Annotated in this window: 52 protein-coding genes and 3 rRNA genes (2 of these 55 running past the window's edge); 21 read left to right on the top strand and 34 right to left on the bottom strand. The window is 57.2% G+C overall.

The features are described 5' to 3' along the window. From putA to R5M92_RS03085, 3 genes are all read left to right on the top strand, one after another. On the top strand, positions 1-866 hold the end of the coding sequence (putA, locus tag R5M92_RS03095) for a bifunctional proline dehydrogenase/L-glutamate gamma-semialdehyde dehydrogenase PutA (RefSeq protein WP_346797766.1). 2,326 nt of this gene lie to the left of the window's left edge; only the last 866 of its 3,192 coding nucleotides appear in the window; its start codon lies beyond the left edge, outside the window; it ends in the stop codon at positions 864-866. 49 nt (positions 867-915) lie between these two features. Beyond that, a complete protein-coding gene (putP, locus tag R5M92_RS03090; protein WP_346797765.1) occupies positions 916-2,391 on the top strand; it encodes a sodium/proline symporter PutP in 1,476 nt (491 codons plus the stop codon). Between the two features lie 210 nt (positions 2,392-2,601). Continuing rightward, entirely contained in the window at positions 2,602-3,261 is a 660-nt protein-coding gene (locus tag R5M92_RS03085) for an OmpW/AlkL family protein (protein ID WP_346797764.1), read from the top strand. A 93-nt stretch (positions 3,262-3,354) separates the two neighbouring features. Here R5M92_RS03085 and R5M92_RS03080 read toward each other — a convergent pair whose 3' ends face one another. Next, on the bottom strand, positions 3,355-3,687 hold the full coding sequence (locus tag R5M92_RS03080; protein ID WP_346797763.1) for a YqcC family protein: 333 nt from the start codon (positions 3,685-3,687) through the stop codon (positions 3,355-3,357). 276 nt (positions 3,688-3,963) lie between these two features. On the opposite strand from R5M92_RS03080, the gene R5M92_RS03075 reads away from it, so the two are divergent. From R5M92_RS03075 to R5M92_RS03060, 4 genes are all read left to right on the top strand, one after another. Continuing rightward, positions 3,964-5,016 carry a DUF3549 family protein gene (locus R5M92_RS03075; protein WP_346797761.1) on the top strand — a complete coding sequence of 351 codons (1,053 nt, stop codon included), beginning with the start codon at positions 3,964-3,966 and terminating at the stop codon, positions 5,014-5,016. A 20-nt stretch (positions 5,017-5,036) separates the two neighbouring features. Then, positions 5,037-5,477, top strand: a complete 441-nt coding sequence (locus tag R5M92_RS03070; RefSeq protein ID WP_346797760.1) for an ATP-dependent zinc protease — start codon at positions 5,037-5,039, stop codon at positions 5,475-5,477. Positions 5,478-5,578: 101 nt separating this feature from the next. Continuing rightward, positions 5,579-6,487, top strand: coding sequence for a 30S ribosomal protein S6--L-glutamate ligase (gene rimK, locus R5M92_RS03065; RefSeq protein WP_346797758.1), 909 nt, complete (start codon positions 5,579-5,581; stop codon positions 6,485-6,487). An 88-nt stretch (positions 6,488-6,575) separates the two neighbouring features. Continuing rightward, entirely contained in the window at positions 6,576-7,022 is a 447-nt protein-coding gene (locus R5M92_RS03060) for a hypothetical protein (protein ID WP_346797756.1), read from the top strand. 6 nt (positions 7,023-7,028) lie between these two features. On the opposite strand, the gene R5M92_RS03055 is transcribed toward R5M92_RS03060, so the two are convergent. The 7 genes from R5M92_RS03055 to R5M92_RS03025 all read right to left on the bottom strand — a co-directional run bounded on the left by R5M92_RS03055 (position 7,029) and on the right by R5M92_RS03025 (position 14,113). Continuing rightward, the gene (locus R5M92_RS03055) at positions 7,029-7,925 is read right to left on the bottom strand and encodes a SanA/YdcF family protein (protein WP_417339053.1); all 897 of its coding nucleotides are present in this window, start codon (positions 7,923-7,925) and stop codon (positions 7,029-7,031) included. Between the two features lie 80 nt (positions 7,926-8,005). Further along, the gene (gene sufT / locus R5M92_RS03050; protein WP_346797755.1) at positions 8,006-8,575 is read right to left on the bottom strand and encodes a putative Fe-S cluster assembly protein SufT; all 570 of its coding nucleotides are present in this window, start codon (positions 8,573-8,575) and stop codon (positions 8,006-8,008) included. Between the two features lie 39 nt (positions 8,576-8,614). Further along, positions 8,615-9,886 (bottom strand): cysteine desulfurase, encoded by a 1,272-nt coding sequence (locus R5M92_RS03045; protein WP_346797754.1) that lies wholly within the window; start codon positions 9,884-9,886, stop codon positions 8,615-8,617. Between the two features lie 14 nt (positions 9,887-9,900). After that, positions 9,901-11,247 (bottom strand): Fe-S cluster assembly protein SufD, encoded by a 1,347-nt coding sequence (gene sufD / locus R5M92_RS03040; protein WP_346797752.1) that lies wholly within the window; start codon positions 11,245-11,247, stop codon positions 9,901-9,903. Then, entirely contained in the window at positions 11,244-11,993 is a 750-nt protein-coding gene (gene sufC, locus R5M92_RS03035; RefSeq protein ID WP_346797750.1) for a Fe-S cluster assembly ATPase SufC, read from the bottom strand. Before sufC ends, sufD begins: the two co-directional genes overlap by 4 nt. Before the next feature lie 113 nt (positions 11,994-12,106). Further along, positions 12,107-13,549 (bottom strand): Fe-S cluster assembly protein SufB, encoded by a 1,443-nt coding sequence (sufB, locus tag R5M92_RS03030; RefSeq protein WP_346797749.1) that lies wholly within the window; start codon positions 13,547-13,549, stop codon positions 12,107-12,109. Between the two features lie 99 nt (positions 13,550-13,648). Continuing rightward, the gene (locus R5M92_RS03025) at positions 13,649-14,113 is read right to left on the bottom strand and encodes an SUF system Fe-S cluster assembly regulator (protein WP_346797748.1); all 465 of its coding nucleotides are present in this window, start codon (positions 14,111-14,113) and stop codon (positions 13,649-13,651) included. Between the two features lie 291 nt (positions 14,114-14,404). On the opposite strand from R5M92_RS03025, the gene R5M92_RS03020 reads away from it, so the two are divergent. Next, the gene (locus R5M92_RS03020; protein WP_346797746.1) at positions 14,405-14,608 is read left to right on the top strand and encodes a putative motility protein; all 204 of its coding nucleotides are present in this window, start codon (positions 14,405-14,407) and stop codon (positions 14,606-14,608) included. Positions 14,609-14,752: 144 nt separating this feature from the next. Here R5M92_RS03020 and R5M92_RS03015 read toward each other — a convergent pair whose 3' ends face one another. Both R5M92_RS03015 and R5M92_RS03010 read right to left on the bottom strand, forming a co-directional pair. Continuing rightward, entirely contained in the window at positions 14,753-15,094 is a 342-nt protein-coding gene (locus tag R5M92_RS03015; RefSeq protein ID WP_346797744.1) for a zinc ribbon domain-containing protein YjdM, read from the bottom strand. A 100-nt stretch (positions 15,095-15,194) separates the two neighbouring features. Then, positions 15,195-15,671 (bottom strand): YbhB/YbcL family Raf kinase inhibitor-like protein, encoded by a 477-nt coding sequence (locus R5M92_RS03010; protein ID WP_346797742.1) that lies wholly within the window; start codon positions 15,669-15,671, stop codon positions 15,195-15,197. Positions 15,672-15,862: 191 nt separating this feature from the next. Here R5M92_RS03010 and dauA point away from each other — a divergent pair, with 191 nt between their 5' ends. Together dauA and R5M92_RS03000 are read left to right on the top strand one after the other, a co-directional pair. Then, positions 15,863-17,614: a C4-dicarboxylic acid transporter DauA gene (dauA, locus tag R5M92_RS03005; RefSeq protein ID WP_346797741.1), complete on the top strand. Its 1,752-nt coding sequence runs from the start codon at positions 15,863-15,865 to the stop codon at positions 17,612-17,614. Positions 17,615-17,682: 68 nt separating this feature from the next. Beyond that, positions 17,683-18,609 carry a complex I NDUFA9 subunit family protein gene (locus R5M92_RS03000; RefSeq protein ID WP_346797739.1) on the top strand — a complete coding sequence of 309 codons (927 nt, stop codon included), beginning with the start codon at positions 17,683-17,685 and terminating at the stop codon, positions 18,607-18,609. On the opposite strand, the gene R5M92_RS02995 is transcribed toward R5M92_RS03000, so the two are convergent. The 4 genes from R5M92_RS02995 to thpD all read right to left on the bottom strand — a co-directional run bounded on the left by R5M92_RS02995 (position 18,582) and on the right by thpD (position 21,814). After that, positions 18,582-19,307, bottom strand: coding sequence for a hypothetical protein (locus tag R5M92_RS02995; RefSeq protein WP_346797738.1), 726 nt, complete (start codon positions 19,305-19,307; stop codon positions 18,582-18,584). The genes R5M92_RS03000 and R5M92_RS02995 overlap by 28 nt on opposite strands. Continuing rightward, positions 19,249-19,506 carry a hypothetical protein gene (locus R5M92_RS02990; protein ID WP_346797736.1) on the bottom strand — a complete coding sequence of 86 codons (258 nt, stop codon included), beginning with the start codon at positions 19,504-19,506 and terminating at the stop codon, positions 19,249-19,251. The genes R5M92_RS02995 and R5M92_RS02990 overlap by 59 nt, the downstream gene beginning before the upstream one ends. Then, positions 19,503-20,750: a cation:proton antiporter gene (locus R5M92_RS02985; RefSeq protein WP_346797734.1), complete on the bottom strand. Its 1,248-nt coding sequence runs from the start codon at positions 20,748-20,750 to the stop codon at positions 19,503-19,505. Before R5M92_RS02985 ends, R5M92_RS02990 begins: the two co-directional genes overlap by 4 nt. 152 nt (positions 20,751-20,902) lie before the next feature. Further along, positions 20,903-21,814, bottom strand: a complete 912-nt coding sequence (thpD, locus tag R5M92_RS02980) for an ectoine hydroxylase (protein WP_346797732.1) — start codon at positions 21,812-21,814, stop codon at positions 20,903-20,905. Positions 21,815-21,955: 141 nt separating this feature from the next. Between thpD and R5M92_RS02975 the strand changes: the two genes are divergently transcribed. Then, on the top strand, positions 21,956-22,417 hold the full coding sequence (locus tag R5M92_RS02975; protein ID WP_346797729.1) for a flavodoxin family protein: 462 nt from the start codon (positions 21,956-21,958) through the stop codon (positions 22,415-22,417). Positions 22,418-22,488: 71 nt separating this feature from the next. Here R5M92_RS02975 and R5M92_RS16165 read toward each other — a convergent pair whose 3' ends face one another. The 3 genes from R5M92_RS16165 to fadB all read right to left on the bottom strand — a co-directional run bounded on the left by R5M92_RS16165 (position 22,489) and on the right by fadB (position 26,265). Further along, positions 22,489-22,659, bottom strand: a complete 171-nt coding sequence (locus tag R5M92_RS16165; RefSeq protein WP_417339052.1) for a CCGSCS motif protein — start codon at positions 22,657-22,659, stop codon at positions 22,489-22,491. Between the two features lie 195 nt (positions 22,660-22,854). After that, positions 22,855-24,033 (bottom strand): acetyl-CoA C-acyltransferase FadA, encoded by a 1,179-nt coding sequence (gene fadA, locus R5M92_RS02970; protein ID WP_346797728.1) that lies wholly within the window; start codon positions 24,031-24,033, stop codon positions 22,855-22,857. Positions 24,034-24,084: 51 nt separating this feature from the next. After that, positions 24,085-26,265, bottom strand: coding sequence for a fatty acid oxidation complex subunit alpha FadB (gene fadB, locus R5M92_RS02965; RefSeq protein WP_346797727.1), 2,181 nt, complete (start codon positions 26,263-26,265; stop codon positions 24,085-24,087). A gap of 188 nt (positions 26,266-26,453) precedes the next feature. Between fadB and R5M92_RS02960 the strand changes: the two genes are divergently transcribed. Next, a complete protein-coding gene (locus tag R5M92_RS02960) occupies positions 26,454-27,596 on the top strand; it encodes a DUF5924 family protein (RefSeq protein ID WP_346797725.1) in 1,143 nt (380 codons plus the stop codon). Positions 27,597-27,848: 252 nt separating this feature from the next. Further along, positions 27,849-28,292, top strand: a complete 444-nt coding sequence (gene slyA, locus R5M92_RS02955; RefSeq protein ID WP_346797724.1) for a transcriptional regulator SlyA — start codon at positions 27,849-27,851, stop codon at positions 28,290-28,292. Between the two features lie 53 nt (positions 28,293-28,345). On the opposite strand, the gene R5M92_RS02950 is transcribed toward slyA, so the two are convergent. Beyond that, on the bottom strand, positions 28,346-28,879 hold the full coding sequence (locus R5M92_RS02950; protein WP_346797722.1) for a preprotein translocase subunit YajC: 534 nt from the start codon (positions 28,877-28,879) through the stop codon (positions 28,346-28,348). Between the two features lie 147 nt (positions 28,880-29,026). On the opposite strand from R5M92_RS02950, the gene R5M92_RS02945 reads away from it, so the two are divergent. Then, complete coding sequence (locus R5M92_RS02945; RefSeq protein WP_346797720.1) at positions 29,027-29,479, top strand: universal stress protein; 453 nt, start codon at positions 29,027-29,029, stop codon at positions 29,477-29,479. A gap of 75 nt (positions 29,480-29,554) precedes the next feature. On the opposite strand, the gene R5M92_RS02940 is transcribed toward R5M92_RS02945, so the two are convergent. Further along, the gene (locus R5M92_RS02940; protein WP_346797719.1) at positions 29,555-31,477 is read right to left on the bottom strand and encodes an ATP-binding cassette domain-containing protein; all 1,923 of its coding nucleotides are present in this window, start codon (positions 31,475-31,477) and stop codon (positions 29,555-29,557) included. 171 nt (positions 31,478-31,648) lie between these two features. Between R5M92_RS02940 and R5M92_RS02935 the strand changes: the two genes are divergently transcribed. Then, complete coding sequence (locus tag R5M92_RS02935; protein WP_346797717.1) at positions 31,649-32,656, top strand: AraC family transcriptional regulator; 1,008 nt, start codon at positions 31,649-31,651, stop codon at positions 32,654-32,656. Here the strand turns inward: R5M92_RS02935 and R5M92_RS02930 are convergent. The 5 genes from R5M92_RS02930 to R5M92_RS02910 form a co-directional block, all read right to left on the bottom strand. After that, a complete protein-coding gene (locus R5M92_RS02930) occupies positions 32,653-34,320 on the bottom strand; it encodes a fatty acid--CoA ligase (RefSeq protein ID WP_346797715.1) in 1,668 nt (555 codons plus the stop codon). The genes R5M92_RS02935 and R5M92_RS02930 overlap by 4 nt on opposite strands. An 86-nt stretch (positions 34,321-34,406) precedes the next feature. Then, positions 34,407-35,594: a beta-ketothiolase BktB gene (gene bktB / locus R5M92_RS02925; protein ID WP_346797713.1), complete on the bottom strand. Its 1,188-nt coding sequence runs from the start codon at positions 35,592-35,594 to the stop codon at positions 34,407-34,409. 86 nt (positions 35,595-35,680) lie between these two features. Further along, a complete protein-coding gene (locus R5M92_RS02920; protein WP_346797712.1) occupies positions 35,681-36,835 on the bottom strand; it encodes an acyl-CoA dehydrogenase family protein in 1,155 nt (384 codons plus the stop codon). A gap of 3 nt (positions 36,836-36,838) precedes the next feature. Then, complete coding sequence (locus R5M92_RS02915) at positions 36,839-38,395, bottom strand: fatty acyl-CoA synthetase (protein WP_346797711.1); 1,557 nt, start codon at positions 38,393-38,395, stop codon at positions 36,839-36,841. Positions 38,396-38,511: 116 nt separating this feature from the next. After that, positions 38,512-39,744 (bottom strand): ABC transporter substrate-binding protein, encoded by a 1,233-nt coding sequence (locus R5M92_RS02910; RefSeq protein WP_346797709.1) that lies wholly within the window; start codon positions 39,742-39,744, stop codon positions 38,512-38,514. A gap of 422 nt (positions 39,745-40,166) precedes the next feature. On the opposite strand from R5M92_RS02910, the gene R5M92_RS02905 reads away from it, so the two are divergent. Together R5M92_RS02905 and R5M92_RS02900 are read left to right on the top strand one after the other, a co-directional pair. After that, a complete protein-coding gene (locus R5M92_RS02905; protein WP_417339051.1) occupies positions 40,167-41,045 on the top strand; it encodes a TatD family hydrolase in 879 nt (292 codons plus the stop codon). Then, the gene (locus R5M92_RS02900; RefSeq protein ID WP_346797708.1) at positions 41,038-41,526 is read left to right on the top strand and encodes a hypothetical protein; all 489 of its coding nucleotides are present in this window, start codon (positions 41,038-41,040) and stop codon (positions 41,524-41,526) included. The genes R5M92_RS02905 and R5M92_RS02900 overlap by 8 nt, the downstream gene beginning before the upstream one ends. Here the strand turns inward: R5M92_RS02900 and R5M92_RS02895 are convergent. Then, complete coding sequence (locus R5M92_RS02895) at positions 41,513-42,091, bottom strand: elongation factor P hydroxylase (protein WP_346797707.1); 579 nt, start codon at positions 42,089-42,091, stop codon at positions 41,513-41,515. The genes R5M92_RS02900 and R5M92_RS02895 overlap by 14 nt on opposite strands. 130 nt (positions 42,092-42,221) lie before the next feature. On the opposite strand from R5M92_RS02895, the gene R5M92_RS02890 reads away from it, so the two are divergent. Continuing rightward, the gene (locus R5M92_RS02890; protein ID WP_346797706.1) at positions 42,222-43,649 is read left to right on the top strand and encodes an MATE family efflux transporter; all 1,428 of its coding nucleotides are present in this window, start codon (positions 42,222-42,224) and stop codon (positions 43,647-43,649) included. A 298-nt stretch (positions 43,650-43,947) separates the two neighbouring features. Then, positions 43,948-44,649, top strand: a complete 702-nt coding sequence (locus R5M92_RS02885; RefSeq protein WP_346797705.1) for a hypothetical protein — start codon at positions 43,948-43,950, stop codon at positions 44,647-44,649. 50 nt (positions 44,650-44,699) lie between these two features. Here the strand turns inward: R5M92_RS02885 and tusA are convergent, their stop codons facing one another. Next, positions 44,700-44,951: a sulfurtransferase TusA gene (gene tusA, locus R5M92_RS02880; protein WP_346797704.1), complete on the bottom strand. Its 252-nt coding sequence runs from the start codon at positions 44,949-44,951 to the stop codon at positions 44,700-44,702. A 29-nt stretch (positions 44,952-44,980) separates the two neighbouring features. Between tusA and R5M92_RS02875 the strand changes: the two genes are divergently transcribed. Next, entirely contained in the window at positions 44,981-45,268 is a 288-nt protein-coding gene (locus R5M92_RS02875) for an antibiotic biosynthesis monooxygenase family protein (RefSeq protein WP_346797702.1), read from the top strand. A 26-nt stretch (positions 45,269-45,294) separates the two neighbouring features. On the opposite strand, the gene rlmM is transcribed toward R5M92_RS02875, so the two are convergent. From rlmM to R5M92_RS02835, 8 genes are all read right to left on the bottom strand, one after another. After that, positions 45,295-46,365 (bottom strand): 23S rRNA (cytidine(2498)-2'-O)-methyltransferase RlmM, encoded by a 1,071-nt coding sequence (rlmM, locus tag R5M92_RS02870; protein WP_346797701.1) that lies wholly within the window; start codon positions 46,363-46,365, stop codon positions 45,295-45,297. Positions 46,366-46,547: 182 nt separating this feature from the next. After that, a 5S ribosomal RNA gene (rrf, locus tag R5M92_RS02865) occupies positions 46,548-46,663 on the bottom strand. A 172-nt stretch (positions 46,664-46,835) separates the two neighbouring features. Next, positions 46,836-49,726: ribosomal RNA gene (locus R5M92_RS02860) — 23S ribosomal RNA — on the bottom strand. 309 nt (positions 49,727-50,035) lie between these two features. After that, positions 50,036-51,568, bottom strand: a 16S ribosomal RNA gene (locus R5M92_RS02855). The 16S, 23S and 5S rRNA genes sit together here, the layout of an rRNA operon. A gap of 582 nt (positions 51,569-52,150) precedes the next feature. Continuing rightward, entirely contained in the window at positions 52,151-53,962 is a 1,812-nt protein-coding gene (locus R5M92_RS02850; protein WP_346797700.1) for an acyl-CoA dehydrogenase C-terminal domain-containing protein, read from the bottom strand. A gap of 258 nt (positions 53,963-54,220) precedes the next feature. Then, positions 54,221-54,988 (bottom strand): SDR family NAD(P)-dependent oxidoreductase, encoded by a 768-nt coding sequence (locus R5M92_RS02845; RefSeq protein WP_346797699.1) that lies wholly within the window; start codon positions 54,986-54,988, stop codon positions 54,221-54,223. A 38-nt stretch (positions 54,989-55,026) separates the two neighbouring features. After that, positions 55,027-56,697, bottom strand: a complete 1,671-nt coding sequence (locus R5M92_RS02840; protein WP_346797697.1) for an AMP-binding protein — start codon at positions 56,695-56,697, stop codon at positions 55,027-55,029. 223 nt (positions 56,698-56,920) lie between these two features. Continuing rightward, on the bottom strand, positions 56,921-57,490 hold the full coding sequence (locus R5M92_RS02835; RefSeq protein WP_346797696.1) for a TetR/AcrR family transcriptional regulator: 570 nt from the start codon (positions 57,488-57,490) through the stop codon (positions 56,921-56,923). A 123-nt stretch (positions 57,491-57,613) separates the two neighbouring features. Here R5M92_RS02835 and R5M92_RS02830 point away from each other — a divergent pair, with 123 nt between their 5' ends. After that, positions 57,614-57,671 carry the 5' end (the start) of an acetyl-CoA C-acyltransferase gene (locus tag R5M92_RS02830; protein ID WP_346797695.1) on the top strand. 1,130 nt of this gene lie beyond the right edge of the window, so the window shows 58 of its 1,188 coding nt (coding positions 1-58); its start codon is at positions 57,614-57,616; the stop codon falls past the right edge of the window.

The following is a 57,671-nucleotide window of genomic DNA, read 5'->3' as shown; positions in this document are numbered from 1 at the left end:
TATTGACCTCCGACACGCGTATCACCGGCGTGGTATTCACCGGCGGCACCGATACCGCACAGATCATAAACCGGGCGCTAGCGGCGCGGGAAAGCGCTCCGTTACCCACGTTAGTGGCGGAAACCGGAGGCATGAATGCCATGATCGTCGACTCCACCGCCCTGCCCGAGCAGGTCGTAGTGGATGTCATCCAATCCGCCTTCCAGAGTGCCGGCCAACGCTGCAGTGCGTTGCGCGTGCTCTATCTGCAGGATGATGTCGCGGACCGGGTCATCGAGATACTCAAGGGCGCCATGGCCGAACTGCATATCGGCGACCCCCGCGACCTGGGCACCGATGTCGGTCCGGTAATCGACGAGGATGCGCGTCAAGGCTTGAAGGCCCATATCGACAAGCTCAAGAGTGAAAATCGCCTGGTGGCGGAAACTTCGCTCTCCGCCGAACATACCGAGCACGGCACCTTCATTGCCCCGGCGGCGTTCGTCATCGATAGTATCGATGCCCTGGAGCGCGAACAGTTCGGCCCGATACTGCATATCGTGCGCTACAAGTCCCACGAGCTTGAGAAAGTCATCAACGATATCAATGGCCGGGGTTACGGGCTCACCTTCGGTGTGCATAGCCGCAACGAATCCTTTGCCGCTGAAATAGCGCAGAAAATGCGGGCGGGAAACATCTACATCAACCGTAATATCATTGGCGCCGTGGTCGGTGTCCAGCCCTTCGGCGGGCTCGGGCTTTCCGGCACCGGCCCCAAAGCAGGCGGGCCGAATTATCTGCTGCGCTTTGCCACGGAAAAAACCATTACCAATAACACCGCTGCACTGGGTGGCAACGCGTCGCTACTGGCGCTAGGCGATGAGTAAACAAGCTCGTCCAACAACTAACCTGAACTCCTGAAAAGGGAAACGTCTCATGGTTCAAAACAATCTGGCCATTGCCTTTACCTTCGTGGCGTATCTGATACTGATGCTCGGCATCGGTATCGTCGCCTACAAACGCACCACCAACCTGTCTGACTACATCCTTGGCGGGCGTACCCTGGGTCCCTGGACTTCGGCGATTTCCGCCGGTGCCTCGGACATGTCCGGCTGGCTACTGCTGGGCCTACCCGGTGCCGCCTACATCAGCGGCATTTCGGCGAGCTGGATCGCCATCGGCCTGTTGATCGGTACCTGGCTCAACTGGCTGATCGTGGCGCGCCGCTTGCGCCTTTACAGTTTCAAGGCCAGCGACTCCTTGACCCTGCCGGATTTCTTCGCCAAGCGCTTTCGTGACAATACGCAACTGCTGCGGGTGATCTCGGCCATTTTCATCCTGCTGTTCTTCCTGTTCTATACCAGCTCCGGCCTGGTGGCGGGTGGCAAGCTGTTCGAAACCGTATTCGGCTACGATTATTCCATCGCCGTGACCATCGGCACCCTCGCCATCATCTCCTACACCTTCTTCGGGGGCTTTCTGGCGGTCTCCTGGACCGACTTGATCCAGGGGCTGATGATGGCCGTGGCGCTTCTGATCGTCCCGGTCGTCGCCTTCATGGATGTCGGCACGTCCGGCGCCGCCGAAGCGCTGGCCGGGCAAAGCGAGTACATGCTCAGCTGGTTCCGCGATGCCTCCACCGGTGAGGCCTTGAGCTTCATCGGTATCGTCAGCTCACTGGCCTGGGGGCTTGGCTACTTCGGTCAACCACATATCCTTGCACGCTTCGCCGCCATTCGCAGCGACGCCGATATCCCCACGGCGCGTCGCATCGCGGTAACCTGGTCGGCGCTGACTCTGGCCTGTGCCGTTGCGGTAGGCCTGCTGGGGGTAGGTTTCATCGAACGAGATCTGGCCGATGGTGAAACCATCTTCATGGTGATGGTCAATGCCATTTTCCATCCGGTCATCGCCGGCGTGCTGTTGGCGGCCATTCTGGCGGCGGTCATGTCGACGGCGGATTCCCAGCTGCTGGTCTCCTCTTCGGCCCTGACCGATGACTTCTATAAAGCGCTGTTCCGCAAGGATGCTTCACAGAGCGAACTGGTCTGGGTAGGTCGCTTTGCGGTAATCGGCATCGCCATCTTCGCCTACTTGCTGGCGCTCGATCCGGACTCCAACGTGCTGGGGCTGGTCTCCTACGCCTGGGCCGGTTTCGGTGCGGCTTTCGGCCCGGCATTGATCATGGCGCTGTTCTGGCGGCGAATGAACCAGTGGGGCGCACTGGCGGGCATTATCGTCGGTGGTGTCACGGTCGTCGTATGGGCCGAGCTTTCCGGGGGTATTTTCGATCTTTACGAAATCGTGCCCGGCGTAATTCTGGCCTACATCGCTATTGTCGTGGCAAGCCTGGTCACACCGGCGCCCAGCGCCGAAATCACTGCCGAGTTCGATACGTTCGATCAAGCTTGATTGATACAGGCTGCGCTAGAGAATAGCGCTTGACGATGTACCGAAAGGCTGCCTCCGGGCAGCCTTTTGCCGTATAAAGCACATGCTTCATTAGTCGATTAAAGAATTGCGCCAGGTCAATATCGCTTCTGAGGCGGGTGGTTAAAATCGCTTCCATCTTTTCAGCGGCTACTTCTACGTAGCCAGTCTGCTCAACCAGGAGTGACATCCATGCGCCAAATGACTTTGCCTACATTACTCGCTGCCGGCATTGCCGCCGCCGCCATCACTACCAGCTCACAGGCGCTTGCCTATGGCGAAGGTGACTTCTTTACCCGCGTGGGCGTGGCCAAGGTAGAGCCGAAAAGCGATAACGGAAGTCTCGATGCGCTAGGGTTGACTGGCTTAGATGTCGAAGTGGATTCCGATACCAATTTTGCCTTTACTCTCGGCTACCGCTTCCATGACAAATTCGGTGTAGAACTACTGGCGGCATTGCCATTCAAGCACGATATCTCCGTTGCTGAAGGTGCAGTCACTGGTGATACCAAGCATCTTCCCCCTACGTTGACTGCTCAATACTACCCATTGGGTGGTACTGAAGCCCGTGTCCAGCCTTATGTTGGTATCGGTGTCAATTACACTAATTTCTTTGAGGAAAAAGCCACTGTTCATCTTGCTGACATCGGTGACGTGGATTTGGAACTGGATGACTCCTGGGGCCTGGCCGGCCAGGTGGGTGTCGACCTGCTGATCGACGATAACTGGGCACTCAACGCCTCAGCCTGGTACATCGATATCGATACCGATGCCAAAGTCGCTGGTGAAGATGCCGGGACCGTCGATATCGACCCGCTGGTGGTCATGGCGGGTATCAGTTACCGTTTCTAAGTAGCATTGCTCGTATAAGTAATACGGTACGTCTCAGAGTCAGCCAATGCCCACCACCCGGTGGGCATTGGCTTTTTAACTCAAGCAGGCGAATCAGTTTTCCGTCACCAACCGATCCACCTCCTCCACCGCCTTAACCACCAGCAATCGATCACCAGCCCTGACCTTTGCCTGCTGACAATAGGCATCCACCGCGGGAGCCACGTCGCAGCGCGCCGGCATCGGCCCCTCGGCTTCCGCCAAGGCGCGCAAGCGTGCAATAAAGACGTAGCGCAACCATTGGGGCATGGCCATGGTATCAATGCAAAAGGGTTGAGCACTGGCAAAGTCGGCGGCATCGGGCTGGGGAACACGCCAGAGATCGGAAGCCTTCAATGCCGCTTCCAGACGTTCCAGCGCCGTATCGAGCTGTTGATATAGCGTCATTGCTCACCTGAATCTTGGTATTTGAAGCACCATTATCTCGTCTGGTGCCCCTGTTTTCCACAGCAATTCACCTAGGGTCTGGAATACACAGAAAACTTGCAAGAGCCTGTGGATAAACTATGGAAAGGTGTGATTTGGCGCCACCTCATGGGGCCTGGCGCGTGATGCTCAATTTTTGATCGCCCTGGCGATGGCTGGGGTAGAAATATTCCCGCCCGGCGGCTGACAGAGCCCCGATGGCAAGGTAGAGTGCAGGCTCGAAACGGGAAGGATCACATGCAACCGATTCACACTCTTGATGATTTTTTCAGCCGCAGCGGGGCCGAGGTACTCCTTTACCATATGGGAAGGCGTGTCACTCCGTGCGCCAGACGACACCTCACGGAACTGGAAAGCGGCCAGTCATCCTGGCCCGAGCCGTGGCAGGGAAAGGCGCAGCTGGCGATTGTCTTTCGCCTGGGTGACATGCCAGAGCCGGCGATCTGGTTTCTGGCACTGCCGCTGGATGAAACCGGGCTGCTCGACCCGGCACCTCGTGATGCCTTTCTCCAGCGTCTCCTGGAAACCCTGGGGCGCAATGCCACCGCCACTGACGGATTGTCTGATCAATGTGACACCGAAGCCGTCGATCATTTGATGAAAGACAATCCACTGGCATTCACTCCGAGCCTGCCTTTCCAGGCCATGCTACACGCCAGGGCCAGCCGAGACCTGGGCCAGGCCGCCAGCTCTCACCTGGAACCGGTCGAAGCCTACCTGAGCCGTCAGCAACAAGTGGACTGGCAGGGCCTGGGCCTGCAGGGGCTGGCGGATTTCGTCGTGCGCATGGATGACGAGGCGGCCCAGCAACTGGCCCAGACACTGGACACGCTCCCCGACCCGGTGCTGCATTCGACCTGTTATTGCCTGGAGCATGTCGTTGCGCCACTTTCGGTAGTCGCGGCACTTCAGCAGCGCGGTGACATAGCCCTTGCCCAGGACGATGTAGAAACCCTATGCGCCTGCGTACGCGCCAGCAGTGGCAGCGAAAGCGCCCACGTCGGATTGTGGCTGGATGCGCTACTGGCCGATACCCGAGCATGCGGGCCGGATCTTCTCGCCGCCATTGCCGCTCGCGGCTGGCACCATCTTGAGGACGCCCAGCGGCTACCGTCATTTCTCGAACGCCTGGCTCAGGAGCCACGCGCCAATTTCGCCACCATGATTCGCGACCTGGCCTTGATCCCCCGGCTGCGCCTGCCGCTGGTCATGCACTTGCGCGATGCGCCCGAGGGCTCCATCATCAAACAGCGGCTGGCAGCGCTATCGACGTCGGCCACACGCGATTGAAAAGCCGAGGAGTGTCGCAAGTGAAGGAACTTCCCTACCAGGCCAAGGCCGTTATCGGGCGCCGCGAGATGGTGACCTTGCCGGAGCTGGGGCTACATATCTGTTGCAAGGCCGATACCGGCGCCCGTACTTCCGCACTGCATGCCGAGGATATCGCCACGCATGAAGATGAGCATGGTCAGCTGTGGGTCAGCTTCATTACCCACGGCGGAGGACCGGAAACCCCTGCCCATCGCATCACCCTGCACCTGCATGACCGGCGCAAGGTGACCAGCTCGAACGGACATGCTCAGTGGCGCTACGTCATTCGTACCCCCATGCAGATGGGCGATCTTGATTTTCCGGTGGAACTGACCCTGACCGATCGCAGTAACATGCGTCATGCCATGCTGCTGGGGCGACGTGCCATGCGCCGCCTGCTGGTCGCGCCCGGTGCCGCTTTCCTGCACGGCGAGCCCTGATGCCCGGGTTCCTTGATATTCGAGTACCTTGGTAGTCCAAGCACTTATCGTATTCACTACGCTATTTCTCATTCTTTTTACGGCCATGTCCGGAGCCTGTCATGCATATTGCTCTGCTTTCTCGAAATCGCAACCTCTACTCGACCCGGCGCCTGGTGGAAGCCGCCGAAAGCCGTGGCCATTCGGCCCGTGTCGTCGATACATTACGTTGCTATATGAGCATTGCGTCCCATCACCCTTCCATTCACTACAAGGGTGCGGAAATCGAGCCATTCGATGCCGTGATACCGCGCATCGGCGCTTCGGTCACGTTCTACGGCTGCGCGGTGTTGCGTCAATTCGAGATGATGAGCACCTACGTGCTCAACGACTCCGTCTCCATCACGCGCTCAAGGGACAAGCTACGTTCCCTGCAGCTACTCTCGCGCAAGGGACTAGGCCTGCCGATTACCGGTTTCGCCCACTCACCGGATGACATTCCCGATTTGATCACCATGGTCAAGGGCGCTCCGCTGGTCATCAAGCTACTCGAAGGCACGCAGGGCATTGGCGTGGTATTGGCGGAAACCAACCAGGCCGCCGAGTCGGTCATCCAGGCCTTCATGGGAATGAAGACCAACATCATGGTCCAGGAGTACATCAAGGAAGCCAGAGGTGCCGATATTCGCTGCTTTGTGATTGGTGACAAGGTAGTGGCATCGATGAAGCGCCAGGCAGCGGAAGGAGAGTTTCGTTCCAACCTGCACCGGGGCGGAACCGCCAGCGTCATTCGCATCACCCCCGAAGAGCGCTCCACGGCGATTCGTGCCGCCAAGGCCATGGGATTGCGGGTGGCCGGGGTGGACCTGCTGCGCTCCAACCATGGACCGGTCATCATGGAGGTCAACTCCTCTCCGGGATTGCAGGGAATCGAGGCGGCCACGGGCAAGGACATCGCCGGCATGATTATCGAACATATCGAAAAGAATGCTGCGCTGCCGCGTAAAACGCCAACCAAGCCGAAAGGCTAAGCAAAAAGGCGCAAAATAATTACTGTCAGGGGTGGCAAAACGGCTCGGTCAACGCCACAATCTGCGTCACCGAAGGAGGTAGACGCTCATGTTTCTCGACAATCGCCAAGTGGCGATGGATAGCGCATTGGAAGCGCTGGCCGACAGCATTGATTATTTTCAGGATAATATCGAACGCCTGCGCCCCTCGCTGCGTGATGCATTGAAACCGCATTATGAAGCGAGAATGAAGCAGATGCGCGAGCTTCAGGAACTGGCGAGAACGCATCTCAAGATGCTTCCCCGTGACGCGGATGTCGAGCGTGATGACTTTCTCTGGTTATGGAGTCGCCTGAAGAGCTTCGTGGGCAACGATAGTCAGGTCTTGATCAATGAGCTGCTGGAGCAGGAACGGGTTCTCATGCAAGCGCTCTCCAACTTGTATACCCACCCCCTGCCCGATCCCATCGAACCGGTCGTCGAGGAGTGCTGGAAAGGTTGCAGAACGCTGATTCGGGAGCTTTACAGCCTGCAGAAACGCAAGGCCCGTCGTTGACGTCATCTATTCGTTGGTCATCCCGGAAAGCCCGGGGTCGGGCTCGACACCTTTTTCCTCGTCACTATCTTCTTCGCCACTATTTTCTTCGCCACCATTCTCGAAGAGCTCAAGTCTCCTGACAGGCTCAGGCTTCTGGAGGAGCTCCAATTGCTCGAAGGTGTCTGATTCCTCAAAAGCTTCTGATTTCTCAAAAGCTTCTGATGGCTCGAGAGGTTCAAGTGCCCTAGGACCTACCACCGGCAGGATCAGTGGTTCAACTGGCCCCAGGAAGTAGGGCTTGCGTCCCCACAAGTACAAATCGCCGAGAGTGGCCACACGTGCCACCCATTCCCGCATGCGTAGCTGCCAGACACTCGATACCGTTCGTTCATAGGCGGCACAGCCGTTGACCTCCATGCCCAGCACCCTGCCAATATAAACGGCACGCGGCAAATGCCAGTCTTGAGTAATCAACATGGCACTATCCACTTCGAACACGTCGCGTGCCCGAGCCAGGGTATCGAAAGTGCTGAACCCGGCGAAGTCCATGGTCATCTGTTCGGCTGCTACGCCCCGCCGAGAAAGCTCACGCCACATCGCCCGCGGCTCGTTGTAGGCTTGAGTGCGGTTATCGCCGGAAATCAGCAAATGTTCCAACTGATCGTCTTCAATCAATCTTGCTGCGGTGGCCATGCGGCCATGAAAATGCGGATTGCGAACACCGCTGCGGGTCCAATTCGAGGTGCCGAAGACAATCCCCACCTCCTGGGCGGCGCATTGCCCCATGTCACGCTCGATATAGGGCAGCGTTCTGCCCAGTATCCACAAGTTCGCACCTACCAATAATAAAGCCGCCAGAAGCAGAATGGCTCCCAGCGACCTGATGACCAGCGTTATCCCTCTACCAACCGGCGGTTGCATTACGTTTCTTCAGCCTGGGCATAGCGGCTCCTTTCACCAACCAGAGGGAGAAAGCAGGTCAAGATCGACCTTCGCCGCGATTAGAACATTCCCAATTCTAGCTTAGCTTCGTCGCTCATCATATCGCGGCTCCATGGCGGGCTAAAGACGATTTCCGTATGGACCTTGCTGATTTGAGGCGCCCCCAGGATCTTGTTGCGGGCATCAGCTGCTATTACGTCTCCCATACCACAGCCGGGAGCGGTCAGCGTCATGCGGATGGTCACGATGCGCCCACCGCTTATCAAGCGCTCGATACGGCAGCCGTAGACGAGGCCAAGATCGACGATGTTGACGGGAATCTCGGGATCGAAGCAGGTTCTGAGCTGGCCCCAGACAAATTGCTCGATCTCATCATCCGAGGCGTCTTCGGGCAGTGTCGGACGCGGTAGTGGCTCCAACCCCAGGGCATCCAGATTACTGCCTTCGATCAGATACAAGCGGCCTTCGTAACCCACGCTGACCGAACTACCCTTGGCTTGCATGATGCTCACTGAGCTGTCTTCGGGCAGGGTCTCGGTCTTGCCGAAGGGAATGGCAATGGCATCCACGTCGCGCTGCAGGGGGAGTATGCGGCCTTTTTCCAGGCCGCTGACTTGCTCGATGTCCATAAGCTTCTCTTAGCGCAGCAGTGATTAACTCAGCTTGGTTTAGCGCAGCATCGTAATGACCCGCTGCAAGGCAGCAACGAAAGTCTCGACTTCCTCGAGGGTATTGTAAGCGGCAAACGAGGCGCGACAGGTGGCATCGACGCCAAATTGCGCCAGCAAGGGCTGGGCACAATGGTGTCCCGTGCGAATGGCCACACCGAGCTGGTCGATCAACAAGCCGATATCCTGGGAGTGAGCGCCATCCACCACAAACGAGAGCACGGCGGCTTTCTCCGGCGAGGTTCCCAGAATGCGCAAGCCATCGATCGCCTGTACCTCTTGCGTGGCGTGCGCCAGCAACTCGCCCTCCCAGGCCCCGATCTTCTCGATACCGACCCCTTCTATCCATTCAATGGCCTTCCCCAGGGCAATCACCTCGGCAATCGCCGGGGTTCCGGCCTCGAACTTGTGGGGAATGGCGGCAAAGGTAGTGGGGCTATCGAAGGAGACCGTCTTGATCATCTCCCCGCCGCCTTGCCACGGGGGCATTGCCTCGAGCAGCTCGCGTCGACCATAGAGCACGCCGACACCGGTCGGCCCGTAGATCTTGTGTCCCGAAAAGGCGTAGAAATCCGCATCGATAGCGTCGACATTCACCCGCTGGTGGGGAGTGGCCTGGGCGCCATCGACAAGAATCAAAGCCCCCTGTTCATGAGCCAGACGAGCCATTTCCGCCACGGGATTCACGGTACCCAAGGCGTTGGATACATGATTGACCGCCACCAGGCGCGTGCGCTCACTCAACAGCGCCCGATAGGCCTGTTGATCCAGCGCGCCCCTTTCATCTACCGGGATTACCTTGAGGGTAAAGCCAATCTCTGCGGCCAGAAGCTGCCAGGGCACGATATTCGAGTGGTGCTCGAGCATCGAGATCAGAACTTCGTCGCCGGCCTTGAGGTTAGCCCGCCCCCAGCTGTTGGCTACCAGATTGATCGCTTCGGTAGTACCCCGTGTGAAAATGATCTGACGCGCGTCCGCTGCTCCCAGGAAAGCGCGAACCGTCTCCCGAGTGCCCTCGAAAGCCGCCGTCGCTTCGTCGGACAGGGTGTGCAGGCCACGGTGGATATTGGCGTTATAGCGGCTGTAGTAATCATCGAATGCATCGATGACTTGCCGCGGCGTCTGACTGGTCGCGGCATTGTCCAGGTAAACCAGCGGCTTGCCGTGTACCTGGCGACTCAATATCGGAAAGTCCTGGCGCACAGCGGCCACGTCCAGTGCCGGTTGGATGACACGCTGCTCCGATGCACGCTCGATGGCCGGATGTGACATGCAAGACTCCTCGCTTATGCGTCGTTGAGGGCGGCGGCGACTTCAACCAAGCCCGCCAGATTGAACCGCTCGGGCAGCTTGCCGGCTACCGCACGCTCGACACGCTCGGCGATGGCATCGATATCTACCTGCTCCATCACTTCTCCGGCGAATGCCAGCGTCAATAGCCCTCGGGCGGTTTGCTCGTCGATACCCCGAGTACGAAGGGCGTAGACCGCCTCTTCGTCCAACTGGCCCGTGGTGGAACCATGGGAGCACTTGACGTCGTCGGCATAGATTTCCAGTTCGGGCTTGGCATCGATCTCCGCGCGGTCCGACAGCAGCAGGTTGGCGTTGCTCTGGAAGCCTTCGATCTTCTGGCTATCGCGCTTCACCACAACCTTGCCGTTGAACACGCCATGAGCGCGATCATCCAGAATGCCCTTGTAATTCTCGTTGGAGAACGTGAGAGGAGCATTGTGGTTGGCCAGGGTATGGTTATCAACGTGCTGACGACCCTGGCCGTAGAAGAGCCCATAGAAATTGGCTTCGGCGCCCTGGCCGTTCAAGTCGGCAATCAGGTCGTTTCGCACCAGTGCGCCGCCCAGGTTGAGGCTATAGGAGGTGTAGCGCGTGTCGCGTCCCTGCTCGACATGAGTGCTGGAGACATGCAGGTCGCCCAGCGGTGCTTCCTGAAGCTTGTAGTGGGTGAATATGGCCCCACGATCCAGCATGATCTCGGCCACCAGATTGGTGAAGTTGGCGGCATCCGTTTCACCGATGTGGTGCTCGATCAGCGTGGCCTCGCTACGGGCACCGGCTTCTACCAGGATACGCGGGTGGCTCATCACCGGCTGCTCGCCTTGGGTGGAAAGGAACTGCACCAAAATGGGCTTGTCCACCACCGTACCGGGCGCCAGACGGATGACAACGCCCTCTTCGGTGAAAGCGGTATTGAGTGCGGAAAAAGGTGAAAATTCGACGCCCGTCAAGCGCCCCAGCGGGCCGCCCACCGCTTCGTGGTTATTCTCCAGTGCCTGGGAAAGCGGCATCAGATGAACGCTTTCGGGAAGACCATCGAGCTCCGATAATGCACTCGAGAAGATACCGTCAACCAACGTGAGGCGGTACGCGTCGACCGGCAAGGTCAGTGCCGCCGCCTTGGCTGGTGAAAAATCCGCACTCTCGGCGAACGCAAACCGGCCACGGGAAATGGGACGCACATCGGTATATTTCCACGCCTCATCGCGCCGTGTGGGAAAACCCATCGCCTCGAAACGAGCCGCGCCCGCCTGACGCCGCGCGGCGATCCAGGTAGGTTCCGGCCCGCGCTGCTCGGCGCGAGCGACAAACGCGTCCATGAAATGGGTTACATCGCTCATGCAGCGGTCTCCTCGATACCTTCATAGCCCTGGGCTTCAAGCTGCTTGGCCAGTTGCGCGTCTCCACTCTTGACGATGCGGCCATCGACCAGCACATGCACCTTGTCCGGCACCACGTAGTCCAGTAGCCGCTGGTAGTGAGTCACCATGAGGATGGCACGCTCGTTGGCACGCAGGCTGTTCACGCCATCGGCGACGACCCGCATGGCGTCGATATCCAGACCCGAGTCGATCTCGTCGAGCATCGCAAGCTTGGGCTGCAATACCAGCATCTGCAGGATCTCGTTGCGCTTTTTCTCTCCGCCGGAGAAGCCTTCGTTCACCGCGCGCTGGAGGAAGCTGGCATCCATCTTCATGAAGGCCAGCTTTTCCTTGATCAGTTTCATGAATTCGGGAGCGGGTATCTCGCTTTCACCCCGCGCTTCACGCTGTGCGTTCAAGGCTGCCTTGAGCAAATAGATGTTCTTGACCCCAGGGATCTCCACCGGGTATTGGAAGCCCAGCAACAGCCCGGCCTGGGCGCGCTCCTCGATTTCCATCTCCAGCACATCCTGGCCTTCGAAAGTGATGGTGCCGGAAGTCACCTCATAGCCATCCTTGCCGGCAATGACCGCCGACAGGGTGGACTTGCCCGCCCCGTTGGGACCCATGATGGCATGGACTTCCCCGGCCTGAATGGTCAGGTTCAGACCCTTGAGGATTTCCGTACCTTCCACCTTGACGTGCAGATCCTTGACTTCGAGCATCTTGAGTACCTTTCGATTCTGGCGAGCCGCCACTGCGACCCGAATTAAGTTAATTCCGCTTCACGCGAGGCGCGTCATGAGCGACATCGTGAGGCGTCGCTCAGTCGGTTCTATCAGCCTACGGCGCCTTCGAGCGTGACGTTGAGCAGGGCTTCCGCTTCGACGGCAAACTCCATCGGCAGCTCCTGGAAGACATCCTTGCAGAAACCATTGACGATCATGCTCACGGCATCTTCTTCACTGATACCGCGGCTTTGACAATAGAACAGCTGATCTTCGCCGATCTTCGATGTGGTTGCTTCGTGCTCCACCGTGGCGGTGCTGTTGCCAATTTCCTGATAGGGGAAGGTATGCGCGCCGCAGGTATCGCCGATCAGCAGCGAATCACACTGGGTGAAGTTGCGCGCGCCCTTGGCACGCGGGCCGATCTTGACCAGGCCACGGTAGGACTGGTCGCTGCGACCGGCAGCGATCCCCTTCGAGACGATATAGGAGCGCGTGCCTTCACCGATATGGATCATCTTGGTACCGGTATCCGCCTGCTGGCGTCCATTGGTCACCGCCACGGAGTAGAACTCGCCGACGCTGTCCTTGCCGCGCAACACGCACGAGGGGTATTTCCAGGTGATGGCGGAGCCGGTCTCGACCTGGGTCCAGCTGATCCGCGAACGGTCGCCACGGCAGTCGCCGCGCTTGGTGACGAAGTTGTAGATGCCGCCCTTGCCCTCTTCGTCGCCGGGATACCAGTTCTGCACCGTTGAGTACTTGATGTAGGCGTCATCGAGTGCCACCAGTTCGACCACCGCCGCGTGCAGCTGATTTTCATCGCGCATCGGTGCGGTACAGCCCTCAAGATACGAGACCTGAGCCCGACTTTCGCAGATGATCAGGGTGCGTTCGAACTGCCCGGTATTGGCGGCGTTGATGCGAAAATAAGTCGAAAGCTCCATCGGGCACGTCACGCCTTCGGGCACGAAGACGAAGGAGCCATCGGTGAAGACCGCCGAGTTGAGAGCAGCGAAGTAATTGTCGCTCACCGGCACCACGGTGCCCAGATACTGCTTGATCAGTTCTGGGTAGTCGCGGATGGCATCGGAAATGGAGCAGAAGATGACCCCGGCTTCCGCCAACTCCTTCTTGAAGGTGGTGGTGACGGATACGGAATCGAACACCGCATCCACCGCCACACCCGCCAGCGCTGCCCGTTCGTGCAGCGGAATGCCCAGCTTCTCGTAGGTTTCCAGCAGCTTGGGATCTACTTCATCCAGGCTCTGGGGCATGTCCTCGGGGCGCTTGGGTGCGCTGTAATAGGAGATGGCCTGATAATCGATGGGCGGATAATCTAGATGGGCCCAAGAGGGTGACTTCATCTTCAGCCACTGGTGATAGGCGTCCAGGCGCCACTGCAGCATCCAATCGGGTTCGCCCTTCTTCTTCGAAATGAAGGCGATGGTGTTCTCGTCGAGACCCGGTGGTACGGTCTCGCTTTCGATATCGGTTACGAAGCCTTCTTTATAATCGCGACGAACCAACTGTTCCATTTCTTCGCTTGCCATGGTCTTCCCCTCCGGGCAGTTGGGCGGGCGAGTTGTGTGCTCGCCTAGAGCAATAATTGCGTGCCTCCAATCAGGGCACGATATCGATTCGGATACGACTCAGGCCGACTCAGCCGCCAAGCTCACACTCTGGATAGGCAATTGAACCGGCAGCTTGATCGGCGACGTCGCCGCCAGGTGGGCCAGCGTGACGCTATCGAGCAAGCCACGAATCGCCAGCGAGACACGCTGCCAGTTATCCGCCACCCCACAGGTGGCCGCCAATTCACAGTCGCCTTCCGCCTGGCTGCATTCCGTCATTGCCACAGGGCCTTCGATGGCGGCAATGATATCGGCCGCCGTGATTCTCGAGGCGGCCCTTGCCAGCTGATAGCCACCTTGGGAGCCTCGCTGGGATTTCAACAGACCGGCGCGAACCAGCATCTTGAGTGTCTTGCTCACCGTCGGGTGCGGTAGTTGAACCGCCTGCGCCAGCTCGGCGGTGGTATGTGCCTGCTGCGGGTGGCGCGCTATCTGCGCCATGACCACAGCGGCATAATCGGTCAACCGTGAAAGCTTTAGCATGTGGTTACCCCGGTGCGTGATACCACTGAGTGTCGTTAATTGGGTACCATTTTAGTCCTGTATAAATATGATGTGAAGCCCTCTGACAAAATCCATCGCACTTGACCGACAATAACGGCACGTTCGATACCATTCACATCAAAAACAACAATCATTATCATTTATAGAAACTATCGTTTTTGTACTTACCATACGGGACTGGTAGATTCGTAGAAAAATGGTTCTAGACTGATCAGAGCAAACTGATTGGTTGGATTAATTACTACTTCTATTCAACCGAGGAGAAATATCATGGATTCCGCCGTAAACAACGCCGTCAGTGCTTCCATGGCGCTCCAGCAAGCACAAGCATCGCAACAGGCACAACTGAGCGTGTTCAAACAGGCGCTCGATGGACAAGAAGCGCATATCGCAGATTTGATGGAATCCGTGTCGCTTGAGCCTCAACTGGCCACCAGCGGCACCATCGGAACCCAGATTAATACGACGGCGTGAGATGAAACAAGGCGAGCGGCCTTGGCTTGTCACGACCGTAACTTGTCACGACCGTAAAAACAGAGCGCCCATCAGTTGACTGGCGGGCGCTCTGCTTTACGGTCGTGTGCTAATTCAGTTACAGGTATTTTGCGCCAGGCGCAATCAAGCCTTCTTGACGAACTCGGATTTCAACTTCATCGGCCCGATCCCTTCCACTTTACAATCGATATCGTGGTCCCCTTCAACTAGTCGGATACCTTTTACCTTGGTGCCCACTTTCACCACCGAGGAACTGCCCTTGACCTTGAGATCCTTGATTACCGTGACGTCATCGCCATCATTCAGGGCGTTGCCATTGGCATCACGCACCACAGGCGCCTCCTCTCCCCCATCAGCCTCCTGCTCCTTGGACCACTCATGACCACATTCGGGACAGACGAACTGCAAGCCATCGTCATAGGTAAATTCGGAAGCACATTCAGGACAGTTGGGCAGAGCGCTCATCAAGGTATTCCTCGGTCGACGGGTGAAGGCGACAGAGCCTACACCGCTTGACTCCTGGGCTCCACCCGTTCAATCGGCCCGAAGACAGAAAGAGCGCACATCAGTCGCGCCGATACGTTCCTATCAGCCGGTTCATTCCCAGCAGATGAGGTTCAACTTCCTGCAGTAACTGAGGCAGAGTCAATCCTGCCGGCAAGGTGGTGGGGCTGTCCAATGCCAGCACCCAGAAATAATAATGGTGTTGACCGTGCCCTTCCGGGGGCATCGGGCCGCCGTAACCGACATTGCCGAAGTCGTTGCTTCCCGCGGTCCCTACCGGCGTGTTCTCTTCAAGAGACAATGTGTCTGCCGGCAGGTTATAGAGTAGCCAGTGAACGAAACCGTAGCTGCCGTGCTGCACCAGCGGTGCATCGGGGTCGTGACAAATCACCGCGAATCCCTGAGTTCCTTCAGGCGCGTCTCGCCAGGCAAGCGCCGGCGAGACATCCTCTCCGTCTCCGGTAAACTTGGTGGGGATGGGTTGATGAGTGCCGAAGGCCGGGCTCTCCAGCGTCAGGTCCGATAGGGCGAAAGCCATCTCGATGCTCCTCCTTGCAAGAGTGGATTCAGACTCTTTCAGCCTCGACGAAGGGCGCTTTTCTGTCAATACGCTTCATGCAGGCCTGGGTCTGTATCGCCGAGCCAACCACAAGAAGCATCAGCCGGGATAAAAATTCCCGCCTTTGATGAGTTTATGCCATGCTGTTTCTCCCGTCAGAAGGAGACCCCATGGCCAAGTTCCCTCGTCCTTTGCCACGCATCGCCACCGGCCTCAGCGATAGCTGGCGTGCGGGTTACGGTTTGAGTGATCTACGACATGACCTCATGGCAGGGCTCACCATCGGCACCGTGGCGGTACCACTCTCCATGGCCTTGGCCATCGCCACGGGAGTCCCACCTCAGCATGGGCTCTATACCGCCATTGTAGCGGGCGCCATCATCGCGCTCACCGGCGGTTCCCGCTTCAATGTGTCCGGCCCTACCGCTGCCTTTGTTGCCATCCTCTTCCCCATTGTCCAGCAGTTCGGCCTGGGTGGATTGCTGGTAGCCACGTTGATGGCTGGAATCATTCTGGTAGCGATGGGTATTTCCGGTCTCGGGCGGCTGATTCAGTTCGTACCCTACCCGGTGGTACTCGGTTTCACCGCCGGTATCGCCGTGGTAATCGCTATGCTCCAGGTACCGGATTTTCTTGGCTTGAATCAGTTGGAAATGGGCGAGCATTTTTTCTCTAACCTGGCACGCCTGGCCACCGCGACGGTTCAATTCGACCCGACCGCCACCTTGATAGGCAGCTGGACCTTGGTGCTGCTGCTACTCTGGCCCCGCCTGGGATTGCCTATTCCCGCTCCCCTGGCGGGCCTGGTACTGGCTAGCCTGGCAGTCTTCGCTATCAATCGCTGGTCTGGAATTGAAGTCGAAACCATTGCCTCACGTTTTACCTGGGAAGCGCAGGGTGAGCATGGCAAGGGCATCCCACCCTTGGCTCCCTCCTTCATCCTTCCCTGGCAGTTGCCCGGACCGGATGGCAATCCACTGTTATTGAATTTCGCCTTGTTTCAAGCCTTGCTTGGCCCCGCTTTCGCCATCGCCATGCTGGCGGCAATTGAATCGCTGCTTTGCGCCGTAGTCGCCGATGGTCTGACACGTACTCGCCATGACCCCAACGCCGAATTGATCGGCCAGGGTCTAGGCAATATCGTCGCCCCCTTGTTCGGCGGCATTACCGCCACAGCCGCCATTGCTCGCACGGCTACCAACGTTCGCAGTGGCGCACGCTCACCCCTGGCGGCTGTGATTCACGCCGCTGTGGTGCTGCTGGCGGTGATTGGCCTCGCAGGCCTGCTAGGCCTGGTACCGATGGCGGCGTTGGCCGCCTTGCTGTTGGTCGTGGCTTGGAACATGAGCGAGGCACGCCATGTGTGGCACACGCTACGTTCCGCTCCAGCGGGAGATGTGACTATCCTGTTGCTCTGTTTCGTTCTCACGGTAGTGTTCGATATGGTGCTGGCCGTCGCGGTGGGAACCGGGCTGGCGGCGGCTTTGTTCATTCGGCGCATGGCGTTGCTGACAAGCACACAGCGCCTTGAAGAGAACCATGCACTCACCGAAAACCTCCCTCGTGAGACAGTAGTTTATGATATCGATGGCCCGCTTTTCTTCGCTGCTGCGGAAAAGGCACTGCATACATTGCGTCACGTCGACGCCGGAATACGTACGGTTATCCTTGATATGCGGGACGTGCCAAGCATGGATGGCACCGCTATCGCGGCACTGGGCTCACTGGTGAATGAAATACAGCACCAAGGAGCTGCCCTTATTCTGGTGGGGTTACCGCCCCGTATCATTCTCAAGCTACGTCGCGCGGGTATCCGGACCCGGCGGGGTAAGCTCAGTCATCGAGCGACACTTGAGACGGCCCGAACCCTCGCGTGGCGTTGGCGGGAAGGCTTGGTTGACCTCCCGGCGCGAAGCGCCTAGCGTTGGCTTATTACCCGGAAGTCAGTAGGTAAAGCCGATATCAATATTCAGGCCGTCAGGTACCCGATATGGCTGATTCACACCGACTCATTACCGTTTTCGGCGGCACTGGATTTCTTGGCCAAGCCATCGTGCGGGCGCTGATAGAGGCGGGACGAAGCGTGCGGATCGCGGCACGCCATCCCAAGTTGCCCGACTGGTATCAAGTTGGCGACCCCATCACCCTTGTCGAAGCCGATATACTGGATGAGGAAAGTGTGAAACAGGCGGTACAAGGCGCGACAGGTGTCGCCAATGCCGTGAGTTTATATGTACAGAAACGACATATTCGCTTTAGCGATATCCATGTTGACGGCGCGGGAAGAATAGCTCGACGGGCACGCGAGGCCGGGGTCAGTCAGTTGGTACAAATTTCGGGCATCGGCGCCGACACCCAGTCACCATCGGCGTATATACGTGCCCGGGCGCAAGGCGAAGCCGCAGTACTCGAGCATTTCCCCAAGGCAACGATACTGCGTCCCAGCGTGATGTTCGGCCCCGATGGCGCCTTCCTGTCATCGCTCAGCCAGCTCACACGTCTGCCATTGATTCCACTATTCGGCAAGGGCGAGACACGCTTGCAACCGGTTCATGTCGACGACGTAGCCCGAGCGGTGGAAAGAGCGCTCTCCCCTCGCCCACCCGAGCGACGCTTTTTTGAATTGGGCGGTCGAGAAGTCATGACCTATCGGCAAATCATCACGCAAGTTCTGGCCCACCGTCACCGTCAACGCCCCCTGATTCCGGTCCCTTTTTTGGCCTGGCACCTGCTTGCGAGCCTGGCTCAGCGACTGCCGTCGGCGCCGCTGACTCACGATCAGATATTCTTGATGCAACAGGACAACAGCGTCAGCGAAAACGTGGGCACCTTCGAGGAATTGGGGATCATGCCGCGCTTGTTGAGTGACTATCTGTCCCAGTGTTCGGCTCAGAGAACCAGCAGAAACGCCGAATAGCCTGCAGTACCAAAAGCAAAGGGCCAGAAGCGGCTCTGGCGCTCCTCGGGCAACTCCTCTTTCAGGATGTTCAAAACGATGCCACCCGCAAGGAAGGCAAACAGGGTACTAGTCGCGGCTTCGCTGACTTCCACCAACTGCCCGCAAACCCAGCCGAACAATACCGCCGCAGAAAGTATCCACCTGCCCTGATGGAGATAAACATGGCGATGATGCTGCAAGAGGGCATGGTCATTGACCAGAAAATGAAATCCCATCGCCAGTGTATAGAACACCATCTGCAAAGGGCTTTGCTCTTGATCTACCAGCAAATAACCGATCAAGGCGTTATATAAAGAAAATGAGCCGATATGCAGCCAGAATGCTGCAATCGGTTGGCTTTCACTCTTGTGCCCCCCCTGGTGACGCTCGGCATTCAAAGGAGACTTGACCATGTGTTCAAGGCCATAGAACACCGCCAAGCCTACCAAGGCCACCAGGTAAGCATGGTGTTCGATATACGAAATGGCCCCATGTTCGTCTATCGTCTGCTGGGCTTCCGTCAGCTCTGGAAATATGTGGATGAATACATAAGCGACGGATACCCCACCAGCAAAGGATAACCACGCGCTTCGCGGTATGGCCTGCAAATTCACAAGCTTACCCGCAAACGCGTGGACTAAAACCAGACTTGCAATAAAAAAGAGCTGCAGCAGCATGTAAAGCAATAAAACCTGAAATTAGAAGATCAACATCAACAAGCCGATCACCACCAACAGGCCGATAAGAAAGATGATTCCCGCTGTACTTGCCAGAAATTTCAACATTGTCCTCTCCTTGGAAATCCATGTATTTATGTACTTCAACGTAGAAGATACCTGGCTTGTGGGCAAATGAAGTAAAATCCAGAATCGTCAAGCGTCTTGTTTCGCCGACGTTTGTGCAGATGCGTGACGATGATAAGCCTTGGCCATCGGCGACGCCGTGATGCCATGCGCAATAATCGAAGCAAAGACCAGCAAGCTGACCACCACCCAGACGATTTCCTCTCCGGTACGCTGTGAAATCATCACTGCATAGAAAAGTGCCGATACCCCGATGGGACCGAACCAACCCATGATCAAGGTAATAGGCACTTCCTTTACGGGGGGCAGCCGATGTCTCATCATCATAATGACCGGCAGGCGGCGCAGCAGTAATACCAGAATCACTAGCCCTGCGCCGCTCCAACCCAGCTTCAGCCATTCGGCCCACGGTGCAATCAAGCCAAAGAGCACAAAGACAGGCAAGGTAAAGAACATGTTCACCGCTTCCTGCACATTGTCCTCCTCTCCTCGTTCCTTGCCGCCGACCACCTGATCGAAGGCCAAACCCGCAACAAAGACCGCCAGGATGCTGTCGGTGTGGAGTAACTTGCCCACTCCCAGGACAAATAGGGTCAATGCCAGGGTGATCGAAAGGAACGACGGCTGATCCAGGTAGTTCTTGGCTTCCGCCCATTTCAGCGCCTTTCCCCCCATCCAGCCGAGTACCGCGCCGAGTAGTACGCTGCCGCCCACCTCCCACAGCCACACTCTGGTCAGCCATGTGGTCCAGGCCGACCCGGTGGATAGCTCAAGCAGCAGGATAGGCAGCAACGCCAAGGGATAAGCCAGGCCATCATTGCACCCGGACTCGGTAGAAAGCAGATGCCGGAAGCCCCTGGGTAAATTCTCCTTGGCCACCCCGCCGGTCACAATCGACGAGGCGATGACAGGATCGGTAGCGCACACGCTCGCACCAATCATCATGGCAATCAGCCAGGGCACGCCCAACACGCCATAAGAGAGCAAGGCGCTGATCAGGAACATCAACGGCATCGCCACAACCAGAAGCAGCAGTACGGAACGCCACTGGATCAGGGGGAACTTGGGCGGCAAGCGCAATGCGATGCCCATCAAGCTGATACCCAGGGTCAAACGCGCCACCTCTTCCATCAACAATCGACTGTCGCCCCAGGCAGCGGGGTCAAGCCAAGCCAGGCCTTGCGGACTCAGCAGCAAGCCCAGCAGAAACGCCAGTAGCGGAGCGGAAAGCCATGAATGGTCGACAGGCCGCGACAACAAGCTCAACACCAGGATCATTCCGGCAATGGTGGCTAGAGCAAGGTTGAGTTCCTGCATGGCGCCGTTCCCTTTATCGTCAACGAGATGATTTTGTTTTTGCTTACCTGTGACCTGCAAAAACGCCGAAGCTTTCACCTCGGCGTTTTCTTCTTCTGGCGTGACACACTACGTCAAGCTGCCAACAAGCCTGCGTGAGTAGAGTAAGACGATTAACTCTCGACCGGCTCCAATGGTTGCCAATTGGTGCGGTTAGCCAGGAAGTCAGGCCGCGGACGATTGCCGCAGAAAGGCTCGACCAGGCCGTTTTCGACACTGTTGTAGACGAAGAACAGGTTACTGCGCGGCCAGCAGGACATGTTGATGTTGGAGCCGTGCATGGTATTGCACTCGAACAACACCAGAGAGCCTGCCCCACCTTTCGGGGCTTCTATTTCACCTTCCAGCATCAATTGGCGCAGGCTGGCGTTGTCTGGCACCCCTACATCCTGGCTCTTGAGCGACTCCTTGTAATTGTTCTCCGGAGTACGCCCCACGCACGGAATGAAATAATTATGCGATCCCGGTACCAGCATCAAAGGGCCGTTGAATTCGCCATTGTCGGTAAGGATGATCGAGCAGCTCAGCGAGCGCATGCGCGGCATGCCGTCTTCGCTATGCCAGGTCTCGAAATCGGAGTGCCAGTCGAAGCCCTTACCCTTGAAGCCGGGCTTGTAATTGATACGCGACTGATGGATATACACGTCGCTACCCAGCAACTGCTGCACCATGGCCAACAGGCGCGGGTCACGAGTCAAGCGGCTGAAGCGCTCGGAGAGCTCATGAATGCCGAAGATCGAGCGAATTTCCTGGCGTCCGGGTTCGAGTACGGTACCTTCGGAAAGCTTGAGATCCTCATCGTCTTCGTAGTCTCTCAGCTCCTGGATGAACGCTTCCATCTCCTCTCTGGGGAAGAAATTCTCGAAGGAGAGAAAACCCTTGCGTTCGTAATCGCTCAGTTGTTCCTCACTCAAGGGGCCATTGTTGCGTTGCGCTCCTTCGCTATGAATTACAGGATCGAGGCGCTCGAACATCCCTATCTTGCGTTCCAACCGCGTCGGGAATAGATCCTGGGTAGTACTCATATCAGTCTCCTTTGATATAACACAAACACACCGTTAGGCCTCGGTGCCCTCCTAATCTAGACGTTCAAGGCTTTCCATGCAAAGTCGTTTCCGATAACACTATGCTAAGAAATACATAAGCTTGTTAGCGAGGTTTGCGTGATGAAACAGCTGCTGATCGTCGCCCACGCGCCATCCGCCAATACATTTAAATTGCGTGAGGCGGCAGAAGCAGGTGCCAGGCATGAGGATATCGAGGCCGTCGAGATAGTGGTCAAGCCCCCTCTCGATGCCGGACCGGACGATGTCATGGCCTGTGATGGCATCCTGCTCGGCACCACCGAAAACCTGGGCTATATGAGCGGTGCCCTGAAGGATTTCTTCGACCGTAGCTATTACGCCGTGCTCGAGGAAAAGCAGGGCTTGCCTTGTGCGCTTTACATACGGGCAGGACACGACGGTACTGGTACCCGCCGAGCGGTGGAGAGCATCGTTACAGGCTTGCGTTGGAAGTGGGTACAGGAACCGCTGACCCTGCGCGGCGAATGGCAGGAAGATTTTATCGACCAGGTAGAAGAACTGGCGATGACCATGTCAGCCGGACTCGAAGCAGGCGTTTTGTAAAGAAGCGGGCCTGCCTGAAAGGCAAGCCCGCTATATTTAACTTGTGCCACTTGTACACTAAACTCGCGGTGTTACTGACATGACCCGCAGCAAACACCCTCCTCTCCGTGCTTTGCCTTCTTATTGACGGCGTTAGCGGCAGGCTCGCTCCTATCTGGCTTTACCGACACGGGCTCCTGCGTCTGCACCACTGGCTTATCTATCGCATCCTTCTTCTGGAAAAGGCTTTTGAGTAGTCCCATTGGAGTGATCTCGTAGTGGAGTATTAAAGTTCATACAAAATGCATCTTATTGCTCATTGTTCACATCGTCAATGCTCACAAGATTGATCAGCCTCATCAAAGCAGACGCCCCCTGCCCGCGAAGCGTACTTGTGAACAGGGGGCGCTGCGCTACAGCAATGTTGTTACTTCAAGTCAGAATCATTTCAAGCCAGGTCACTTCAAACGCTCGAAGACCGTCGCCACACCTTGGCCCATGCCGATACACATGGTGGCCAGGCCGAGCGTAGTGTCCTGCTGACGCATCACGTTCAGCAAGGTGGTGCAGATACGCGAGCCAGAGCACCCCAACGGATGGCCGAGTGCGATCGCGCCGCCATTGAGATTGACCTTCTCGTCCATGGCATCGAGGAATCCCAGATCCTTGAGGACGGGAATCGCCTGGGCGGCGAAGGCCTCGTTGAGTTCTACGGTCTGGATATCCTGCGCCGAAAGCCCGGCAGCCTTGAGCGCCTTCTTGGACGCCGGCACCGGACCATAGCCCATGATGGAGGCATCGCAGCCCGCCACGCCGGTGGAAAGCACCTTTGCGATCGGTTCCAGGCCCAGCGCCTGGGCACGCTCGTAGCTCATGACCGCCATGGCCGAAGCACCGACCGACAACGCCGATGAGGTACCCGCAGAAACGGTGCCACCGCGCGGATCGAAGACCGGCTTGAGCTTGGCCATCTCCTCGAGGCTGGAATCGATACGAATCACCTCGTCGTGCTTGACCATGACCTTGAAGCCACGCTGGTCATGCCCTTCCACGCCGATGATCTCATTATCGAAATAACCCTGTTCGTTGGCCGCCTGGGCCCGCTGGTGAGAACGCACCCCGAACTTGTCCTGCTCCTCGCGGGTAACCCCATGCATCTTGCCCAGAAGCTCGGCGGTCAAGCCCATCATCATCGCCGCCTTGGCGGCGTACTTGCTGGCTGCGGGGTTGACGTCGACGCCGTGAGCCATGGGCACATGCTCCATGTGCTCGACCCCACCGATCATGTAGAAGTCGCCCATGCCGGCCTTGATATTGGCCGCGGCAATATGCAGCGCCGTCATCGATGAACCGCACAGCCGGTTAACGGTTTGCGCCGGAACCGTGCGCGGAATACCGGTCATGATCGCCGCGTTGCGGGCGATATTCATGGATTGTTCCAGCGTCTGGTTGACGCAACCCCAGATGACATCGTCGACTTCGCCGGGGTCGAGGTTGGGATTACGCTCGAACAGTGCTTGCATTACCGCGGCGGAAAGATTCTCCGCCCGCACGTTGCGAAAGGCACCATTCTTGGCTTTCGCCATGGCGGTACGTACTCCATCTACCACCACGATATCTCTCGGATTCAAACTCATCGATCACTCCTAATTCCTGTAGGCCTGCTGTCCGGCCTCTGCGTGGTGGTTTCAGCCTTGGCTGGCGGTGGGGTAGAAACGTTTGCCGGCGTCGGCCATCTTGCGCAGTTTCTCGGTCGGCGCATACAACGGACCGAGTTCTTGCGCTAGTCTATCCGCCAGCTTGACGAATTCCGCTACACCCAACGCATCGATATAGCGTAGTGCGCCACCACGGAACGGCGGAAAACCAATGCCGTAGATCAGGGCCATGTCCGCTTCCGCCGGGGAAGCGACGATGTCGTCTTCAAGACAACGCACGGTTTCCAGGCACAGCGGCACCATCATGCGGGCGATGATGTCGTCGTCGGAGAATTCCTTCTCCTCCTTCACCACCTGCTTGACTAGAGCATACGCCGCCTCATCACTGACTTTCTTCGGCTTGCCCTTGCGGTCCTCTTCATAGGCGTAGAAGCCCTTGTCGTTCTTCTGCCCCAGACGATCGTTTTCGTACATCAGCTGGATGGCGCTCTTCTTGTCACCCTCGCCGCTCATGCTGCCCATGCGATCAGGGAAACCTTCGGCCATCACTTCACCGGCATGAACGGCAGTATCCAGGCCGACCACATCGAGCAGGTAGGCGGGCCCCATCGGCCAGCCGAATTTCTCCATCACCTTGTCGACACGCTGGAAATCGGCACCTTGCTCCACCAGGAAGCTGAACCCGCCGAAGTAGGGGAAGAGAATACGGTTGACCAGAAATCCGGGGCAGTCGTTGACCACGATCGGTGTCTTGCCCATGGCGCGGGCATAGGCCACGGTAGCGCCTACGGCGGCATCGGAGGTCTTCGCGCCACGGATCACCTCGACCAACGGCATGCGATGGACCGGATTGAAGAAGTGCATGCCGCAGAAATTCTCGGGGCGTTTCAGGTTCTGCGCCAACCGATTGATCGAAATGGTCGAAGTATTCGAGGTAAGGATGGTGCCTTCACCCACGCTTTCTTCCACTTCAGCCAGCACCGCTCCCTTGACCTTGGGATTCTCGACGACGGCTTCCACCACCAGGTCGACATTGCCGAAATCACCATAGGAGAGCGTGGGGCGAATATTGGTCAGTTTTTCCGCCATCTGCTCGGTGGTGAGCTTCTTGCGCTCGACCTGCTTGGCGAACAGCTTGCGGGACTCCTTCAGGCCCAGCTCAAGCGCTTCGTCCTTGATATCCTTCATCAGGATCGGCGTGCCCTTGGAGGCGCTCTGGTAGGCGATACCGCCACCCATGATCCCGGCGCCCAGCACCGCGGTCTGCTTGACCGGCTGCGCCTGCTTCTCGTACTTGCCGGCCTTCTTCTTGACCACCTGGTCGTTCATGAACAGGCCGACGAGGTTGAAGGCAACATTGCTCAGGGCCAGCTTGGCGAATGCCTTGGCCTCGATCGCCTGGGCGCGGGCACGCTCTTCCCCGGCGCCTTTCTGGATCACCTTGATGGCTTCGACCGGGGCCGGGTAGTGCGGGCCGGCCTTGCCTGCCACGTAGCCCTTGGCGGTCTCGAAGGCCATCATCTGTTCGATGGCGTTGAGCTTGAGAGGCTGTTTCTTTTCGTCGCGGCGGGCCTGGTAATCCAGCTCGCCGCTAGCGGCACGGGCCAGAATATCCAGCGCGGCGGCTTCAAGCTGGTCGTTGGGCACCACGGCATCCACCGCGCCCATCTTCAATGCGTCGGCTGCCCGGTTTTCCGTGCCGCCGGCGATCCACTCGACGGCGTTGTCGGCCCCGATCAAGCGCGGCAGGCGGACGCAACCGCCCCAGCCCGGCAGAATGCCCAGTTTCGTTTCCGGCAACCCGATCTTGGCCTTTTCGCCCATGACCCGGAAGTCGGTGGTCAGCAGGACTTCGCAGCCACCACCCAGCGCCAGGCCATTGATGGCGGTCACCGTGGGAAACGGAAGATCTTCAATGGCATTGAAGATGTCGTGAACCTTCAGGTTCATTTCGACCAGGTACTCTTCTCCCTTGTCGAACAGACCATGAAACTCGGTAATATCGGCACCGACAATGAAAGCATCCTTGCCACTGGTGATCATCAGCCCTTTCAGGCCATTCTCGTTTTCCAGCGCCTTCACCGCGTCACCCAGCTCCTGAACGACAGCGCTGGAAAGCTTGTTGACGGACTCACCCTTCAAATCGAAGGTGAGAGTGGCGATATCGTCGCCGTTTCTTGCCACCGTGATGGCATTGCCTTGATAGATCATCCGCGAATCTCCACAAATTCGAGCTGGCCGAACATTCATACGGGCGTTTGATTGCGACAGCTTGGTTGACTCGAACAAGAACGTCAAGCCCTGACTTTTGGCTAATTCACCTCGTCAAGGGCGCCAGGACTCCACGGCAGATGACGAGACTGCTAGGATCAGCGCTTGCCTCGCAGACGACACCGGCCATGAAACCGCTTATTACTGCCAACCGCCTCGCGCAATTTCAAGACAGGGTCGAGCAGTTTGTCACCCGACTACGCCCCTGGAGCTGGCTGTGGCCGCCCATGGCCTTCGGCGCAGGGCTGGGCAGCTTTTTCCTGGTGGATCGACAACAATGGCTGGGAGCCGCCCTGGCCTTGGGGCTGATGTTCGCCTGGGTCTTGCTGCTTTCCGAAAGCATGATCGGACGCTTTCTCGCTCATCGTGGTTATCCCACCCTGCCTGGTGGTGTGACCGCATTCATCGCTCAGATGATCCATCAGGAAACGCTCTTTTTTACCCTGCCCTTTGTACTCGCTACTACTGTCTGGAATAGCGGCCAAGTGATATTTACCGTCCTGGTCGCCACCATGGCGTTGATATCCATCGTCGATCCCCTCTACTTCCGCATGGCCAGTCGCTCGCGTAGCCTCTTCTTCGTTTTTCATGCGCACTGCGTCTTTCTCGTGGTTCTGGTGACCTTGCCGATCATGCTTCATCTGTCCACAGGGCAAAGTCTGATAGTAGCCATTATTGCCATGGTGGTGTTTACCCTGCCAAGTGTCCTGCACCTGCTGAAACAACATTCGTTCACCCATTGGGGCATACTCGTCGTCTTGAGTCTGACACTTGCCAGCGTGGCGTGGATGGGACGGATATGGGTGCCTCCGGCAAGCTTGTGGATGACAGGACATGCCTTGGCCCCGGCCCTGGATACCGAGCGGCGTGCCCCCGAGGGGTCCGCGGCCCTAACACCGGAACGCTTGGCGCAGAACGGGCTGTATCTGTATACCGCCATTCGCGCACCACGCGGCTTGAGCGAAACCATTACCCATGAATGGCATCATGAGGGAACATTGATCGACAGTGTGGAACTGGATATCGACGGTGGCCGGGAGAAGGGTTATCGGGCCTGGAGCCACAAGCTGAACTTTCCCGAACAGCCAGAAGGGGATTGGCGCATCGATATCATGACCGACAGCGGTCAACGTATCGGTTTGGTACGCTTTACGGTATCAAGCGACCCGGAACAGGCGACATTGGCGGACAGTCATATACAGCGCACCGGGCTAAGCCGCTTGAATCTCAGGCGTCTCATACCCGGCCAGGGAGATATCGAACCGGAGTAGCGCCGTCGCCCAACGGTTCACTCCCGAAGCAGGTCATTTCGTGTCAATCATTGCGCTCACTCAAGACAGGAAGCGGTTTTATTCTGCAAACTACGCAAGGATTGATACGATTTCACCTATTGCAGCTGACCAGCAGGGCCAGGCTCTAACGGAATTCTTCAGGTGCAGCGGTGCAGGCCAGTTCGTGCAGCGCCTGACGACTTCAGCGTTATAGAATAGCAATTTCATTACTACTGCGGTGTAACGTGACTTATGAGTTCGATGATCGGTTTTAGAATAGCCCGTCTGCCCCACCTATGGCGCTCCATTCTGGATCGACGGCTGGCACCACTTGGCTTGACCCAGACTCGTTGGGTAACGCTTTACCATCTGGGACGTATGGGAGATGGCCAACCACAATGCGAACTGGCACGCGCCATTGGGGTGGAAGCCCCGTCCCTGGTACGTACGTTAAGTCAGTTGGAAGCCCAGGGACTGATCGAGAGACGAACCTGCGATTATGACCGCCGCACCAAACGTGTTTATTTGACCCCAGCCGCTACACCGCTGTTCGAACAGATCGAAAGCGTGGCCAATACCGCCCGCCAGGAGATGCTGGCGGGATTGAAGGACGAAGAGATAGAGCAGCTCGACAGTTGGCTGGCACGAATCGAGCATAATGGACTTGCCATCCAGGCCAAGGAAACTTCTTCCTGACGCCTCTGAGCTGACCACACGGTCCCGGTACGCTTGGTTATTTAGAGGTATAACTATTCAGAAGTATCCAGGGGGCCCATAGGTTGGGTCCGTGGCTGATCCGAATGCCCGGCGAGCGCATCGCGCAGGCCTTTAAAGTCATCAAGATACTGCTGAAAACGTTCTTCGTTCTGGGATTCCCACCACCATAGCGTCAAGGCTTGTGGGTCTGATTCGATGATAAGTGCATCCTGAGGCAGACGTTCGAGCAAGCGGGCGAAAAACGGATGCGCCGACTCGGGTAATGGCCGCAAGGGGGCTACGCGCCAGCGCCAGCCGGGCAGGTACGTCTCCAGCGCTTCGCTGGCGTGGCTGTCGCGTACCAGAGTGAAATCGGGGCCTGGTGCCTGTTCCGGATAACGCCACCGATACGCCGGCATGGTGCCTTTGAACTCATGCAAGGGAGGCTTTTCCAATTTTATGGTCACCCCTTGTTGGCCCAGTTCACGACGCAGTTTCACCAGGCGCTTCTGACGCGGCGAGGGCTTGAGCCACATGACGGGCGCCGCTACAAACATCAGGATAAGGACAATGATCAGCCATTCCATTCGATTCTCTCCAACGTTTATCCCAATTGATTCCACCTGAACTGGCCACCAGTGTAAAAGCTGACGCAGATCGTTGTTACGTGGTGGCATCACGCTTAAAGTAGGTTAAACCTTCGCCTTGATATCCCACCACCCGAGGAGCTACCCATGAGCTATCATCATATTCTGGTCGCAGTGGATCTGACCAAGGATTCACACAAGGTTCTGGAGCGCGCCGTTGCCATCGCTGAACGTAACGACAGCGCCAAGATATCCATCATGCATACCCTCGAGCCACTGGGTTTCGCCTATGGTGGTGATATCCCCATGGACCTTACCAGTATTCAGGATCAACTGGACGATCATGCCAAGAAGCGCCTGGCGGAGATCGCCTCGCCTCACGTTCCCGCTCAGGATCAACATGTCGTGGTCGGCATGCCGGATACCGAAATTCACCGCTTCGCCGAAGAAAACGATGTTGACCTGATCGTGGTGGGCTCGCATGGCCGCCATGGCTTTGCCCTGCTGCTGGGTTCCACCTCCACGGGTGTGTTGCATGGCGCTCAGTGCGACGTGCTGGCGGTGCGTGTGGGCCATAAAGGCGAAAAAAGCGACGAGTGATTTCGTCGCCACTTGTTGACCGACTCTTACGTGCAGCAAGGCACCTTGCTGCACTTGAGTTTTCAGCAGTGCGGCTTACTCGCCGGCGGACTTCGCTTCGAGCTCCACCCAGCGTTCCATCATCGCCTCAAGCTCTGCCTGCTTATCGGCATGCTCCTTCAGCGTAGTGCTGACGGTACCCGCCTCCTGCTGGTAGAACGCCGGATCGGCGATCCGGGTCTCGAAATCGGCAAGCTCGTTTTCCAATTGCTCTATCTGCGCTGGTAGCGCGTCCAGTTCTCGCTGCAACTTGTAGGAGAGCTTCACGCTTTTCTTCGTCGGCTCTGGAGCTACTGCGCTTGTGCTCTTGGTCGGGGCAATTTCAGCCACCGGCTCGGCCTGCTGACGTGCGGCACCTTCCCAAGGTGCGGGGGGCAGTCTGCCGCCCTGGCGAATCCAGTCGCTATAACCGCCCACATACTCGCGTATGGCGCCCTCGCCTTCAAAAGCCAGCACGCTGGTCACCACGTTATCCATGAAGGCTCGGTCGTGGGACACCAGCAGCAGCGTCCCGTCGAAGTCGAGCAGCAGCTCTTCGAGCAACTCCAGGGTTTCCATGTCCAGGTCGTTGGTCGGCTCATCCAGTACCAGCACGTTCGCCGGCTGGGTGAAGAGCTTGGCGAGCAGCAAACGGTTGGACTCACCACCTGACAAGGCCTTGACCGGCTGGCGCACGCGTTCGGGGGTGAACAGGAAATCCTGCAGGTAACTCATCACATGGCGGTCCTTGCCACCCACGCTGACCCGGTCGCTACCCTGGGCGACGTTGTCGTAAACCGTCTTGTTCGGCTCCAGCCCCGCACGCAGTTGATCGAAATACGCCACTTTCAGGTTGGTTCCCAGACGTACCGTGCCTTCGGTGGGCTCGAGCTGACCCAGCAATATCTTGAGCAGCGTGGTCTTTCCTGCCCCGTTGCGACCCAGAAAACCGATACGATCTCCGCGCTGAATTTCCAGCGATAGATCGCGAATGATCGCCTCTTCGCCGAAGTAGTGGCTGACCCCCTTGAGCTCCACCACACGCTTGCCGGTACGCTCGCCGCTATCCACGCTGAGATTGGCCTGGCCCTGACGTTCGCGCCGTTGGCTGCGTTCGTTACGCATCTGCTCAAGCGCGCGTACACGGCCTTCATTACGGGTTCGGCGGGCCTTGATTCCCTGGCGAATCCAGGTCTCTTCCTGGGCCAGTTTCTTGTCGAACTCGGCGTTCTCCCGAGCCTCGATCTCGAGTTCATGCTGCTTGCGCGCCTGATACGCAGCGTAGTCACCGGGATATCGGCCGAGCTTGCCTCTATCCAGCTCGAGGATATTGGTGGCCAGCTTGGAGAGGAAGGTACGGTCGTGGGTAATCAGCAATACCGCGCCGCTGAAGGCCAGCAACTGCTCTTCCAACCAGGCGATGGTATCCAGGTCCAGGTGGTTGGTCGGCTCATCCAGCAGCAACAGATCGGGTTCCGAGACCAGCGCCCGGGCCAGCGCCACGCGCCGGCGCCAGCCACCGGAAAGAGAATTCATTTCCGCTTCGGGCGGCAAGCCGAGGCGCGTCAGCACTACATCGATCTGTTGATGAAACGACCAGCCGTCAATGGCCTCCAGGCGCGTCTGCAGCGTCGCCATGCGGTTCATGTCGGGCTCATCTTCATGGATGAGGTGATGATATTCCGCCAACAGTTCACCCGCCTCGGGGAGACCCTGGGCGACTACCTCGAAGATGGTCATGCCGGTGGATTCGGGTAGCTCCTGGGAAAGCACGCCGATCTTCAAGCCCGGGACGCGCCAGATCGACCCGTCATCGGGGAAAATGTCGCCAGCCACCAGCTTCAACAGTGTCGATTTACCGGTGCCGTTACGGCCCACCAGCCCCAACCGCTCACCTCTTTCCAGCGTCAGTTCGGCGCGGTCGAGCAGTACATGGGTGCCATAGGCAAGTTGCAGTTGTTCCAGACGTAGCAGGGTCACGCAGTATCCTCTCGAGTCACAGGCGCGGGTCATTCCGGGAGCATGTTGATCCGGGTAGTGTAACGCATGGCCAAGGGCATGGGGGCAAGTGGCGTGGATGCAACCGCTGGAGGGTCCATCGAGGGCGTGCTAACGTCAAGCCTTTCGAGTCCCGGCGCAGGAGCGATATCAGTGACGGTTACGGTTTCCATGCATTTCGTCAACGAGCTGTTTAACGGCCTGGCGCACCCGTCGCGCTACCGTCAACAATGTCTGGACTATGCCGGAATACCGAATTTTCTACTCGATGCTCCCCATGGTCGGGTGACCGTGGAGCAGTTCGCCAGGCTCTACCGCTCGCTGGTGCTGCTGCTTGACGACGAGACTCCAGGATTCTTTGCCCGACCCTTGCGCGGCGGCACACTGAAACTTCTTTGCTTGAGCGTTCTCGATGCCCCGACGCTGAAGGTCGCGCTGCATCGCTACACGCTATTCTTCCGCATCCTGCTGGATGACTTCGGCTACGAGTATTCCGTGGATGGCGACCTGGCCCGTATGGCGCTGGTGGAGTACCGTACGCCTACCGGCAGCCGTATCCTGATTCACGAGTTGATGCTCAAGCTGTTTCACGGCATCGCCTCGTGGATGATTGCGCGCAAGATTCCGCCGCTGATGATGGAGTGCGCCTACGCCCAGCCGGCCCATAGCGCCGACTATCTCTATTTCTATCCGGGCAAGCTGCATTTCGATCGTCCCCAGACGGCGTTCTATTTCGATAGCCAACTACTGGAGCAGCCCATCCGGCAGACCAAGCGCAACCTGGGCGCGTTTCTCAAACGGGCTCCCGCCGACTGGTTCTACGTTTCGTTCGAGGATCGCCTGCTATCGCACCGTGTCCGTGAACACCTTGCCCGTCATCTACCAGCCTCCGGATCGGTAGGCGATGTAGCTCAGGCGCTGCATATGTCGGTCAGAACTCTTTCCCGTCATCTTACGGCCGAAGGCACGCACTTCCAGGCGGTCAAGGATGAATTCCGGCGCGACTACGCCATCCAGGCGCTCACCCGCAGCGAGCGCCCTCTGATCTCCATCGCCGAAGCGCTGGGGTTCGACGACCTGGCCTGTTTCAGTCGCGCCTTCAAGGCGTGGACGGGCAACTCGCCCGCCGCGTACCGACGTGAACTCGCCTCTACGGCCTAAACCTCCTGACGAATGCGCTTCTTGTCCAGCTTGCCCACGCTGGTCTTGGGAATCTCGTCGACGAAACGAATGAATGCCGGAATCGCCCAGCGGTTGAGCTTGCCCTGATCGACGAAGGTTTGCAGAAAAGCCTGCACCTGGTCGGCTTCGGGGGGATTGTTGAGATCATTCGCCACCACCAGAGCCGCTGGCCGTTCGCCCCATTTCTCGTCCTTGATACCGATCACCGCCACTTCGGCGATTCCCGGGCAGCGGCTGATGTAGTTCTCCAATTCCAACGACGACAGCCACTCGCCACCGGTCTTGATAACGTCCTTGATACGATCGCTGATGGTCAGAAATCCCCGCTCATCCAACGAGGCGACATCGCCGGTATGCAGCCAGCCGTCACGCCACAGCTCCTCGCTACGCTTCTCCTCCTTGTAATATGCCTGGGTCAGCCAGGGAGCCTTTACGCGCACTTCCCCCACGCTCCTGCCATCGTGAGGCAGCGGCTCGCCGCTTTCGTCAACGACCTGCAACGTGACCAGCGGTACGGGAAGCCCGGCCTTGCAGCGCCAGGGCAATTGGGTCTCGAAATCGGCTTTATCGATATCGCTGGGCAATATATCCGCCGTCAATAGCGGACAGGTCTCCGACATGCCGTAGGCACTGCGCGTATCGATTCCCAGCTCCCTGGCCTTGCTCGCCAGCGACTGGGTCAGGGCGCTACCGCCGACCAGTACCTTCCAGCCGGAGAGATCGACCTGCCCCGAGGCGATGGCATCGGCGCTGACCACCATGTTGAGCAGCGTGGGAACGCAATGGGAGAAATCGACCTTCTCCTTGAGCAGCAGATTGACCAGCATTTCCGGCTCGTAGCGCCCGGGGTAGACTTGCGTTGCCCCCATCAGCGTGGCGGTATAGGGCACGCCCCAGGCATGGACATGGAACATGGGGGTGATGGGCATGTAGACCTTGTCCCTATCGAGCAAGGCAAAGCCCGGCGCCTGGAACAGGCTGGCTTCGCCCAGGGTATGCAACACCAGCTGCCGGTGGGTAAAGAACACTCCCTTGGGGTTGCCGGTGGTACCGGTGGTATAGAACAGCGTGGCCACGGCATTCTCGTCGAATGTCGGAAAGTCATACTCGAGTGGCTGCTCGGCGAGCAAGGCCTCGTACTCGCCCACCACATCGAGCCCTGATTGGGCGGCCGCAGATTCGTCAATCTGGTTTTGTTCCCGGCACAGCAGATAGCCTTTCACCATTGGCAACTTTATCGCCAATGGTGCCATCAACGGCACGAAATCCTCATGAACCAGGACGAAGGCATCCTCGGCGTGCTCCATGGTGTAGTGGATCTGTTCGGGTGCCAGACGCACATTGACCGTGTGAAGCACCGCGCCAAGCATGGGGATGGCGAAGAAACATTCCAGGTAACGGTGGCTATCCCAATCCAGCACCGCCACGACATCTCCCGCCTTGACCCCTTGCGCCGACAACAGGTGCGCCAGCTGGTGAACGCGCTGACGAAAACGCCGGTAGTCATGACGACTCTGGTCGCGGTAGACAATCTGGTTGTCACCAGCCATGCGCACGCCCGAATCGAGAAGATCGCCGATCATCAGCGGCGGATTCGTGGCGGAAGCCGTGGGCGGAAGAATCTTCGGCGTGACCTGGCTCATGATTGGCTCCTGTTGTTCATGGCTATTGTTGTTAATAGCACTTGTTGGTCATGTCTCTTGCGGGATTTACCGTAACGATAATTGGCTCAGCAGCGCTCGATAAGCAAGGCGATGCCTTGCCCCCCACCAATACACAAGGTAATGAGACCGTAGCGCCCTTCGGTTCGCTCCAGTTCATGCAGCGCCTTGAGAATCAGGATGGCGCCGGTGGCACCCACCGGGTGCCCCAGGGCTACGGCCCCGCCGTTGGGATTGAGACGCTCCAGGGGAAATTCCAGTTCCCGGGCCACGGCGAGCGCCTGAGCGGCAAAGGCTTCGTTGGATTCGATTACGTCGATATCGCCGATGCTCAGCCCCGCCTGCTTGAGGCAGCGCTTGACCGCCGGTATGGGCCCCAGCCCCATCAGTGACGGCTCTACTCCGGCCACGGTCGCCACGCGCAGGCAAGCCCGTGGCGTCAAGCCCTGGCGCTGCGCTTCATCGGCATCGGCCAGCACCAGGGACGCAGCGCCATCGTTGATTCCGGAGGCGTTACCGGCGGTGACGATGCCATCCTTGCGGAAAGCCGGCTTCAGTCGTGCCAGGTCTTCCAGGGTGACGTTTTCACGCACATGCTCGTCCTGGGTAAACAGCCGTTCACCGCGGCCTTGCTTGACGGGAACCGCCACGATCTGGTCGGCAAATCGGTTTTCGTCGATGGCCCGGGCGGCCTTCTGGTGGCTTTCGAGGGCGAATTGATCCAGGTCGTCGCGGGAGAGACCGTTACGCTTAGCAATATTCTCCGCCGTCACCCCCATGTGGCCGCTGCCGAATGGGTCGCTGAGAATTCCCAGGGTCAAATCCTGAATATCGGCATGCCCCATGCGTATCCCGTTGCGGGCCTGGGGAGGCAACACGTAAGCCCCACGGCTCATCGATTCGGCCCCGCCCGCCAGAGCGAAGCGGCTGTCACCCAGCGCTATCTGCTGAGCCGCCGACACCACCGCCTGCACGCCCGAGCCACACAGACGATTGACGTTGAAGGCTGCCGCCGCTTCCGGCACGCCGGCATCGAGTGCGATATGGCGCGCCAGATAGGCATCCTGCGGCCCGGTGGTGATGATATGCCCATAGACCGAATGATCGATCCAGTCGGGGGCGACCTTGGCGCGCTGGAGCGCCTCACGCGCCGTCACCGTGCCCATTTCATGCGGGGCCAGCCCCGCCAGGCTGCCGCCGAAGCTACCGATGGCGGTACGCACCCCATCGACGATAACAACCGAATCCAAGCGCATGTCTTTCTCCTGTCAGTTCTGTCCTGTAAAGCCGTGCTGTCAACGCTGTTCTGTCACAGTCTGCCCACGCTCGCCATGATTGCCGCTCAGGCCGCTCTGCCCAGCAGGGAACGAGCGATGACCTCTTTCATGATTTCCGAGGTACCGGCGTAGAGGGTTTGCACCCGAGCATCCAGGTAGAACCGCGAAATCGGATACTCGAGGGTATAACCGTAGCCGCCGAAAAACTGCAGGCAGGTGTCCACGGTGCGGCACTGCATTTCACTCAATTGCAACTTGAGGATGGCGGCATCGGTGGAGTCCATTTTCTGGTGGCGATACTTCTCCACGCAGGAATCGAAATAGGCCCGGGCCATGTCGATTTGCGCCTTGATCTCGGCCAGCTTGAAGCGGGTGTTTTGAAAGTCTCCGACCGCCTGGCCGAAAGCACGTCGCTCCTTGACGTAGTCAAGCGTCAATGCCAGCGCCCCTTCCATGGCACCCAATGCCTGGGCACCGACGCCCAGGCGTTCACGAGGCAGCTCCTGCATCAAGTAGCGAAACCCCGCACCGACTTCTCCCAGCAGTGCCGACTCGGGCAGCAACAGCTGGTCGAAGAACAGCTCGGCAGTATCGCTGGCGTGCTGGCCGATTTTCCTGATCGGTTTGCCACGGGAAAATCCGGGCAGCCGGGTATCCACCAGAAACAAGGAGACACCCTTGGCGCCCGCGTCCGGGTCGGTCTTGGCGCAGACGATGACCAGATCGGCCACCTGGCCGTTGGTGATGAACAGCTTGGCGCCGTCAAGCTGCCATCCAGCCTCCACTTTTTTGGCGCGAGTCTTCAGTGCTGCCAGGTCACTGCCCGCATTGGGCTCGGTCATGGCGATGGCACCCACCACCTCACCCCGTGCCATAGCGGGTAGCCACTGCTCCTGTTGAGCCGGGCTTCCCAGGTTCTGGAGATAGGGCATGACAATATTGGCGTGGATGTTATAGGCACTTGCCAGCCCGCCGAAGCCATGGCGGGAGATCTCCTCGAGCGCCAGCTGGGTAACGGCCACATCCGCTCCCGCGCCGCCGTGACTCTCATCCAGGTCGATCCCCAGCAGGCCGGCTTCACCCAGCTTGTGCCATATCCCACGGGGGATTTCTCCCTGCTCTTCCCATTGCTCGTAATGGGGCGCCACCTCTTGAGCCAGAAACCGGCGAATCATGTCGTGAAAAAGCGCCGTCATATCAGTATGTTCGGAGTGAGCCATGATTCAGTCCTGGAAATCCTTGCGCAGATGCCGCTTGAGAATCTTGCCTGCGGTACTCTTGGGCAGTTCATCGGCGAACAGGATGCGCTTGGGAACCTTGTAGGGCGCCATGTGCGACTTGGCGTGGGCGATCAGCTCCGCCTCATCGACCTCAGCCCCCGCCTTGAGCACCACGACCGCCGTGATCGCTTCTATCCACTTGACATCCGGCAGGCCGATCACCGCCACTTCCGAGACCGCTGAATGCTGGAACAGGACTTCTTCCACTTCCCGGCTGGCCACCAGCACGCCTCCGGTGTTGATCACGTCCTTGATGCGATCGACGACATACAAATAGCCCTCGTCATCGAAATAGCCCACATCGCCGGAGTGAAACCAACCGCCGATGAACGCTTCCTGGGTCATGTCGGGTTTATCCCAGTAACCGGTCATCAGTTGCGGGGACCGATGGACAATCTCGCCGTGCTCGCCGATGGGCACATCGTTCATCTCGAGATCGACGATACGCGTTTCCACCGTCAGGATCGGGCGGCCCGCCGACGCCGGACGCTGCTGGTGTTCGTCGGGACGCAACACGGTCGCCAGCGGAGCGATTTCACTCTGACCGTAGCAGTTGTAGAGCCCGACCCCGGGAATGCGCTGCTGCAGCTCCTCGAGAACCGGCACCGGCATGATGGAAGCGCCGTAATAGGCTTTTTGCAGGGAGGAGAGATCGTAGTTATCGAACTCGGGATGGCGCAGCAGGCTGATCCAGACCGTCGGTGGTGCAAAGAACGACACAATGCGCTCCTGCGCCATACGCGCCAGGCATTGATCCGGCAGCGGCGCTTCATGCAGATAGACCGGGGCACCGAGTAACAAGGCCGGCATCAGAAACACATGCATCTGGGCCGAGTGATAGAGCGGCAAGGCCGCCAGCATCGGCTCGTCACCCTTGATATCCAGCTCCACCATGCACGCCGTGTATTCCGCCATCAACGCCTGGTGGGTCATCATCGCGGCCTTCGGCGCCGCGGTGGTGCCAGAGGTATACAGCAACTGCGCAAGGCTGGATGCATCGATATCGACCGCCGGCTCGGTAGCATCGCTCTCGCTGAGTGCCGTTCGCAATACATCGAGCGTTTCGCCCTGGTCAGCATGCAAGGTAGCGCTCACCTTGAGCTCCAGGCCGTGGGTGGCAGCTGTAACATTGGCGGCCAGACTGTGATCGCTCAACAGCCCGGCGGCACCGGACTGATCGAGGATATAGCGCAGCTCGTCGCTGCTCAGGGCGAAGTTGATCGGTACATGGACCAGCCCCGCGCGAGTCGCGGCCAGCCAGGCGATTAGATAGGCGTCGGAATTCTTGCCATACACCGCCAGCCGGTCGCCGGGTTCCAGCCCGGCTTCCAGAAAGCGCCGGGCAACCCGGTTAACCGCCTGGTTCAACTCGGTATAGCTCCAACGGCGCTCCCCAAACACCAGGGCGAGCTTGTCACGATGCTTGCGAGCACTTCGATTCAATGCCGCGCCGATGGTGTTCTGGTTAATCGTGGGTGGCACTGCCACTTGAGTCTTCATGCCCACTCCTGATGACTATTATTGTTGGCTATTTCGTATGTTGCTGGCTGCTGCGTGGCTTCAACGGAGTCCATCACTTCTGTCATCGATGGTCTCCTCACTTGTTGACCAAAGAATCAGCTATTGACCAGAGGACACACGCTTTCGGACAAGGGACGGAAGGCTTCTTCCGCGGGTATGGTGCGCACGACACGGAAGAGATCGTCTTCATCCGCGGACTCTTCCGGTGTCTTCACCTCCACCAGGTACATGTCGTGCACCATGCGTCCATCCTCGCGGATGTAGCCATCCGTGGCGAAGATGTCGTTGACGGGGGTATCCATCATCTGCTGGCGAACCGCCTGGGTATCGTCCGTTCCTACCGCCTCGATCGCCTCGAGATAGTGCAGGGTGCTGGAATACAGTCCGGCATGAACCATAGTCGGCATGCTGCCGGTACGCTCGCGGAAACGTTCGGCCCAGGCGCGGGTCTCGTCATTGAGATCGTAGTACCAAGCCTTGGTGAACTGCAGCCCCTGGGCGTTTTCCAACCCCAGGCTGCGAATGTCGGTGCTGAACAGCACCATTCCCGCCAGGATCTGCCCCGCCTGGGTGATGCCGAACTGGCCGGCCGTGCGAACGGCGTTGATGGTATCCCCCCCGGCATTGTTCAGAGCGATGACATCGGCTCCCGAGGCCTGGGCCTGAAGCATGAAGGAGGAGAAATCACTGCTGGGGAAAGGGTGACGCGCCGAGCCGACGATCGTACCGCCATTCTCGGTAACGACCCGCTCGACATCTTGCTCCAGCGCATGGCCGAACGAGTAATCCGCACTCAGCAGGTACCAGTTCTTGTGGCCCTCCTGGGTTATCGCCTTGGCTGTGCCGTTGGACATGGCCCAGGTGTCATAGACCCAATGAATATGGTTGGGCGAGCAGTGCTCATTGGTCACACTGGATGAGACCGCACCATTCACCAGCCCCAGACGGTTCTCCTCCTCCAGCAACTTGACCGCTGCCAGGGTTACCGATGAGGCCACCAACCCCGTCACCATGTCGACATTTTGCTCGTCAATCCACTCACGTACGACGCTGGAACCGACATCGGGACTGTTGCGATCGTCGGCATTGAAAAGAACGATATCCGCACCAGCGACACTGCCACCGACATCCTCGATTGCCATATTGATCGCATCCAACCCCAACGGGCCGATGGGATCCCGGTAGACACCGGACATGTCCGCCAGGTAACCGATGCGAATCTCGTTATCGGTTATCGAGGAATCGGTGGCATGCGCCAGCCCCGTGTGTCCGGCAAGGATGATGGAAAGCGCCAGAGCGCTCTTGGCAAATTGATGATTGAGTCGCATAGATGAAAACCCTGTCTTGTTGTTATTCAAGGTAAAACCTCAATGGCCGGTACTGCATTTGAATACTGCTTGTGACCGGTTACTTCATGGTAGGAGTAATCCCGTTTCGATGGTTTACGCTTCAGGCCATTTTCTTTGCATTTCATGCCATCTTCATTTCACCGAGCCCTTCTCCATTTCACTTCATTAAACATTATTATATTTATAATCAGTGTCTTGCTAATAAAACTTCCATTTCCCCGAGTTCTCTTTTAGATCGAATAACACATAACACGCCATGCTTGACTGTTGAGTCATTCTGGCGATAGCCACCCTCTTGCCACTGAGAACTGCCCTTGGCGATCAGGGTTGGCAGGAGGCGGGGCCGCACAGGTACAATACTTTTTTGCTTGTACCTTTCTGCCGTACACAGGAGTTGAACCGTGGCCGAGCTGGCTGATTCGTTCGATGATTTTCTTCCCGAGGCACTACGCTTTCGCTCGCCCGCTCCCTTGATTGATATAGGCGCCAATCTGACCCACGAAAGCTTCAATCGTGATCTGGAAGCCGTGCTGCAACGAGCACGCGCTGCCAACGTCACCAAACTGATAGTAACCGGGACCGATCTCGAACATGCCGAACAGGCGGTGGAACTGGCTCGGCGCTACCCCGGTCTGTATGCCACGGCTGGTGTACACCCGCACGATGCGAGCCACTGGAATGCCAGCATGGCACGCGACATGGCGGCACTTCATAAAGAGCCCGAAGTGGTGGCGGTCGGTGAGTGCGGACTCGACTTCAATCGCAACTTCTCTTCTCCCCAGGCGCAGGAGCGGGCTTTTGAGGCTCAGCTCGGTCTCGCTGCCGAGAGTGGCTTACCGCTCTTTTTGCACGAGCGCGATGCCGGCAAGCGCATGCAGCAGATGCTGCATGCCTGGCGTGACGATATCTCCCAAGCGGTGGTGCATTGCTTCACTGCCGACCGAGCCACACTCTATGGTTATCTAGACTTGGATCTGCATATCGGTTTGACCGGCTGGCTGTGCGACGAGCGTCGCGGGCACCATCTGCGGGAATTGGTTGGGGCTATTCCGCTGGAACGGCTGATGCTGGAAACCGACTGTCCCTATCTGCTTCCGCGCAATCTTCCCGCCAAGCTCAAGGGACGCCGCCACGAACCGGCACTTCTTCCCTGGATAGGCCGCGAGATCGCGCACTGGCATGGTATTGGCGAAGCACGATTGGCCGAGGCCACTACCGCCACCGCCACCGCCTTTTTCCGACTTCCCCACACTGATAGCGAGGGATTGCAACATGGATGATTTTCCCGGCTTCATCGCCATCGAAACCGGTGATCAGGACGGGTTACCCCTCGCGATTGCCTGGTCATTACCCGATGGACGCGTCAAGCACACCCTGATTCAACCGGACGCCGACTGGTTCGACGAAGACATGAACGTCCTGGGCGGCTATAGCCTCGAAGAACTGGAGAGTTTCGGGGTAAGCCCACTGGATGTAATACGTGAACTGGAAAACGACCATTTTTCCGCCACGCTCTATACCAGCGATAACGGCGAGGAGGAGGCTGCCCTGGCGCGCCTGTTCGATACCTACGGGCTAGACCCCTTTGTCGAGCTGGCCCCGGCGGAAAGCCTCTACGATCATGTTTCAGCGGGTGAGTGGCAGCGCCAACGCAGTGAAATGTTCAGCGAACTGGGGCTCGAACCCTTGCGACCGGAACACGAGACCCAAGTCATGTTGAGCTTGCATCAACGCCTGACTGAAGACCTCACTGCAGAATAGGATCACCACGCAAGGCAGCCAAACCACACTCTATGGCTGCCTTGCGTGATCTGTTTTCTTGATAATATGCCAGCAGGGCATAACGGAATGCAGCGGCACGAACAGGTAAGCCTTCTTGTCGGTAGCGCTCGGCCCTGCTCATGACACGCGCCTCAAAAGCCTCTCGGTCCACCTCAGCATCCCCGCCCAGGTTGTCCACGCTGACGTGGAAGCGCCTCTGGCAAGCTTCAGTGAATAATAGTTCAAGCGCCTGGGGAGCGATTTCCGCTTTTTCGAAAGCCGCTTGTTGCTCGGCAGTGCGGCCATCGGGTAAATACCAGTAACCGTAATCTTCAAGCCCTCTGCGGCGTTCTCCCGCGATGCACCAGTGACTGATTTCATGCAAGGCGCTAGCGTAGAAACCACGAGCAAAAATCACTTGATGGTAATCATAATCAGCGCCTGCCGGGCGGTATAACGGCTCGTCAGCGCCACGTACCAGCCGGGTACTGTATGTCTCATGGAAGAGCCCATCGAACAAGGCGGTAATATCGTCCAAGGTCCAGCGTGTTTCGGATTGGGTCACGGTTGCTCTCTTATCGTTCCGGTACAAACTCGATGACCAGTATACCCGCTCGGGCTTCACGAGCAGAGGCCAGTCAGTCCTGCTACTCTATGGCGTTTCTGCAGCCTATATACCCGTCGGGAGAGACAAGTTGGGCAGATTCATCGCCGATTTACGGGCCATCAGCCGGAAGGAAACCGCCTCACTGGTGCATCTCGCCTTACCCATATGCGGCGCTCAACTTGCCCAGGCCGGGATGAGTGTGGTGGATGTCATGATGACCGGCCGCCAAAGTGCCACCGCGCTTGCAGCGGTTTCGGTCGGCTCCAGCCTATGGCTACCATTGATGCTGTTCATGACCGGCACCTTGATGGGGCTGACGCCCATCGTGGCCCATCTGCTGGGTGGCCGACACCTTTCGATGATCCGCCCTCGTGTTCATCAGGCTCTGTGGGTAGCGTTGATATTGGGCGTGATTGCAGCCTACCTGTTATGGCACATGGTAATGCCGGTTTTCCGCTTGATGGAAGTGCCTCCACAGGTGGCCGAACAGTCAGCGGCCTATCTTGCCGCTGTTGCTTTCGGCATGCCAGGAGTCGCAGTATTCCAGGCTCTACGCGCCTTTTCCGACGGCATGAACCACACACGCCCGGCACTGTGGATCAGTCTGATCGGGCTGGGGGTCAACGTTCCGGCCAACTACGTACTGATTTATGGCGGTAATGGCTTGGTCGCCCTCTTCGGCCCCATGCTGCCAGCCCCGTTCCAGGCGCTACCGGCATTAGGCGCGCTAGGTTGCGGAATCGCTACCGCATTTTCCATGTGGACCATGGCACTGACGATGGGAATATATACTTATAGAAGCCAAGCTTATGGCGAGATAAGTCTATGGACTCAGTTGAGTCTCCCGCAATGGAAGGGCATTCGTGAATTACTGGTAGTAGGAGTTCCTATCGGCGTGGCCATCTTTGTCGAGGTCACGCTATTTACCCTGATAGCATTGTTCATTGCCAGTTTGGGTGAAATAACGGTTGCCGCTCACCAGGTTGCCTTAAATTTTACCAGTATTCTTTTCATGTTGCCCCTATCGCTGAGCATGGCGCTCACCGTACGGGTCGGCAATACCTTGGGTCAGGAGCGGCCCGCAATGGCTCGTCTCATAGCCTGGAATGGAATCATGATCAGCCTGGCGGTTGCAGCCTTGAATAGCCTACTGCTGTGGCTCACTGCGCCCAATGTGATCGCCCTTTACACCAACAACCCCAAGGTTCAGGCAATGGCGTTGAGCCTGATTGCACTGGCTGTCCTCTACCAAGTTTCCGATTCGCTCCAGGTGAACCTGGCCGGCGCCTTGAGAGGTTACAAGGATACCCGAATCGTCATGGTGATAACGCTATTCTCCTACTGGCTGATCGGCTTGTTCGGAGGCCATTGGCTGGGCACACGGGGTTTGTACAATTGGCTCGAACCGCTAGGTGTACACGGTTACTGGATCGGCCTGATTGCCGGTCTGAGCACGGCAGCCTTGCTTCTCGGACTGCGCTTGCACCAAATCAGTCGCAAGCACGAGACGATATGAGCTCCTCGCCTATCCCCAGCTTGGATCGAGCATCCAGGTCAACTCATATCACTCTTCAAATCGTCGGCAATACAAATACACTTTCAACTAAGCAGTCCAGTGATTTCATCGCCTTACCTGCGCCAAGCCGTTGAAGGTCATGAACAAAGTCGTGACCCCGCTGTTGTGGAGTAAATATCGGAAAAAGACGTTTTAGGACTTAACCTTCTTTCCTGTCTGTGCTATTGGTGAATTATGCGGCAAGCGTGCATACCGCCACTTGCCAATGTCGTGACCACGCAGCACCAGGAGGGACACCATGGGCGCATCCCTGTCACCCCGCTCTGCCCAGGTCATCGACCTGGAAGCCGTGAGACAACGGCATTACGCACGGAAGCGCCTGGTACGCTTGGCGCCTGAGCTCGATGGCCTGGAAATGGTCTATCATCTCGCTTCCAATCCCGAAAGCTACTATGGCATGCCGATACTGGCCTGGGGATTACGCGAAGACGGCGAAATATTCGGTCTGGTACCGTGGATGGAGTCCCTTACCCCTTGCGATCAGCTCAATAGTCACGAAAACGGCTGTTTTATTGGCTATCGCGACCCTGAAACAGAAGAAATCTTCGAGCAACCGCCCGAGCATAAATATGTCGAGTTGACTTCCGCTGCGGAGTATTTCGATTATGAAGAGTCGCAGGAAGTCACCTTGATTCAGCAGCTTCCCGACACACTGGGTACACACGCCTTGTGCATGAACCATCCAGAGGAACCCTGGCATATCAAGCCCGTCCATGGCTGGCGACTATTCAGTAACGGTTCCATCGAAGCGCTTTTGGCGGACGAGACCCAGGCCACCATGAGCCCGGTTCTTCTGGGAGACTCATGCTTGTATTGCGGTCACTCCAAGCATCGGACGCTATATTTCTTTCAACGTCATATAGCCAATCTTATCCTCGAGGAAGATCCCTCGACACTGGAAGCCCTGTCACTCATGGTAGTCGCCGATGACACGCCTTGAACACAGCCGGTCAAGTGGGGCCCAGCAGGATTGCCCCACACTCCACAACATTATCCCAAACGTATAAAATACAGATAATTATCCGCCGTTGACTGCTCGTATAGTAGTTCGTGGCCCAGGAACTGACAAAATTTCGGCACGTCCCGTGTAGTAGCTGGATCGCTGGCTATTACTTTAAGAACTTGCCCAGACCGCATGTCCCGCACCTTGCCATGCATCATCATGATCGGTTCCGGGCAGTACAGGCCGGTAGTATCCAACTGTACATCATAGTCCGGTAATGCAGAGGTGTTATCAGTCATTGATGTCCTCGGTGTAGGGAGCCAACAAGATGATCAAGATTATTATCGAACGCCGTATCATGCCCGGTCTCGAGGAGGAATACGAGCAAGCGGCACGTGAAGCCATGCGCATTTCATTAGGCGCACGAGGCTTTGTCGGCGGTGAAAGCCTGGTCGAGATGGGCCGCAGCGATCACCGGCTGATGATTACCAAGTGGCGCGACATGCGAGCCTGGAAGGAATGGTACACCAGCGAGGAGCGCGCAGCCGCCATGCAACGGGTCATGCCTTTACTCACTGAAGAAGAAACCATTAGTGTCTACGAAGCGACTCAATGAGCCGTGCCGCTTACATTATCACGGACTTAGCCGCGCAAACGCACATGTACAGTGACCTCTTCCCGATCATGATAGAGATGCCGACAGCGAACTTGCCCTTTCACGCCGGCATCTTCCAGCGCTTCTTCTAGTTGGGCCAGACGCTTGCTCACCTCTTGCCAGCGCTGCTTCATTGGCAATTTGAGGTTGAAGACCGCTTCGTGGCACCATTTTCTTACCAGCCAGCGTTCCACCATCGCCAATACACGCGCTGGCTTGTCGACGATATCGCAAACCAGCCAATCCAGGCGCTGAGGCGGCTCCCAGGTAAAACCATCTTCGCGCAAATGATCGACTTGGCCGCTTTGCATCAAGCTCTTTTCCATTGGGCCATTGTCAATGGCATACACGTACATACCCCGTTGTACTAGCTGCCATGTCCAACCGCCTGGTGCAGCCCCAAGATCAGCCGCTTGCATATGTTCAGCCAAACGTACATCCCACTCTTCCCGAGGCACGAATTCATGCCAGGCTTCTTCAAGCTTCAGGGTCGAGCGACTGGGGGCGCGAGAAGGAAAACGCAATCGACGAATTCCGCCGGGTAATTCACTCCGATTCCCGGGGAAGCTCATCGCAATCTGCACTTGATCTCCTGCACACCAGAGAAGGTGCAACCGCCTTCCACCCGCCTTGCGTCTCAACGCACCTTTTTTCTTCAAGGCGGTGGTCAGCGGCCTGTCCAATGACTTGCCCAACCGGCTCAGGGCGTTACCTTCGTTGGTATCCGGTGTTTCATGCCACACGGTTTCAAAACTCCAGCCACTCGCACGTACCTGTTCGATAATCGAGCTAAGCCGGTCTTCTCGTGACAAGGCCAAGGGCGGGAGTGCTACCAGGCTTTGCCGGGCAAAGACCAAAGATGCAAAAGGAACATGATGATGCAGATCGTTAACAGCTTCACCTGCGGGCAGCTCTAAACGTGCCCAGCCTGCTCCGGTAACGCAGTTTCCCTTGATGCCAATAGACTTCGCACGGTGGGATAACTCTTCAGCCGCATCCGTCTCGAAGCCAGCGCGGCAATACACAAGCCACGCATTGGGCACTAGCTCAACGCTCATTACGTCTCCCATTTCACGGATCAAGGCTATCAATATTCTTTAATATTGGAGCTACTCGGCAGCGTGTACCAAGGCAGCGTGGGCAGCCATGATATCACTTAGCCATTCGATTCTGGTTGCTTGAGTTTCTCCCACGCACACAAAAAACCCAGCCGGGTGGCTGGGTTTTCTGCAGGATAGGTGCCTGACGATGACCTACTCTCGCATGGGGAAGCCCCACACTACCATCGGCGCTAAGCGGTTTCACTGCTGAGTTCGGCAAGGGATCAGGTGGTTCCCACTCGCTATGGTCGTCAGGCGTAACGGGTAATGCATATCATGCTGTGTCGTCCTGGTGTGTTGCCATTGACGTGTTTTGTGAGCGTCTCTGTCACTTCAAGCAAGCGTGTCGCTTACTCGTTGCGTATCCGGTTCTCTGCGTGTGTTCACACGCGATCGTTATCATTTTGAGCAGACCCCTTGGGTGTTATAGGGTCAAGCCTCACGGGCCATTAGTACACGTTAGCTCAACGCCTTGCAGCGCGTCCACACCGTGCCTATCGACCAGCTGGTCTCGCTGGGCCCTTCAGGAGGCTCGAGGCCTCGGGGATGTCTCATCTTGAAGGGGGCTTCCCGCTTAGATGCTTTCAGCGGTTATCCCGTCCGACCATAGCTACCCGGCAATGCCACTGGCGTGACAACCGGAACACCAGAGGGTCGTCCACTCCGGTCCTCTCGTACTAGGAGCAGCGCTTCTCAAACATCCAACGCCCACGGCAGATAGGGACCGAACTGTCTCACGACGTTCTAAACCCAGCTCGCGTACCACTTTAAATGGCGAACAGCCATACCCTTGGGACCGACTTCAGCCCCAGGATGTGATGAGCCGACATCGAGGTGCCAAACACCGCCGTCGATGTGAACTCTTGGGCGGTATCAGCCTGTTATCCCCGGAGTACCTTTTATCCGTTGAGCGATGGCCCTTCCATACAGAACCACCGGATCACTAGAACCTGCTTTCGCACCTGCTCGACGTGTCTGTCTCGCAGTCAAGCACCCTTATGCTCTTGCACTCATTGCACGATGTCCGACCGTGCTGAGGGTACCTTCGTGCTCCTCCGTTACGCTTTGGGAGGAGACCGCCCCAGTCAAACTACCCACCACACACTGTCCTCGATCCGGATCACGGACCTGAGTGAGAACGCCAATGATGCCAGGCTGGTATTTCAAGGTCGGCTCCCTGCGAACTGGCGTCCGCAGTTCCAAGCCTCCCAGCTATCCTACACAGGCAACAACAGCGTCCAGTGTGAAGCTATAGTAAAGGTTCACGGGGTCTTTCCGTCTAGCCGCGGGTACACCGCATCTTCACGGCGATTTCAATTTCACTGAGTCTCGGGTGGAGACAGCGTGGCCATCATTACGCCATTCGTGCAGGTCGGAACTTACCCGACAAGGAATTTCGCTACCTTAGGACCGTTATAGTTACGGCCGCCGTTTACCGGGGCTTCGATCAAGAGCTTCGGCCGAGGCCTAACACCATCACTTAACCTTCCGGCACCGGGCAGGCGTCACACCCTATACGTCCGCTTGCGCGTTAGCAGAGTGCTGTGTTTTTACTAAACAGTTGCAGCCACCTGGTATCTTCGACCGGTTCTCGCTGAAGCCGCGGGGGCTCTCACGATACGCCGGCGTGCCTTCTCCCGAAGTTACGGCACCATTTTGCCTAGTTCCTTCACCCGAGTTCTCTCAAGCGCCTGGGGATTCTCACCCTGACCACCTGTGTCGGTTTGGGGTACGGTCGCACATGATCTGGTGCTTAGAGGCTTTTCCTGGAAGCGTGGCATCAGTGACTTCCAGCCCGTGGGCTGTTCGTCTCGTGTCTCGGCCTTGAGGAACCGGATTTGCCTGATTCCTCAGCCTACTCACTTTCACCAGGACTACCAACGCCTGGCTCACCTAGCCTTCTCCGTCCCCCCATCGCAATCATGTCCGGTACGGGAATATTGACCCGTTTCCCATCGACTACGCCTTTCGGCCTCGCCTTAGGGGCCGACTCACTCTGCTCTGATTAGCATCGAACAGAAACCCTTGGTCTTCCGGCGAGGGAGTTTTTCACTCCCTTTATCGTTACTCATGTCAGCATTCGCACTCGTGATACCTCCAGCAGACTTCTCAATCCACCTTCATCGGCTTACACGACGCTCCTCTACCGCTCATCCTGAGGATGAACCCGTAGCTTCGGTACCTGGTTTAGCCCCGTTACATCTTCCGCGCAGGCCGACTCGACTAGTGAGCTATTACGCTTTCTTTAAAGGATGGCTGCTTCTAAGCCAACCTCCTAGCTGTCTGAGCCTTCCCACCTCGTTTCCCACTTAACCAGGATTTGGGGACCTTAGCTGACGGTCTGGGTTGTTTCCCTTTTCACAACGGACGTTAGCACCCGCTGTGTGTCTCCCACGCTGGCACTCACCGGTATTCGGAGTTTGCCTCGGGTTGGTAAGTCGGGATGACCCCCTAGCCGAAACAGTGCTCTACCCCCGGTGGTGATACGTGAGGCGCTACCTAAATAGCTTTCGAGGAGAACCAGCTATCTCCGGGCTTGATTAGCCTTTCACTCCGATCCACAAGTCATCCAAATCTTTTTCAACAGATCCTGGTTCGGGCCTCCAATTGATGTTACTCAATCTTCACCCTGCTCATGGATAGATCGCCCGGTTTCGGGTCTATTTCCAGCGACTGGTGCGCCCAGTTAAGACTCGGTTTCCCTACGGCTCCCCTATACGGTTAACCTCGCCACTGAAAATAAGTCGCTGACCCATTATACAAAAGGTACGCAGTCACCCAACAAGTGGGCTCCTACTGCTTGTACGCACACGGTTTCAGGATCTATTTCACTCCCCTCTCCGGGGTTCTTTTCGCCTTTCCCTCACGGTACTGGTTCACTATCGGTCAGCCAGGAGTATTTAGCCTTGGAGGATGGTCCCCCCGTCTTCAGTCAAGGTTTCTCGTGCCCCGACCTACTCGATTTCACATGATCAGATTTTCGACTACGGGGCTATCACCCGCTACGGCCGTGCTTCCCAGCACGTTCGTCTAATCAGTCTCATGCTTAAGGGCTACTCCCCGGTCGCTCGCCGCTACTGGGGGAATCTCGGTTGATTTCTTTTCCTCCGGGTACTTAGATGTTTCAGTTCCCCGGGTTCGCCTCGTACCCCTATGGATTCAGGATACGATACTCACCTGATGGTGAGTGGGTTTCCCCATTCAGAGATGTCCGGGTCGCAGGTTGTTTGCCACCTCGCCGAACCTTATCGCAGGCTTCCACGTCTTTCATCGCCTCTGGCTGCCTAGGCATCCACCGTGTGCGCTTCATTGCTTGACCCTATAACCCGAAGGAGTCTGAATCTCGCAATGATAACGATTGCCGGATACGCTTGAGACGTATCACAAAACAATTTACGTATAAACGTCTTAAAAAGACGTTTATGTCAGCATGATATACATTGTTAAAGAGCGACTGCTATGCGCAGTGATAAGGGTTCTTTCACGTTGAAAAAAGGAGAATATCTTTAAAAGACTTTTCTTTTTTCTTTTTAACGTGAGAAGAGCAAAACCCCTTATCACTGCGTATCAACAGCATTCTGATCAGGTAATTCATTGTGAGCGCTTGCCGCGAGGATGACGCATCGTTTAAGGAGGTGATCCAGCCGCAGGTTCCCCTACGGCTACCTTGTTACGACTTCACCCCAGTCATGAACCACACCGTGGTGATCGCCCTCTTGCGTTAGGCTAACCACTTCTGGTGCAGTCCACTCCCATGGTGTGACGGGCGGTGTGTACAAGGCCCGGGAACGTATTCACCGTGACATTCTGATTCACGATTACTAGCGATTCCGACTTCACGGAGTCGAGTTGCAGACTCCGATCCGGACTGAGACCGGCTTTTCGGGATTGGCTGACTCTCGCGAGCTCGCAACCCTTTGTACCGGCCATTGTAGCACGTGTGTAGCCCTACCCGTAAGGGCCATGATGACTTGACGTCGTCCCCACCTTCCTCCGGTTTGTCACCGGCAGTCTCCTTAGAGTTCCCGCCATTACGCGCTGGCAAATAAGGACAAGGGTTGCGCTCGTTACGGGACTTAACCCAACATTTCACAACACGAGCTGACGACAGCCATGCAGCACCTGTCTCTGCGTTCCCGAAGGCACCCCGGAATCTCTTCCGGGTTCGCAGGATGTCAAGGGTAGGTAAGGTTCTTCGCGTTGCATCGAATTAAACCACATGCTCCACCGCTTGTGCGGGCCCCCGTCAATTCATTTGAGTTTTAACCTTGCGGCCGTACTCCCCAGGCGGTCGACTTATCGCGTTAACTTCGCCACAAAGTGCTCAAGGCACCCAACGGCTGGTCGACATCGTTTACGGCGTGGACTACCAGGGTATCTAATCCTGTTTGCTACCCACGCTTTCGCACCTCAGCGTCAGTGTCAGTCCAGAAGGCCGCCTTCGCCACTGGTATTCCTCCCGATCTCTACGCATTTCACCGCTACACCGGGAATTCTACCTTCCTCTCCTGCACTCTAGCGTGACAGTTCCGGATGCCGTTCCCAGGTTGAGCCCGGGGCTTTCACAACCGGCTTATCACGCCGCCTACGCGCGCTTTACGCCCAGTAATTCCGATTAACGCTTGCACCCTCCGTATTACCGCGGCTGCTGGCACGGAGTTAGCCGGTGCTTCTTCTGCGAGTGATGTCTTTCCTCCGGGGTATTAACCCGAAGGCGTTCTTCCTCGCTGAAAGTGCTTTACAACCCGAGGGCCTTCTTCACACACGCGGCATGGCTGGATCAGGGTTGCCCCCATTGTCCAATATTCCCCACTGCTGCCTCCCGTAGGAGTTCGGGCCGTGTCTCAGTCCCGATGTGGCTGATCATCCTCTCAGACCAGCTACGGATCGTCGCCTTGGTGAGCCTTTACCTCACCAACCAGCTAATCCGGCATAGGCTCATCCGATAGCGGGAGCCGAAGCCCCCTTTCTCCCGTAGGACGTATGCGGTATTAGCCTGGGTTTCCCCAGGTTATCCCCCACTACCGGGCAGATTCCTATGCATTACTCACCCGTCCGCCGCTCGTCAGCGGGAAGCAAGCTTCCCCTGTTACCGCTCGACTTGCATGTGTTAGGCCTGCCGCCAGCGTTCAATCTGAGCCATGATCAAACTCTTCAGTTTACAATCATTGCGGTTCTTGCTCTCCCGAAGGAGAAAGCGAACCAATCTTGGCTCAAGGTTTCAAACGAATTCACTGTGATACACCTAAGTGTATCTTGGTGTTCGCTTGCCTTGATATTTGGTGATTTATCACCCTCATCGGCAAGCGCCCACATGAATTACCTGATCAAATTGTTAAAGAGCTGTTTCGCTGCTGAACTTCAAGAGAAGTCACTGGCTTGCCGTTGAACTGGCTTGCCTCAGCGAGGAAGGCGTATTCTACGCATTTCCTGGTGATTGTCAACCGCTGATGTCAGCGCGTGAAGCGAGCGATCAAAACTTCGCTAACTTCCTGACAATCCGAAGGTTTTCACCTTCATCTACCGCTGGAAACGCCTGGCGTCCCCGGCAGCGGATGCGTACTTTACGACTTTTCTATTTCCCTGACAAGAGGAGAAAAATAAAAAAACGGCAGAGGTTGCCCCCTGCCGTAAACCACCGATCAGCATGTCTGACCAGAGAGTGCTCCTTTCAACCACATCGCGAGTATTGATGATCGTTCAGTAACTCTTTCAATCGTTATAAAGATGAACGGCTTTTCGGTTACACCTCGAATCCCAAACCGAAGTCTTCACTGGTCAGAGCCATCAAGGAGCCGGCGCCAGCCTGGATCATCTGTGCATGTGCCCGGGTACGGGGCAAGAGTCGCTGGTAATAGAAACGGGCTGTGTTGACCTTGGCTTCGTAGAAAGCAGGATCTTCGGCGCCGTCAGCAAGGGTAGCCATAGCCTGCTTGGCAGCACGAGCAAAGAGATATGCCAGCGTGACATAGCCTGAGTACATCAAGTAATCCACACTCGCCCCACCGACTTCTTCGCGGTCCTGCATGGCCTTCATTCCCACGCCCATGGTGAGCTCGCCCCATTCGGCGATAAGCTTGGCCAATGGCTGGGTGAACTCAGCCAGTTCAGCGTTGGCTTCTTCTGCCTTGCAGAACTTGTGGATTTCCTTGGTAAAGACCTTCAGCGTCTCACCTTGACTCATCAACACCTTGCGCCCCAGCAGGTCGAGGGCCTGAATACCGGTGGTGCCTTCGTAGAGTCGGGTAATGCGCGAATCCCGTACCAGCTGCTCCATGCCCCATTCCTGGATGAAGCCGTGCCCGCCAAAGACCTGCACGCCTTCATTGGTAGCTTCAAAGCCGGCCTCGGTCAGGAAAGCCTTGACGATAGGGGTAAGCAGACCTAATAGGGTTTCAGCTCTTTCACGCTCTTCCCCCGGTTTACCGTGCTCCACCACATCCAGCATCTGCGCGGCATACAACACTAGCATCCTGCCGCCCTCGGCAAAGGCTTTCTGGGTCAAAAGCATGCGACGCACATCGGGATGCACAATGATGGGGTCCGCTGGCTTCTCGGGAGCCTGCGGTCCGGAAAGCGCACGCATCTGCAAGCGGTCACGCGCATATGCCAGAGAGTTCTGATAGCTGGCTTCCGTCAACCCGAGACCTTGAATCCCCACTCCCAACCGAGCGGCATTCATCATGGTGAACATGCATGCCAGTCCCTTGTTTGGCGGACCTACCAGATAGCCAGTGGCATTATCGAAGTTCATCACGCATGTGGCATTGCCGTGAATGCCCATCTTGTGCTCGAGCGAGCCACAGGAGACGCCATTGCGCTCACCGGGATTACCCTCGGCATCCGGCATGAACTTGGGCACGACGAATAGCGAGATCCCCTTGGATCCTTCGGGTGCGTCGGGCAGTTTCGCCAGCACCAAGTGGACGATATTTTCGGCTAGGTCATGTTCCCCAGCCGAAATGAAAATCTTCGTACCTGTAATGCTATAGGCTTCATTCTCGGCGGGTACAGCACGTGTCTTGATCAACCCCAGGTCCGTGCCGCAGTGGGGTTCGGTCAAGCACATCGTGCCCGTCCAGATACCCTCTACCAACTTGGTGAGATACGTCGCTTGCTGCTCGTCGGTACCATGGTGGCGCAGGGCGTCAGCAGCGCCATGCGACAGGCCAGGATACATACCCCATGCCAGGTTGGTGGCACAGATCATTTCCGACAGCACCATGGCCAACGAATGCGGCAAGCCTTGTCCGCCTTGCGCGGGGTCCGCTGCCAGACTCGGCCAACCACCTTCTACGTATTGCTGATAGGCTTCGCGGAAGCCTTGGGGCGCCTTGACCTCGCCACCTTCCAATACGCACCCCTCTTGATCGCCGGACTGGTTAAGCGGCAGAAGCACCTCCCGAGCAAAACGCCCCCCTTCCTCAAGAATAGCGGCAACGATATCTGGAGAAGCGTCTTCTCCGTTAGGTAGACGTGCATAGTGCGCCGGATAATCCAGCAACTCGTCCATCACAAAACGCAAGTCACGCAGGGGAGCTTGATAGGAAGGCATATTACTTCTCCAGAAAAAGGTGCCGATTAAGCAGAGCAGGCTGCTTTCAAACGCATGTTTGAAAGTTAGCGCTCATCCCCGCGAGAGTCAAGCGACCGTTTGAATTTACGTCGCCTAAATATCTACGACTTTAATCCAAGTTGATCATGGCTTTTCAAGAACTAAATAGCTCTCCTCCGGCCAAATAGAAACCCGACGCTTAAAGCATCGGGTCGTGTTGGTTACATGGTGTTTCTCGCGACAAGGAGAGATTTTTGGTTATTGCATGCGAATGCCACCGTCCAGGCGAATAACTTCCCCGTTGAGCATTGTATTGGTAATGATCTGCTCTGCCAGACGGGCAAACTCATCGGGCTTGCCCAGCCGCTTTGGAAATGGCACTGCAGCCGCCAAAGCTGCAGCCGCCTCATCGGGAATCTCTGCCATCATTGGTGTTTCAAAAACTCCTGGCGCTATGGCCATGACTCGAACACCATGACGCGATAATTCTCGCGCTGCCGGCAGGCTCATGCCCGCCACACCGGCCTTTGAAGCGCTGTAGGCACACTGCCCTACCTGTCCGTCAAAGGCAGCGACGGAAGCGGTGTTGACAATGACGCCTCGCTCACCTTCGTCACTCGGCGGATTTTTTGCCATGGCGGCTGCCGCCAGACGCATGACATTAAATGTGCCAACTAGATTGATCTGAATGGTTTTCGCATATGCATCGAGATCCGCTGGCGTACCATCACGATTGACCAATTTGGCGACACTGACCACCCCGGCACAATGGACGACACCGGCAAGCCCTCTGCCCTCGCTCAATTCAACGGCAGCCTCTACCGCTGCTTGCATATCCTCTTGAGACGTAATGTCACCCGAACAAGCGACTGCGGAATCGCCCAATGCCTCAGCATGCGACCGTACGGCATCGCTCAAGTCACACAGCACGACCTTGCCGCCTGCCGAGACCAACCGCTCCGCCGTAGCAGCGCCCAACCCGGATGCCGCTCCCGTAATCAAAAATGTATTGCCGTTAACTTCCATGAAATTTTTCCCGTCGATTTTACTGAAAATGGCGTAGGTTATTTATTGACCTCGGCTTCTTCTACCGCCTGAGCCCTTAGCTTGAAACGCTGTATCTTGCCGCTGGGCGTTTTTGGCAATTCATCGACGAATTCAATGACTCGCGGAAATGCGTGGGTGGAAAGCCTTTCACGCACTTGCTGGCGGATCTCATCGGCCAGTTCGTCGCTTGGCTCGAAACCTTCGCGCAACACCACATAGGACTTGATGATCTCACCGCGAATTTCATCCGGCTGTCCGACAGCAGCCGATTCGGCGACCGCGGGATGGGTCATAACGCTGTTTTCCACATCGGTGGGCCCGACTCGATAGCCGGCCGTGGTGATGATGTCGTCGTCACGTCCGGCAAACTGGAAGGTACCGTCTTCCTGCAGGACCACCACGTCTCCGGTCAGATAATAACCGTTGGCAAAAGGATGCTTTTCCTGCCACGTATATCCGGGGAAAAAGTGGGCGGGAGAACGCTCGATATCCACCGCCAGTACGCCAGGCTCGCCCGGCGGCAGCTCATTGTATTCAGCATCGAGGATAGCCAGACGATACCCCGGCATCGGCACTCCCATGCCGCCCACATGCTTGGGATGATTCAACGCATGATGGTTGTTACAGGTCATACCGGTTTCGGTTTGGCCGTAGTGATCCATCACCGGGCATCCCAACGCGCGTTCTACCCACGTCACCACCTCGGTATTGAGTGGTTCACCGGCGGAACTGGCGGCACGCAGCTCCAACGTATGATGGGCATCGTCGAATAGTCCCGAAGCCTTCATCAACCGATAAGCGGTGGGCGCCGCGGCAAAGTTAGTAATGCGATGACGCTTCATGAACTCGAGTGCGCCTTCGGCGCTGAAACCCGCTTCACAAAAATGCGTGGTGACGCCCAGCAACAGAGGCCCTGCTATGGCGTAATACAGACCATAGGCCCAACCGGGGTCGGCCATGTTCCAGAAGCGGTCATCTTCACGCAAGTCGATGGCCAGCTCCATGTACAGCGCAAATGCCGTCATTCCCGAAAGCGGCACCGCCACGCCCTTGGGTTTGCCCACGGTGCCTGAGGTAAACATTTGCAGGAAGGGCTTGTCTGCCGCTAGACGCGGTGGTTTTTCCTCCATCGAAGCATGCGCCAGCGCTTCCTGCCAATCGTGGTCGTCGGCGTGTTCGGCGGTTGCTCCACCAAGTGCCAGTACCGGCGGGCACTGGCTAAGACCATCGAACTTGTAGCGGTTGGCATGATCAGTGATGACCAGCTTGGTGCCCGCTCGTCCCAGTCGATAATCCACCGAATCCGGCCCGAAGGCAGTGAATAGAGGCTGATAGACGCCGCCGATGCGCCATGCCGCCAGAACTGACACTAGCAGTTGTGGCGAACGCGGCAGCATGCAGGCGATACGATCCCCCTCACCCAGCCCTTGGCTCTTGAACCAACCTGCCAACTGGGCACTCTGCCTATCAAGTTCCGCATACGTCAACTTGTTGACTTGTCCTTGGGTATCTTCCTGTACTAGCGCTAGTACATCACCCCGCCCGGCGCGCACGTGACGACCACAACAGGCTTCATAAGCATTGAAAAATCCATCCTCATGGTCGTCCAGGCGTTTAACGACACTGTCGATGGAAAAATTGTCCAGATAGTCGCGATATTCGGGTATTTGCGCGTCTTTTGCAGTCATGAGAGCTCTCTTGTGTTGTGATTGTGAGCGAAAACCGGCAGTTATTGTTGGCTGAGCGGATGTTGGCCGAGCAAATTGAGTCGAGTTACATTCATCCGTTTACGTTAACGGAAGCCAGCAAGTATACGCCAACGCTAAAAGTAAAAATGATGAAGAGCAAGCAATCTAGCTCGCCATTCTCCTAGACCATGGTCGCATCCGCTAAGCCGACGCGGGACTCACGTCAGCGCGACTGAGGCATGATCATTGCGACCAGCTCGTCAGCCAGGTCATCAGGGCTACGCGGTCCACTGGGATCGTACCAGCGAACCGTCCAGTTCAATGCGCCCAGAACGAAGCGTGAAACCAGAAAACGGTCGCCATGAATCAAGTCTGCCTCAAGCGCCTCGTCAATCACGTCAACCCATAAAGCCTCGTAAGCATCGCGCAAATGACTCAGATGGGCACGTGATTCCGCATCCAGACGACGCCATTCGAACAACGCCACGACATGCGCGTTGCGATCGGTAAAGAGCGTCTCCAGATGGGCGCGTGCCATGGCCCGCAAACGATCCTCGGGGGAAGGGGTCGAACGTTCCAAGGTTTGCCGAGCGATGTGCAGCGCATTCTGCGTTCCCTCTTCGATCACAGCCGCAAGGATCTCCTGCTTGTCCTTGAAGTGATGAAAAAGGCTACCGGACTTGATGCCCATTTCCTGGGCCAGCATGCGCACGGTGGTGCGGTCGAAGCCCTCCTGGACGAACAATTGAGCAGCCAGGCGAGTCAATTCCTTGCGACGTGGAGATGCATTCATTACATTCATAGGCGTTTACACTAGCGCTTGCTTGGTTATGCTTGAGCAGACCACAGCACCGACAGCGGGTCAACGCCTCGACCACCCTCACGAACAAGCATAACAATCTCTCTGGAGACCACCATGACCACACCAACCGATATCGTTTTCCTGGCTGCTGCACGCACCCCGATGGGTGGAA

It is taken from the genome of Halomonas sp. Bachu 37, from assembly GCF_039691755.1.
In the GTDB taxonomy this organism is placed as follows: domain Bacteria; phylum Pseudomonadota; class Gammaproteobacteria; order Pseudomonadales; family Halomonadaceae; genus Vreelandella; species Vreelandella kashgarensis.
The sequence above is the reverse complement of the archived record's forward strand: the minus strand, read 5'-3'. Positions and strand labels throughout refer to the sequence as shown.

Excerpts from the sequence above, each read along its gene's own strand:
- R5M92_RS02835 (WP_346797696.1), bottom strand. The coding sequence starts at position 57,490 with ATGAATGCATCTCCACGTCGCAAGGAATTGACTCGCCTGGCTGCTCAA.
- fadA (WP_346797728.1), bottom strand. The coding sequence starts at position 24,033 with ATGAGTTTGAATCCGAGAGATATCGTGGTGGTAGATGGAGTACGTACC.
- R5M92_RS02930 (WP_346797715.1), bottom strand. The coding sequence starts at position 34,320 with ATGAGCCAGGTCACGCCGAAGATTCTTCCGCCCACGGCTTCCGCCACG.
- dauA (WP_346797741.1), top strand. The coding sequence starts at position 15,863 with ATGGCCAAGTTCCCTCGTCCTTTGCCACGCATCGCCACCGGCCTCAGC.
- R5M92_RS02845 (WP_346797699.1), bottom strand. The coding sequence starts at position 54,988 with ATGGAAGTTAACGGCAATACATTTTTGATTACGGGAGCGGCATCCGGG.
- sufB (WP_346797749.1), bottom strand. The coding sequence starts at position 13,549 with ATGGCAAGCGAAGAAATGGAACAGTTGGTTCGTCGCGATTATAAAGAA.
- R5M92_RS02960 (WP_346797725.1), top strand. The coding sequence starts at position 26,454 with ATGAAACCGCTTATTACTGCCAACCGCCTCGCGCAATTTCAAGACAGG.
- R5M92_RS03075 (WP_346797761.1), top strand. The coding sequence starts at position 3,964 with ATGCAACCGATTCACACTCTTGATGATTTTTTCAGCCGCAGCGGGGCC.
- putP (WP_346797765.1), top strand. The coding sequence starts at position 916 with ATGGTTCAAAACAATCTGGCCATTGCCTTTACCTTCGTGGCGTATCTG.
- R5M92_RS02850 (WP_346797700.1), bottom strand. The coding sequence starts at position 53,962 with ATGCCTTCCTATCAAGCTCCCCTGCGTGACTTGCGTTTTGTGATGGAC.
- sufT (WP_346797755.1), bottom strand. The coding sequence starts at position 8,575 with ATGGACATCGAGCAAGTCAGCGGCCTGGAAAAAGGCCGCATACTCCCC.
- R5M92_RS16165 (WP_417339052.1), bottom strand. The coding sequence starts at position 22,659 with ATGGGACTACTCAAAAGCCTTTTCCAGAAGAAGGATGCGATAGATAAG.
- R5M92_RS02900 (WP_346797708.1), top strand. The coding sequence starts at position 41,038 with ATGGATGATTTTCCCGGCTTCATCGCCATCGAAACCGGTGATCAGGAC.
- tusA (WP_346797704.1), bottom strand. The coding sequence starts at position 44,951 with ATGACTGATAACACCTCTGCATTACCGGACTATGATGTACAGTTGGAT.
- R5M92_RS02945 (WP_346797720.1), top strand. The coding sequence starts at position 29,027 with ATGAGCTATCATCATATTCTGGTCGCAGTGGATCTGACCAAGGATTCA.
- R5M92_RS03020 (WP_346797746.1), top strand. The coding sequence starts at position 14,405 with ATGGATTCCGCCGTAAACAACGCCGTCAGTGCTTCCATGGCGCTCCAG.
- R5M92_RS02950 (WP_346797722.1), bottom strand. The coding sequence starts at position 28,879 with ATGGAATGGCTGATCATTGTCCTTATCCTGATGTTTGTAGCGGCGCCC.
- R5M92_RS03080 (WP_346797763.1), bottom strand. The coding sequence starts at position 3,687 with ATGACGCTATATCAACAGCTCGATACGGCGCTGGAACGTCTGGAAGCG.
- R5M92_RS03015 (WP_346797744.1), bottom strand. The coding sequence starts at position 15,094 with ATGAGCGCTCTGCCCAACTGTCCTGAATGTGCTTCCGAATTTACCTAT.
- R5M92_RS02885 (WP_346797705.1), top strand. The coding sequence starts at position 43,948 with ATGGGCGCATCCCTGTCACCCCGCTCTGCCCAGGTCATCGACCTGGAA.
- sufD (WP_346797752.1), bottom strand. The coding sequence starts at position 11,247 with ATGAGCGATGTAACCCATTTCATGGACGCGTTTGTCGCTCGCGCCGAG.
- R5M92_RS03060 (WP_346797756.1), top strand. The coding sequence starts at position 6,576 with ATGTTTCTCGACAATCGCCAAGTGGCGATGGATAGCGCATTGGAAGCG.
- R5M92_RS02840 (WP_346797697.1), bottom strand. The coding sequence starts at position 56,697 with ATGACTGCAAAAGACGCGCAAATACCCGAATATCGCGACTATCTGGAC.
- R5M92_RS02915 (WP_346797711.1), bottom strand. The coding sequence starts at position 38,395 with ATGAAGACTCAAGTGGCAGTGCCACCCACGATTAACCAGAACACCATC.
- R5M92_RS02995 (WP_346797738.1), bottom strand. The coding sequence starts at position 19,307 with ATGCTGCTGCAGCTCTTTTTTATTGCAAGTCTGGTTTTAGTCCACGCG.
- rimK (WP_346797758.1), top strand. The coding sequence starts at position 5,579 with ATGCATATTGCTCTGCTTTCTCGAAATCGCAACCTCTACTCGACCCGG.
- R5M92_RS02985 (WP_346797734.1), bottom strand. The coding sequence starts at position 20,750 with ATGCAGGAACTCAACCTTGCTCTAGCCACCATTGCCGGAATGATCCTG.
- rlmM (WP_346797701.1), bottom strand. The coding sequence starts at position 46,365 with ATGAGCGTTGAGCTAGTGCCCAATGCGTGGCTTGTGTATTGCCGCGCT.
- R5M92_RS03055 (WP_417339053.1), bottom strand. The coding sequence starts at position 7,925 with ATGCAACCGCCGGTTGGTAGAGGGATAACGCTGGTCATCAGGTCGCTG.
- R5M92_RS02975 (WP_346797729.1), top strand. The coding sequence starts at position 21,956 with ATGAAACAGCTGCTGATCGTCGCCCACGCGCCATCCGCCAATACATTT.
- R5M92_RS02920 (WP_346797712.1), bottom strand. The coding sequence starts at position 36,835 with ATGGCTCACTCCGAACATACTGATATGACGGCGCTTTTTCACGACATG.
- bktB (WP_346797713.1), bottom strand. The coding sequence starts at position 35,594 with ATGCGCTTGGATTCGGTTGTTATCGTCGATGGGGTGCGTACCGCCATC.
- R5M92_RS03045 (WP_346797754.1), bottom strand. The coding sequence starts at position 9,886 with ATGTCACATCCGGCCATCGAGCGTGCATCGGAGCAGCGTGTCATCCAA.
- R5M92_RS03085 (WP_346797764.1), top strand. The coding sequence starts at position 2,602 with ATGCGCCAAATGACTTTGCCTACATTACTCGCTGCCGGCATTGCCGCC.
- slyA (WP_346797724.1), top strand. The coding sequence starts at position 27,849 with ATGAGTTCGATGATCGGTTTTAGAATAGCCCGTCTGCCCCACCTATGG.
- R5M92_RS03010 (WP_346797742.1), bottom strand. The coding sequence starts at position 15,671 with ATGGCTTTCGCCCTATCGGACCTGACGCTGGAGAGCCCGGCCTTCGGC.
- thpD (WP_346797732.1), bottom strand. The coding sequence starts at position 21,814 with ATGAGTACTACCCAGGATCTATTCCCGACGCGGTTGGAACGCAAGATA.
- R5M92_RS02875 (WP_346797702.1), top strand. The coding sequence starts at position 44,981 with ATGATCAAGATTATTATCGAACGCCGTATCATGCCCGGTCTCGAGGAG.
- sufC (WP_346797750.1), bottom strand. The coding sequence starts at position 11,993 with ATGCTCGAAGTCAAGGATCTGCACGTCAAGGTGGAAGGTACGGAAATC.
- R5M92_RS02910 (WP_346797709.1), bottom strand. The coding sequence starts at position 39,744 with ATGCGACTCAATCATCAATTTGCCAAGAGCGCTCTGGCGCTTTCCATC.
- R5M92_RS03000 (WP_346797739.1), top strand. The coding sequence starts at position 17,683 with ATGGCTGATTCACACCGACTCATTACCGTTTTCGGCGGCACTGGATTT.
- R5M92_RS03025 (WP_346797748.1), bottom strand. The coding sequence starts at position 14,113 with ATGCTAAAGCTTTCACGGTTGACCGATTATGCCGCTGTGGTCATGGCG.
- fadB (WP_346797727.1), bottom strand. The coding sequence starts at position 26,265 with ATGATCTATCAAGGCAATGCCATCACGGTGGCAAGAAACGGCGACGAT.